Source organism: Acinetobacter sp. CIP 101966 (assembly GCF_000369725.1).
GTDB classification, from domain to species: Bacteria; Pseudomonadota; Gammaproteobacteria; order Pseudomonadales; family Moraxellaceae; genus Acinetobacter; species Acinetobacter lwoffii_Q.
Map to the genome: position 1 here is coordinate 115,343 of NZ_KB850158.1, position 57,671 is coordinate 173,013.

The window sequence follows — 57,671 nt, forward strand, 5'->3', positions numbered from 1 at the left end:
ACAATGGCATTTCCAGTCATGAAGGAGTCAAACAGGCACAAGATCATGGCATGCAGGTAATCATTACCGACCATCATCTGACGACCAAGCCGACACCAAAAGCCGAAGCCGTGGTCAATCCCAATCAGTTGGGTTGCGACTTTCCAAGCAAAGCACTAGCCGGGGTCGGGGTGGCTTTTTATGTATTGGCCAATCTGTCTACCCATCGCAAGAAACTTGGAAAATCCTCTACTGTAATTACCAATTATCTTGATCTGGTAGCGCTCGGCACCTATGCCGATGTCGCGAGCTTGGACTACAACAACCGGATTCTGGTCGATGCAGGTCTGAAACGGATCCAGCAAGGGCAGTGCCGTGCAGGGATCAGTGCGCTACTTGATATTGCAAAGCGTGATCCTGCTGGTCTGAAAGCTCAAGATTTGGGCTTTGTTTTAGGCCCACGGATTAACGCGGCTGGACGCATGGAAACCATGGATATCGGGATCGAATGTTTGCTGGCTCCTGATCTGACAACTGCTTATCCACTGGCTGAACAGCTGAATCAGCTCAATGTCGAACGCCGTCAGGTGGAAGGTAAAATCAAGCAGGAAGCCTTGCTTGAGCTGGATAAAATCCAGTGGGATGCCACTGAACTACCTGCTGCGTTGATCATGTTTGAACAGCATTGGCATCAGGGAGTGATCGGGATTGTAGCAGGGCGTTTAAAAGAGCAGTTCCATCGTCCGAGTATTGTTTTTGCCGCAGATCAGGATGGGATTCATATCAAAGGTTCGGCGCGTTCGATTGAAGGTATTCATATTCGTGATGCGATTGAACAGGTAGCAGAGCAATATCCTCATTTAGTCAGTCATTTTGGTGGCCATGCAGCAGCAGCCGGTTTAACCCTGAAAAAAGAAAATTTCGCCGAGTTTAAGCAGGTCTTTGAAGTACTGATTGGTGCGATGGATGAGGATTTATTCACTGCGACTTTATGGACGGATGGAGAGCTGCCAGCTTCTGCTTTTCACATTGAAACAGTCGATTTATTACAGAATTTAAGTCCATGGGGGCAAAAATTCCCCCAACCGATTTTTGATGGTGTGTTCAAAATCATGGACTATCGCTGGCTTAAAGATGTGCATCTTAAGTTACGTGTGGCGTTGGAGAATGGGCAGGTCGTGGATGCGATCGCTTTCAATGCAGCGGATAAATATGACTTTGACCCGATGAAAGATACACGATTGGTCTATGAGCTGGATAAAAATGTATTTAATGGCAATATCAGCTTGCAAATGCGGATTATCCATTTAGAACAATAGGCCATAAAAAACCGCTCGAGTGAGCGGTTTTTTTTGCTTTTAATCGGAGAGATTAGAAGCGGAAAGTACCGTTAATACCGAAAGAGTCAGCACCGTCAGTAGTTGTATAGTTCACGCCAGCTGCAATTGCAGGTGTAAAGAATTTTTGTGCGCGTAAACCAAATACTGTATCTGAATCATCTTCTGTAGAATCCGCGATTGATACACCCACACTTAAAGTTGGATCGATATAAAGATCAGCGCCTAAACGATAAGTTGTTTCATCACCGAAATAAGTTAAACCTTCAAAATTGGCAAAATGATTACCAATCTGAGTCACATATTTTGCACGTAAAGATAGTGCAGTATCATCACCTACAGTAACAGCATTTAGGAGGTTAGGGACAAAACCATAATTTGCTACCTGAACTGGATCAACGCTTTCATTAGCTGCACCAGCTGCTAATAGTAGGCCATTAACTGGTAAGTAACCAACTTCAAAAGCATAGCCAGTATTGTCTTCACCAGCAAAGTCAACCTGGTTAATAGTGCCGCTTACATAAAATTGAGTATTTGGAATATAAAACTCGCCACTTACACCAAATACATCAATATCCTCATCGCCATCACCGCTTGCATTTGCATAACCTAAGCCAATATTGCTTGCTTTATTTAGGAAAGCCGCTTCTGCAAGTGGAGAGTTCTTAACTTGAACAGTGTTTAAGTAATATTTTCCATTGATGAAAAATGTATCTAGATCCCCAACATTATCAATATCTGTATTTTCATACCCGACATTAAGTTCAGCTTGGTAAGCATGTGCAGTTCCCAGGCCAGCAAGAAGCGCTGTAGCAAGAGCAAGTTTCTTAAGCATTTAGATTTCTCTCTTTGTTATAAAAATATGACTGTTTGATGAACAGTTGTAACAAATTGTACAGTTTATATTCGCCCCGTCAATGTGCAAAAAATACCTAAATGCTTGTTAAGAGTGCAATAAAAAAACCCATCCGAGGATGGGTTTCTATGCATGACTAATTTTTGGTTTTAGATTAGAAGCGGTACTTCGCTGCTACACCAAAGGTATTGTAGTCATTGTTAAACTGTTCGCCAAAGCCGACACGGCCTTCTAAGCTCACTTGCTGGTTAATGAACTTACGTGCATTGATACCAAATTCGCTCTTGTCGGTAATATCATTATTGTGATAATCAGCACCGACACTCAAGGTTTTGTCGATGAAATAATCTGCTGCCAGATTGTATTCATCTAGATCACCAAACGCTGCACCTGCTTCCAGGTTGATATCTTTACCATTGCTTAATGTCGTCACATATTTAGCACGAAGTGTTGGATCTACGCCATCATCATTGTCGTTATCCCAACCTTTCACACCAGCCGCAATCAATAGACCTGGTGCTGGCAGATAACCAACTTCAGCTGCATAGGTGGTTAAATCATTTTCTAGATCATCATTGTCTTGCAGATCATGACCATTGACGTTACCGCTTAAGTAGAAGTCAGAATTCGGTACGAAGTACTCTGCACCTACGCCATAACGATGCGCTTCAGAATCACCAATTTCATTATATTGATATTGCGCACTCACGTTGCTAGCACGATCAAGGAATGCTGCTTCTGCTAATGGTGCATTACGTGTTTGAACTGGATTGAAGTAATATGTACCATCAACGCCGAAAGAACCGCTAGTTCCACCGTTGTCAGGATCAACCACTCCTGCTGATGCACCAATTTCTGCTTGGTAAGCATGTGCTGCTGTACCAGTCATTGCTATTGCTGAAAGTAGTGCCGAAGCAATCGCTAATTTTTTCATGGTTACTACCCCTCAAATCGTGAGTTAAAAACATTACACTTTTTGTTACAACTTTCAGTCTAGAGCAATTCCAAAGATCGTCAATCAAAGGAAAGTTACAGTAATGTGAATAGCGTAATCTTGTGTAATTTTTGCTGAACAAGTGACTGAATAATAAAATTAAATTTATAATGTAGTGTTTTATTAAAAGTGTGTAGATATTGTGGAATCTATTGAATTCGCTGATTTTTTATACAGACCAATAAGAAATCCTAAATTATAAAATCAATTGCAAAATTATATTTCGGTCATAAAACGGGGCTAAAAAGCCGATAAAAATTTCGGATAAAAAGACGCAAAAGAGTCTATGAGATGTTGAAAATTGGATGAGGGAAATACAGGTCTAAATGCTCAAGATATTCGAGCTTTAGACTGAATGGATCGTTAAAATAGCGGAAATAGACTGTGCTATAATATCGGGCTAAGAATTTTGTGCCTAATTTTGATTGAGAGTAATTCACGTGGAAATTAATCCGTATCTAAACCAATTAAAAGACTTAAACGAACGTGGTCAAACACTACGGGGGTATCTTTGACTACGATCTGAAAAAAGAGCGTTTAGAAGAAGTCCTGCGTGAATTAGAAGATCCAACGATCTGGAATGATCAGAGTCGTGCTCAAGCAATGGCCAAAGAAAAAGGCGAGCTTGAAAATGTATTAAATGTGCTGGATCGCTTAAGTACCCAGCTTGAAGATGCACAGGCTTTGCTTGATCTGGCGGTTGAAGCGGATGATGAAAGCTTGCTAGAAGACGTACAGGCTGAACTGAGCACGGCTGAAGAAGAACTGGCCAAGCTTGAATTTCGCCGTATGTTCAATAATCCGATGGATCCAAACCCTTGCTATCTTGAAATTCAAGCTGGTTCAGGCGGTACAGAAGCACAGGACTGGGCTTCTATGTTGCTACGTATGTATCTACGCTGGATTGAACGTCATGGCTTTAAAGCAGAAGTGATGGAAGAATCTGATGGCGATGTTGCCGGGATTAAATCTGCGACGATTCGTGTGGAAGGTGAGTACGCCTATGGCTGGTTACGTACCGAATCTGGTGTACATCGTTTAGTGCGTAAATCACCATTTGACTCGGGCAACCGTCGTCATACCTCATTTTCTGCCGTGTTTGTCTCACCGGAAGTTGATGACAATATCGAAATTGAAATCAATCCGTCCGATGTTCGTACCGATACTTATCGTGCATCAGGGGCGGGTGGTCAGCATATTAACAAAACAGATTCTGCCGTGCGTTTAACCCATGCACCGACCGGAATTGTGGTGGCCTGTCAGAACCAGCGTTCACAACATGCCAACCGTGACCACGCCTGGAAGCAGTTACGTGCCAAACTTTATGAGCTCGAGATGAGCAAACGTAACGAAGCGGCACAAGCACTGGAAGATTCCAAGTCTGATATCGGCTGGGGTAGCCAGATCCGTTCTTATGTCCTGGATGATTCACGTATTAAGGATTTGCGTACAGGTGTGGAAAATTCCAATACTGGCGCAGTTCTGGACGGTGATCTGGACAAATTTATCGAAGCAAGCTTGAAACAGGGCTTGTAAGAAGTTGTTTAAATAGCTGGCGTAACCAAGCTTGTACAGATTGTGACTCTTATATCTAAATTATTCGATATATAAATCGTAAAAATACGATATAATGGTCGCAGATGCTGAATAAAGTTTCGTTGCGCCACTGATTGTGATGTGCCTATGGACCTTGATCTAATTTTTAAAGCCTTAGCCAATCCGACCCGTCGACAAATTCTGGAGTGGTTAAAATCTCCGGAGCAATATCTGTCTGCGGAAGAGTGTGGTGGCTTTCAACGTGGGGTCTGTGCAGGTCAAATTGAACGTTTGGGCCAGGTTTCCCAGTCCACCATGTCCAATCATTTGTCTGTATTACAGCAGACTGGCCTGATCACTGCGACCAAGCATGGACAGTGGTCATATTTCTCCCGCAATGAAACTTTGATTCAACAATTTATCGAACACCTACAACAACACCTTTAACAGGTGGGAGTAACGATGGCTGAATTAAATTCTCCTTTAACGCTCGGTGCGTTAGAGCTTAAAAACCGTGTCATCATGGCGCCGCTGACCCGTAACCGCGCAACTGCTGATCGCGTTCCAACCCCAATGATGGTTGAGTACTATGCGCAACGTGCAAGTGCTGGCCTGATCATTTCTGAAGCTACAGTGATTTCTGAAGAAGCCAATGGCTATTTGAATACTCCAGGATTGTTTACCGATGCTCAGGTCGAAGGCTGGAAAAAGGTCACTCAAGCGGTTCATGAGAAGGGCGGTCTGATTGTTGCCCAGCTTTGGCATGTTGGTCGTGTATCGCATCCGGATCTGTTAAATGGTGAAACACCAGTTTCTGCAAGTGCAGTACAACAGGCGGGTCATGTCAGCTTGTTACGTCCAAAACGTCCATACGTTACGCCACGTCCTTTGGAAGTTTCTGAAATTCACGCGATTACCGAGCAATATAAGCAAGCCGCGATTCGTGCTAAAGAAGCCGGTTTTGATGGTGTTGAATTACATGCTGCCAATGGTTATTTGATTGACCAGTTCTTGCAAAGCAAAACCAATCAGCGTGAAGATGAATACGGCGGTTCAGTGGAAAATCGTACACGTTTCCTGCTAGAAGCAACTGATGCACTGATTGAAGTATGGGGCGCAGATCGTGTAGGGGTGCATTTTGCGCCGCGTTGTGATGACCATGACATGGGCGACAATGATCCACGTGAAACATTTGGCTATGCCATGGAGCAGCTGGGTAAGCGCAAGATTGCCTTCTTCTTTACCCGTGAATATCTGGCAGAAGACAGTATTTCTGAATATATGAAACAGCGCTCAAATGGAGTGCCTTATATTGCCAATATGCAACTAAGTCGTGAAGATGCGATTGAGCTGTTGGCATCAGGCAAGGCTGATGCGGTGGCTTTTGGTAAGGCGTATATTGCCAATCCGGATCTATACGAACGTCTGCTCGAAGATGCGCCGCTGAATGAACTGAAGCTGGAAAATATGATCGGAACCAATGTCGCGGAAGGCTATATTGATTATCCGACATTGGCTGAAGCAGAAGCTTTAACTACAGTAGAATAATCTAAAAATGAGCCACATTGATTAACATGTTGATGTGGCTCTGCTATATTCTGCCCATTGAATCTTTGGACAGGGGCGCAATGTGGCCACTCCATTTTGGTATAACGCAGCCTTGGCGCTGGTTAAACCCTTATATCAATCGCGTATCCGTAAACGTGCGACCGATCCTGAACAATTACAACAAGAACTGACAGAACGTTTCGGCCCGTTTCAGCCACCCAAAAACCTGCATGCCATCTGGTTTCATGTGGTGTCGGTGGGTGAAACCAATGCTGCCCAACCGTTAATTGAACATTATTTAAAACTTGGCCATCCGGTGCTGGTCACCAATACCACCAAAACCGGTCAGGCACGCGCTAAATCACTTTTTTTAAAAGCGCCTTATCTCGATTTGTTTCAAGCCGTGTATTTGCCTGCTGACCAGAAAACTTTAATTCGTGAATTTTATCAAAAGTATCAGCCGAAACTTTTATTGCTGATGGAAACCGAGCTTTGGCCTAATCTGCTGGATCAGGCACCCCAGTTTAATGTGCCAACTGTATTGTTGAATGCGCGTCTGTCTGAAAAATCTGCCAAAGGTTATACCAAGGTCAAAGGTCTGACTAGAGGCATGCTACAGCAGTTAACCCAGCTTTTGGCACAGGATATTGCCACCCAGCAACGTTATATCCAGTTAGGAATAGCAGCCGAAAAAACCCAGGTTTTGGGCAATATCAAATTTGATATTACTGCGCCCGAGCGCTTTATCCAGCAGGCAGATCAATTGACACAGGAGTGGCAGTTAGGGGGGCGAAAGATCGTCACGTTAGCTAGTACTCATGCTCCTGAAGAAAAAGAAATTCTGAGTGCTTTAAAAGCTGCTTTAGAAGCTGATCCATATTTGGTCTGTATTGTGGTACCGCGCCATCCGGAACGTTTTGATGAGGTGTTCCAAGCTGCACAGTCTTTGGGATTGAAAATCCAGCGTCGAAGTCTAGGGCAACATATTAAAGCAGATACCCAGGTTTATTTGGCCGATTCGATGGGTGAAATGTGGCTTTGGTATGCTTTGAGTCAGGCATGTTATGTGGGTGGTTCTTTAAATGAACCAGGTGGTGGACATAATATTTTGGAGCCGATTGCGCTGAATGTGCCGACTGTTTTAGGCAAAAACTATTTTAATTTTCAGACTATCGTGGATGAGTTCGTTCAGGCAGACGCAGTCGCAGTGGTGCAGGATGCCCAGCAGGCTGCAGAGGTATTACTGGAACTTTTGCAAGATCAGGTTAAGGCGGAAATCTTGAATGCGGCAGCGCAGCAAATTATGCAGTTAAATACGGGATCGCTTGCCAAGCATATTCAGGTGATTGATCAGTATTTATAATTTTTGGTCATTCCCTCATTTATCATGTTTGATCGAAATATTCATTCGTAGGGGATACCTACTTTTCAGAGATGAAAAGTAGCAAAAATCTTTTGTATCACTGAAGGGATGTCCTTATCCCTCAGTGATACGGGCGGCATCCCTGCCACCAATCGTGATAGCTGATTGTAATTATAGTCTGGTCAGAAACCTTATTTTTTTTCATCTTTTAACTCTTCACTTCTTATTTTTTTGAACTTGATCATTATGAATATCGTCCTGCTTGATCCACGTCAAACCGAAGCTGAATTCTGGTCGATTAGCTCAACTAGGCAACTGGAACATCTGCAGCAGCATCTACAAATTCAAGTGGGAGATACTTTAAAAGTCGGAATTCGGGAAGGTCAGCGTTACCTGACGGAAATTGTCGAAATCTCTGAAAAAGCAGTGCGCTTGAAACCACTGCAAGAAGAAGCTGTTCCAGAAAAATTGCCAGTGACTTTAATTGTGGCTTTGCCACGTCCGAAAGTGCTGCGCCGTCTGATCATGGACAGTGTCACCTTGGGCGTTGAAAAAATCATTTTACTACATAGCTACCGTGTCGATAAAAGCTATTGGCAAACTCCATTTTTACAGCAGTTAAATCATTATATCGAATTGGGGCTAGAACAGGCAGGGGATACGGTTGCACCCCAAATTGAGCTGTATAAGCGCTTTAAACCCTTTGTAGAAGATATCCTGCCGGGCTTGATTACCAGTAGCCGGCCCGCTTATGTGGCACATCCTTATGTCGAGCAGGCGATGCCATTTGCGATTCAGCATCCCTGTACGATTGTTATTGGTCCGGAGGGTGGATTTATCCCTTATGAAGTCGATTTGCTCATCAAAAACGGCTGTCAGGCAGTGAGTCTGGGCAACCGTATTATCCGTACAGAAACCGTGATTCCGTATGTTTTAGGTCGTCTGTTTAGCGCGGGCTGAGGCATCATCATTGCCTTCGCCGCGATAGACTTTGACTTCCTGTACCGGATACGGAATTGAAATATGATGTTCGGCAAATGCCTGAATCACCCGTTCCTGCACCGCACTGATTGAGGTTCCGGTGCCTGTTTCAGTGGTGTCGACCCACCAGAAAGCTTTTAGGGTAATGGAAAAGTCAGCCAACGCGGTGACATTGACACTAAAGCCAGGCTGGCTCAGGATGGTGGGGTCTTTATCTAAAATAGCGGTAATCAGGTCTTTGGCTTTCTGGATATCATCCTCATAGCCGATCCCCACCACGAATTCGCAGCGGCGACGGGTATAGGCGGTATTGACTGTGACCGCACTGGTGTAGACCGTGGCATTTGGAATCACGATACGGCGGCCATCTGGTGAGCGTAAAAAGGTCGCACGAATCTGGATATCTTCAACGGTACCTTCCATGCCATTCACGATAATATCGTCGCCAATCTTGAACGGTTCACTGAGAAGAATCAGCACACCAGAGAGCAGGTTCTGGAAAATATCCTTGAAGGCAAAACCGATCGCGACCGAACCAATTCCGAGGGCACTCATCAGCTGACCCGGGGTAAAGCCAGGAACCGCAATCACCAGTCCAATCAGAATACCAAAAAAAATAATAAAGGTACTGCCGACACGGTTGAGGACCAATACCAGATTCTGGCGGGTATAAGAACGGTTTTCCAAAGTTTTACGTACGAAAAACTTGAAGACTTTGGAGAGTAACCAGAAAATCGTAATCACGATCAGTGCGATACAGAAATAAGGCACACGCTCCCAGAAGCCCTCCATGATTTTGTCAATGGTGCTGTAGGCATCATTATACTTGGCGGTATGTTCAATCACGGTCTTGGTCGTTTTTTCAGTTGCCTGATGTAACAACTCCGTGGTGCCCTCAGTTACCTGGCTTAAGGTATTGTTTTGCTCTGCCACAAAAATTCCACAATTCAAATTTTGCCTATTTTGCCTGATGTTCAGCAAAAAATTAATAAGGGCTCGAAGTCACCATTGGATAATTTTAAAAATAACGGCGCTGTTGTTAAAAGTATTTGGTGGTTTTTTGCATCATTTCCGTGGGGGTAGGGGTTTGTTCTTCACCGCTCATATAACTGAATAAAGCGATAGATCCCAACAGGCTAAGCAGGGTCAGGATAATCATCAGCCAGGCCAGAATTTTTTCCCAGAGCAAGGTCATCCGTGCCGGGCCATACTGATTACTGCCTCGATCGCCCGAACCAAAAACGATATAAAGCCATACAAAAATGTTTACTAGCGGCAGCAAAAATAATAGCGCCCACCAGCCACTGCGGTTCATATCATGCAAACGGCGAACGGTCACCACTAAAGCGAAATACACATAGACCAGAACCATGGCCAGTACAACAATACTGGCCAAACCTTGTAGTGAAATCAGCCAGTTGGGATCCATGGAGTGGGTAGAAATATTCACAATATCAATGCTGAGACCCAGTGCGATACTGCCAAATAAAAAAATGAAATACAGAAATGCCGACCAGGCAATAAAGCTCAAGCGCCCGAAGCGACCTTTCATCGACAGGGGATGATCGGTTGCAGGGAGCGCAGGCGGGTTAAAGTAGGGAGATTCAGGCGATTTCATAAAGTGTATCCTGCTAAATCAGATGAAATAACTACAAGCGATCAATTTTATTTTTAAAGGGCTGTGCTACAGATCATACACAGTTGCGCAGAAGATTCTGTACTGTAAGTTGTGGTTTATTTTGATTGAATTTGTATAAATAATCTACGACGAAAGCATGATTGCCGGATTCGAAATAAGCAGGCCATACTGCCATTATGCATAAAAAACCATCAACAACGCAGCATTAACCTCTCGTGATGAGATAGAACAAAATCAAGGAAGTGACCTATGCAAGAGATCTATCCAGTACCCGAAGAATTTAAAAAAACAGCACGTACGCTCGAAGACCAGTACTTTGAACGTTATCAATATTCTATAGAACAGCCAGATAAATTTTGGGCAGAACAGGCGCAACGTCTGGACTGGATCAAGCCCTTTACCCAAGTCAAAAATACCAGCTTTAACAAAGACGATTTTAAAATCGAATGGTTTGCCGATGGTCAGCTCAATGTCAGTGCCAACTGTCTGGATCGGCACCTGAAAGAACATCCTTATAAACCGGCCATCATCTGGGAAGGGGATCATCCTTCGCGGCACAAGATTATTTCCTTTGCCGAGCTGCATGATGAAACCTGCCGTTTTGCCAATGTGCTGAAGAAAAATGGCATTCAGAAAGGCGACCGGGTCATGCTGTATATGCCGATGGTTTCTGAAGCTGCGATTGCCATGCTGGCCTGTGCCCGGATCGGGGCGGTGCATTGCGTGGTATTTGGTGGTTTCTCGCCAGATTCTTTGGCCAGCCGGATTGAAGACTGTCAGGCGAAAATGGTGATTACTGCGGATTCCGGCATGCGCGGCGGTAAGGCCATTCCACTGAAAGCCAATGTCGATGAAGCACTGAAACTGGCGGGTACAGACTCGATTCAAAATGTAATGGTGGTACACCGCACCGGTAACCCAATTGAAATGCAGGAAGGGCGTGATCTGTGGTATCACACGGAAATTATGTCAGTGAATGACATCTGCCCACCGGAACCGATGAATGCCGAAGATCCGCTGTTTATCCTGTATACCTCAGGTTCCACCGGCAAGCCCAAGGGCGTGATGCATACCACTGGCGGTTATCTGACCTATGTGAATTGCACCTTCCGTGAAGCATTTGATATCAAGCAGGATGATGTATTCTGGTGTACCGCAGATGTGGGCTGGATCACCGGGCATTCCTATGTACTGTATGGGCCACTTTCGAATGGTACCACCACCGTGATGTTTGAAGGTGTGCCGCAATATCCAAGTTGGGCGCGTACTGGACATATTGTCGACAAGCATAACGTCACCATTCTCTATACTGCACCGACGGCGATCCGCGCCATGATGCGTGAGGGCGATGCTTTTGTGCGGGAAAGTGACCGTAGCAGCCTGAGAATTTTAGGTTCAGTCGGTGAGCCAATTAATCCGGAAGCCTGGAACTGGTACTACACCGTGGTCGGTGAAAGCCGCTGTCCTGTCATCGATACCTGGTGGCAGACCGAAACAGGCGGTTTTATGATTACGCCATTGCCGGGTGCGACTGATTTAAAACCAGGTTCTGCGACACGGCCTTTCTTCGGCGTACAACCAGCTATTGTCGATGCCGATGGCAAGGAACTAGAGGGTGAAGCTGAGGGCAATCTGGTGATTAAGGATTCCTGGCCGGGTCAGATGCGCACCATTTGGGGAGACCCGGAGCGTTTTATCGAAGCTTATTTTTCCACCTATCCCGGTACCTATTTCACTGGGGATGGGGCACGTCGTGATAAAGATGGTTACTACTGGATTACCGGCCGTGTCGATGATGTCCTGAATGTATCCGGACACCGCCTAGGTACAGCAGAAATTGAAAGTGCACTAGTGGCGCATGAATCGGTGGCTGAAGCCGCTGTAGTCGGTATGCCGCATGATATTAAAGGTCAGGGCATTTGTGCCTTTGTGACCTTGCAGGCTGATGTTGCCAGTTCAGATCAATTACGTGGAGAACTGGTCAGCTGGGTACGCAAGATTCTTGGTCCAGTGGCTACACCAGACGCCTTGCACTGGGCACCGGCCTTGCCAAAAACCCGCTCCGGCAAAATCATGCGGCGGATCCTGCGAAAAATTGCAGCCGATGAGCTGGATAGTCTCGGAGATACTTCAACCCTGGCTGAACCGCAGGTGGTGGATCATTTGATCGCAGAGGTACAGCGTAATAAAGTTTAAATTCAAGCGGTTCCAATACCGGCATTCTGCCGGTATTTTTATATCAGTCATAAGCTCTGCATGCTTTCGGATACAGGTCAGTACCCTGATCTGCTAAGCTGTTTCCATGCTGAACATGAGTTAAAATAATGAATGCACAATCCCCATATTTAAATCAGTCTCCTGTCGATATTGCCCAGAAACTTGCTGAAATTTTTGCTTTGACTGCAGCAGAGCGGGATCGGCAAGGTGGGAATCCTAAAGCCGAACGTGACCTGATTCGCCAGAGTGGCTTGCTGGGCCTGTCCATTCCAAAACAGTATGGCGGTCAGGAGACAGATTGGCAGACCATTTTTAAAACTATTCAAATTGTAGCCCAAGTCGACAGTTCATTGGCGCATGTCTATGGCTTTCATCATTTGCTGATTGCGACCGTGCAATTATTTTCCCAATCGGAACAATATGGCCCGTGGTTTGAACAGACTGCCCAAAATAATCTATTCTGGGGTAATACTCTAAATCCGCTAGACCATCGCACCACAGTTACAAAAGTTTCAGAAAACGAATATATTTTCCATGGTGATAAAAGCTTCTGCTCAGGTTCGATTGATTCGGATATGTTGCTGTGTTCAGGTTATGACGAAGCAGGAAAATTACTGATAGGAGTGATTCCTACCTGGCGAGAGGGCGTGAGCTTTCTGGGCGACTGGAACAATATGGGCCAACGCCAGACCGACAGTGGTACCAGCCATTTTGAGCAGGTCAACATTCATGAAGATGAATTGCTGTTAAATCCCGGTCCACTGAGTACGCCATATTCCAGTCTACGGCCTTTGATTGCCCAGCTGATTTTTGTGCATCTGTTTTTGGGCGTGGCAGAAGGGGCATTTGACGTCGCCAAGCAGACCGTACAAACCCAAAAAGCCTGGTCCAAATCACTGGCAGACGATGCAGTGAATGATCCTTTTATCCAGAAGCATTTTGCCGAGTTTTATGTACAACTGGAAAGTGTACGCTTACTGGCAGATAAAGCGGTTCAGACTTTACAGGCAGCCTGGGAGCTTGGGAATGATTTAACAGCTGAGCAGCGCGGTGAAGTCTCAGTTGCCATTGCCACAGCCAAAATTGCCGCAACCAATACCTCTCTCTATATTACCCAGAATATTTTCCAGGTGATGGGTGCGCGGGCCACCACGGCCAAGCTCAATCTTGACCGTTTCTGGCGCAATGTCCGCACCCAGACCTTGCATGACCCGATCGATTATAAATATCAGGAAGTGGGGGAATGGGTGCTGACTGGAAAAGTGCCTGATCCGAGTTTTTATTCCTGATCTAAAAATAAAACAGCCTCTTTATCGGAGGCTGTTTTATTCGGGATGAAAAAGTTTGGTTTTAAATTTGCTTAAACGCTTCAATCGCTCTTACACGAGAGGCTTTTAAATCCACAATCGGTTTTGGATAATCCAGTGCAAGATCCGGATTTTTAGCATAGGGTTCATGAATAGATTTAGCATTCAGATGTGTCAGTTCTGGCACCCATTGACGGATGTAATCCCCATTCGGGTCAAACTTCTGTGACTGGCTGACCGGGTTAAAAATCCGGAAATAGGGTACGGCATCCATGCCGGTCGAAGCACACCATTGCCAACCGCCATTGTTCGCCGCCAGATCACCATCAATCAGATACTGCATAAACCAGCGTTCTCCCAAGCGCCAGTCTATCAGCAGGTTTTTACACAGGAACATTGCAGTAATCATGCGTACCCGGTTATGCATCCAGCCAATGGCTCGCATTTGCCGCATGCCAGCATCGACAATCGGAATCCCGGTTTGTCCTTGTTGCCAGGCAGCCAAATCATCTGGTGCATTGCGCCACTGGATTTTATCGGTATTTTCCTTAAAAGGCCGATGTCTGGATACACGGGGAAAATCAAACAGGGTATGCAGATAAAATTCGCGCCAGAGCAGTTCATCTAGCCAAGTCTGCTGACCGATATTATCAATCTGGAAATATCCGTCCTTAAACAGGGTCTGCATACATTGACGGATCGAGAGAATACCGATATTCAGATACGGTGACAGGCGGCTGGTACCATCGACTGCAGGTAGATCTCGCTCAGTTTTATAGTGAGCCATTTTCTCCCCGATAAAATCATCGAGCAGCTCAAAGGCAGCTTGATCCTGCGCAGGCCAGAACTGGGCAATATGATCGACCTTATAATCAACTGCAAATTTTCCCAGATCAAAGCTGGTCAACTGAGCGGGTAATTCAAGCGGATCTTGAAGCTGAATGGCAGGATAGCAGCCCGGTATATTCTGAATCAGTCGTTCATAGCACTTTTTCTTGAATGCGCTATAGATCTGATAGGGCTGATTGGACTGATTGCGGATACTGGTCAGTGGAAACAGGCTGCGATCATGATACAGCTCGACCCGGATCTGCTGCTGTTCCAGCACCTGCTGTACCTGTGCATCACGTTGCAGTTCATTCACGCCCACTTCAATATTGGCATGTAGCATATCAATCTGCAGTTTTTGGCACAGGCTTCGCATTTCAGCAGGCAGGTCTTGCCATAAGGGAACATTTAAAATGATTAATGGAATATTCAGCTGCGCTAACTGCTGCTTTAAGACGTCGAGGCGGCGCAGATAAAAATCGATTTTAATCCGGGCATCCTGATGCCGCTTCCATTGTTCAGGAGAGAGCACCACCAGTGCTATACAGCTGCCTTGCTGGGTGGCATGCCAGAGCGCAGCATGATCATGAATGCGGAGGTCTTGACGAAACCAGATCAGTTGCATTGTTAAAATTCTTGGAAAGTCGTTAGTGCAGAATTTTAAGGAATTGCTGGTCTTAAGCCTAGCCAGACAACAATTTTATCACATAAAAAAATCCCCCAAGCCGAGCCTTGAGGGGGGAGTGAATCTGCTGAGATTTATTGGAAGGATTATACGGGCTCAGCTTCTTCTTGCTGTACAGGCGTTGCCTGTTGTGCTTCAAGCTCACGGACCAAAGGCAGCACCTTCTGGCCAAAATATTCGACTTCTTCAATAAAGTGCAAAAAGCCTGACAGAATCAGATCTACGCCCACTTTTTTTAGTTCGATAATCCGTTCAGCAATCTGCTGCGGTGTTCCGATCAGATTGGTGCGGAAACCATCATTGTATTGCACCAGATCTTCAAAGGTGGATTTGGCCCAGTTGCCTTCACCTTCCTGACTTGCTGCGCCGGCTTCACGGGTCGCTTCACCAAAAGATTTCACTGCCTGCACATTGGCCTTGCTAATAATTTCCTGCAATACAGCCTGAGCTTCTTCTTCGCTATCCCGTGCAATCACAAAGGCATTTACGCCGATTTTCAACGAGTGATGATTTGCCTTGGCTTTTTCACGAATATCATCGATCTGTTTTTTCAGCTCTTCCGGGGTATTGCCATTGGTGAAGTACCAGTCAGATACGCGAGAAGCCATATCACGTGCTGCCCGGGAACTGCCGCCCTGAAAGATTTCAATATGCGGTTTTTGTAGCGGTTTTGGACTCAGGGTATAGTCTTTGAATTGATAATATTTACCTTCAAAATTAAAGTTATTCTGGCTCCAGACCCCTTTCAGGCTACGGATAAACTCTCCCGAACGGGCATAACGCTCGTCATGTTCCGGCCATTCTTCACCAATGGCATCAAACTCACCGCGGAACCAGCCACTGACCACATTGATCGCGATCCGGCCATTGCTCAGATGGTCAATCGTCGCCAGTTGTTTTGCAGCCAGTGCCGGCTTCCATGGACCCGGCAGAATCGCGGCAATGACTTTCAGGCGTTCAGTTTTGGCCAGAATGCCATGACTGAAGCTGACCGATTCATGCTGGTTTTCTGCGTTATAGCCGGCAGTAAAACGGATCTGGGTCAGGGCATAATCAAAGCCTGCCTGTTCAGCGGTTTGTGCCAGACGCACGTTATAGTCATAGCTCCAGTCGGTGCGCTGCTCGATATTACTAACCACCAGGCCACCACTGACATTCGGCACCCAATAGGCAAATACGATATTTTTATCATTCGACATATTCATCGCCCTCTGCAATGCTGTGTTCAAGCCACTTGAGTCTTTGGTGCTTTCTTGCTGTGCAAGCGCGATTCTGCGGCATCCAGGCTCGGCACGGCTGCTGAAGGCAGCACTTCTTCCTGTTCGATCTGCTTGTTAATGCCCAGATTTTGACTCGCTTGAATGGTTTTTTCTTTGATGACTTCAGCACGTTGTCCCTTGGCTGGTGCCCATTCAAGAATCGGCAATGCACGCGCCACAGCCAGGGTAATCCGGTCGCGGAGCAATTCACTGTGAATGGTATATTCAGGGGTGAAATCGCGGTCGGTGGCATAGACCCCAATCGGTAAAGTCTGTGCCTGAAAGAAGCTGAATAAAGGACGCAGTTGATGTTCAAGCACTAGCGCATGACGGTCACTGCCACCAGAAGCTGCCAGTAATACCGGAACATCGACCAGCGCCGTTTGCTCAACAAAGTCAAAGAAATGCTTGAACAGGCCGGTAAATGAAGCGCGGTACACAGGAGTGCCAACAATCAGCGCATCTGCGGCTTCTACTGCTGCCAGATCATTCTGAACGCGTTGCGGCAACTGATTGCGATAAATCGCGCCGCCCAAGAGCGAACCAATTTCACTAAATTTAATGAAATGCACATTGATTGGTGTCGCTTCCCCAAGCTCATCCAGAATGGCCTGAACCAAGGCTTCGGTTTTTGAGGGGTGATTTAAACCGCCAGATACGGCAACAATATTTAAGGGTTTTTGCGCATTAAAATTAGACATATTTAGAACCTGAAAATAGGGTTAATCTCGGAATGACCCTATTAATCCCGATTCAGCGAAGGGCTGTAAAATAACGAAAAGCTGAAAAGTTATCTGATTTTGCGATATACGACAAAGGCCTGATTTTTATGGAAGTTTTTGTGGGTAAGTGAATGATATTTATATTTATATTGAATAAAGATAAGCTTTTTCAGTGAGGAATAAGTGATATATAAAAAAGTGATGAGAATTAAACAATTATTGCAATAGTGCAAAAATGGGCAATTTTGAAGAAAAACTGCATATTATTTTAAAAATTGTAGTGTCTTGCATATCCTTAACCGGGTTGTATGGTTAGAATAGGGACTACCGTGCCAAGATCTCTCTCACGTTGCCTATGAATATTTTAATCGTTGATGATCATCCACTATTTCGTCATGCCTTGATTCAAGCTGTACGTTATAGCCTGCCACAAGCCCAGATTCATGAAACTGCGGCAGTCAATGAATTTTATGAACGTCTAGAAAATGGCCCTGAGCCTGATCTTGTGCTGCTGGATTTAAACCTGCCGGGCGCTTCCGGCTTTTCTGCCCTGGTGCATGTCCGCGCACAGTATCCGTCTTTACCGATTATTGTTGTGTCTGCACATGAAGAAGTCAGCATCATCCAGCGTGCGATCGCGCATGGTGCGATGGGCTATATTCCTAAATCTGCTCACCCAAGCCATATCGGTGAAGCGATTCGTGAAGTGCTGGAAGGTGAAATCTGGTTACCGCCAAATCTGCCAGCCAATATGAATTTTGATCCGCGTGCTGCCGATGAAACGGCTTTGGCAGAACGGATCCAGTCTTTGACGCCGCAACAGTTCCGGGTATTGATGATGGTGGCTGAAGGTTTATTAAACAAGCAGATTGCTTATGAACTGGATGTATCAGAAGCGACGATTAAAGCGCATGTGACTGCAATCTTCCGTAAGCTTGGCGTACAAAACCGGACACAAGCGGTATTGGCCATTAATGCACTGAATATTGAAGACCGCAAAATGTAAATTCTGCATATACGAATTGAAAAAGACCTCCTTGGAGGTCTTTTTTATGGGCAAAATCTGCAAAATTGAGTGCAAAGGCCTGAATCAGCTAGGCGATATAATCCTGCTTGCGGGTGAAATCATCACAAAACAATGGATTTAAGGCACATTGCAATTCGTCAATCTGCTCTTCGGTGACATAACCTTTCGATTTCAGATATTCCGCCACGCGATCATCACGCAGACTCAGGAAAGTCGCATCATAAACACCGAGATCGACAAATAGTGCTGCAGTTTCCAGACTGTTAAAACGATCCAGATAAACTTCATTGTCATACATCAGGAAGACATGTTCGTCGCGCGTATTCGGATCGACATGTAAACGTTGTGCCAGTTCATGTGGGCAGGTTTTGATAAATAACAGATCAGACAGCTCATCAAACTGGCTGGTGTCCAGACAATCTTCTTCATTTTTGACTTTACCCAGCCAGGCCTTAAAGACCAGTACCGCGCCACCACGCAGCAACATGCTCCAGATCTGATGACGGGTCTTTGCCGGAAGATCCTCTGTTTCAGCTTCTAAAGACTGAATCAGCTTGTCTTCCTGTTCAGCAATCTTTTCAAATAGACCCAGACCTTGCGGCTTGTAGGCATAAGGTTCAAAGACATCAAAATGTAATTCATCAAAGACTTGCAGTGCCAGAGGGACTGCACTCTGATACAGCGTTTCCAGTGCCTGATACTGGGCATCATTCAGCTTGCTGTATTTAAAGATCTGTGCCCAGTCAATGCTTGGCAATAAGGCATTGGCGCCATATTGACGGTGAAACTGCTGGGTCTGATTCAGGCCATGGTTTTGATCTATGTTCATGTGAAGAACTCCGATATGCAGAAATAGATCAGCGACCAAAAAATTAAGGCTGCATGAGATGGGAACTGATCGTTTCTTATTCCTCTATTTTTAGAGCCAAGTACAAGGGATAAAAATACGACTAAAGTTATAGTAGTGGAAAATTACTCTTTAATTTTTATTAAAAACAATAAGATAATTAATTGTAACTAAGTGTACACATGTACATTAATACATTCGTCAGTTTTTGCCATAGTGAATTAAAAAATGAGCATTTTGGTCAATTTATTCAGCTGTATTTTCGGCATATTTGCTGCTTTTAGCACATTAGAATAAATTTTATGCAAGCTAGGTAAGTTTATGTGGCAGTTGAGTATAAAAAATGCCCATTTCAGGGTGTGAAATGGGCATTGATCAGATCGTTATCTACTTAGGAGTCGGAAATTTTCAGTCCAGATAACCATGAACGTAATGAGGCCGGTTTCAGCGGTTTTTTCAGCAGAACAATGTTTAGCTCTTTTAGACGTTGCGGCAATTCCGGATCGGAATCGGCGGTAATCAATGCGACCGGAATATCCTTCGAACGATGTTCCAGAATGAAATCCAGACCGATCTTGTCCTGATTCAGATGTTGATCCACCAGCCAGACCTGAATATTTTCCTGCTGAATCAGCATGGCTGCTTGTTCAGGTTCAGTGGCTTTAAACACCTGATAACCCCATTTGGTCAATAAGGTCGACATGCCTTCCAGAATGGTTTCATCATTATCCAGACATAGAATCTTAAAGGCTTTGCTCTTTAAAGGTACGGCCTGAACCGGTGCTGCGACCACTTTCGGTGCTTCGATCACAGGCACTTCAATCATAAAGCAGGAACCTTTACCCAGCGCAGAAGACACATGTACCGGATAGTCCAGCATGCTGGTCATGCGTTGTACGATCGCCAAACCTAGGCCCAGACCCTGTTCACCCCAAGGCGAGGTGTGGTCGCAACGTTCAAATTCCTGAAACAGTTTGATGCGCTGTTCTTCGGCAATGCCCGGGCCAGTATCCCAGACGCCAATACGGATATGATTCGGTCTGCTGCTCGAACGTAATACACCGACCACCACTTTACCTCTGGCAGTATAACGCAACGCATTGCTGACAAAGTTCTGGATAATGCGGCGAATCCATTGTGGATCGGTATCAATCCAGAACTGTGCATCATGCACACTGAACTTGATACCACGCTGTGCAGCGATGGATTTGAACTGGAGTTCCAGATCGCTGAGCAGGTCATGCAGCGGATAAGCCTGACGTTTCGGCTGAATGGTGCCGCCTTCCAGTCGGGCAATATCCAGCAGGGCAGACAACATGCTTTCTGCACCATGCAAAGCACGATCCAGTTGTTGTAAGGTCTTGCGGTCTTCATCATTCTGCACACTTTGTTCGAGTGCGGTACTGAACAGGCGCGCGGCATGCATTGGCTGCAACAGGTCATGACTGGCGGCTGCAATGAAGCGGCTTTTTGACATATTGGCCTTATCGGCCTGTTCACGCGCCAGTTGCTGCTCGGACAATGCATCGGCCAGCTGCTGGGTACGGTCCTGAACGCGGGCTTCAAGCACGGCTTCATTTTCACGGAAGGCAGTAATATCGGCGAAAGTGGTAACGAACCCGCCGCCTTCGATCGGATTGCCGCGCATCTGAATGACGCGGCCATCTTTACGAATCCGTTCAAATTCATGGGCACTGCCGACCTGCATCCAGTGAATCCGTTTCCGTACATGTTCTTCAACCGAGCCCGGGCCACATTCACCACGTTCAGCGTTATAACGGATCAGGTCTGCGATTGGACAACCGACATAGACAATATCGGTCGGATAATCGAACAGTTTCAGATATTGATTGTTCCAGGCTACCAGGCACATATTTTCATCAACTACGCTGACCCCTTGCGTCATGTGATCAATCATGGTCATGATCAGGTTCTGATTAAAGCGTTGCCATTGCGAGGCCTGATCGAGAATATTGGCGACCTGACCCAATGCCAAACCATTATTAACCATAGCTGTGGTCAACAGGGTACGTGCCGAGGCTGCCCCGATAGTCCCCGCCAGATACTGTTCGGTGAAACGCCACCACATGCCATTGGCACTGCTGTTTTCATTCAGCTCAACACTGTTTTGGGTGCAGAACTGCTGGAAAGCGCGTGTGGTTGGGCCTTCGCCGGTAATGCGTTTAGCCAGGGTAATCAGATCACCGACTTTTAAACGGGCGACATCCTGATGCGAATAGCTGACCTCGTTAGAAGGACTCTGCGAGGGTAGTGGCTTGGTTTCATAATAGAAGAAACTTTCGGCTTGAATCTGTTCGGCAATACTCGGACGGAAAATACGGGAAATCCAGATATACAGCAGGGTATTTAAGCCCAGTGCCCAAACTACGCCATGCGTCAGTGGATCAAAAGACTCAAAACCGATCAGGGCTTCCGGTCTTAACCAGTTCCAGCCAAAAGGCCCTTGATTCAGCAAGCTTTGGCTAAAGCTGCTATAGGCTTCTGGCAGGCTTCGCAAAATGGTTGGAAACAGCAGGGTATAAGCCCACAAGGCAAAACCGGTCAGGAGTCCAGCATAGACACCCTGTTTACTACCGCCACGCCAGTACAGGCCACCGATCAGGGCAGGGGCGAATTGTGCCACCGCACTAAATGCCAACAGACCAAAAACCGACAACTGGTCAATATCATTAAAGAAATTGAAGAACAGGAAGCCCATCAACATCACGCCCAGAATACAGACCCGGCGGGTAAATTTCAGCACCAGCGGCAAGCGTTTGTCATGCCGGGAAATCAGCTTTAAGCGCCACAACGCCGGCATGATCAGGTCATTACTGAGCATGATTGACAGTGCCACGGAAGACACCAGCAGCATCCCGGTAGAGGCAGAGAAACCACCCAAGAAGGCTAATAAAGTGAGCCAGTCCTGATTATAGCTGAGTGGCAAAGAGAGTACCGCCACATCCGGAATGGCCAGGTATTGTGGTGCAGCATGTAGCGCCCAGCTGGCAATGGGAATAATCGCCAGGGTAGTCAGAATCAAATAGACCGCAAACCAGCGCCGCGCACCGCGGATATGTTTTTCATCGCGCAGCTCAACCACCGCTACATGGAACTGGCGCGGCAGGCAGATAATGGCCAGTGCCGCCAGCAAGGTCTGAATCCAGAAACTTTGTGGTACGCCAAACAGTTGCACATCATGAAAAGTGGTACTGATATCGCTACTGATCTGTGCCAGATTTTCTGGTGCTTCAAACATAAAGAAACAGGCAACTGCCAACAGGGCAAAAAGTTTAACAAAAGACTCAAATGCCACGGCCAGCATCAACCCGCCATGCTGTTCAGTATTGGCAATCTGCCGGGTACCAAACATCATCGCCAGTATCGCCAGAACCCCAGTCAGAAACAGCACGCCATTGGTCGTGCCGGTTACACCTGCGGAAGGTTCCAGGATGACGGCGGCACTTAAGGCAATCGCACGTAACTGCAAGGCCAGATAAGGCACAATCGCTACCACCGCCAGAATGGTTACCAGCGAGGCGAGGGGACCACTTTTACCATAGCGTGCTGCGACAAAGTCAGCGATCGAAGAAATGGCATGATGCTGTCTCACCCGTCCCAGACGGCGCCAGATGTCATAGCCGACAGCAACAAAGAGTAGCGGACCCAGATAGATCGGCAGGAAAATAATCCCTTCACGTACCGCAGCACCCGTGGCGCCGTAAAAGGTCCAGGAGGAACAGTACACCCCTAAAGTTAAACTGAACAATAACATGCGCCCACGGGTACTCAGCCGGCTGGCATGTTTTTCTCCGTAAAAAGCGCAGATAAAGAGTAATGCGATATAGAGGGCAAGTACCCCTATGATGAGCCAACTGTTCATATAGCCTGATGTGTGCTGAGCATGCCGCTATGATAGCGCATCATGAACGCTGCAGTTTAAATTGATCATTTTTTAACGACCAAAGTCTAAATTACAAGCACATACGAATCTTGTTAACTTGTGATAGTGATAATTCGAATTAAAAATAGTAGGCCCAAGGTTGGGCTACAGGAGTAGTAATTATGGATGAGGTACAAGTAGATCGTATTCTACAAAATCCAAAATTCAAGGAAATGGTCCGCAAGAAAAGTATGCTCAGCTGGACGTTGACCGGCATTATGCTATTTGTCTATGTGGGTTTCATGTTGCTGGTTGGTTACAACAAAGAATTTCTATTGTCTTCAATTTCAGGTGGTGTGACCACGTGGGGTATTCCACTCGGTCTGGGTATCATTGTCCTGTCGTTTATCTTGTGTGGTGTGTATTCCTACATTGCCAATAACAAACTTGATCACTTGACTGAAGAAGCAATCCGTGAAGTCGAAGCGATTGCGCATGAAAAAGGACACCACTAAGATGAAATGGAATTCTCTTATTGCCCTAGCGACCACGACAGTGGCTTCAGGCGTTGCATTCGCTGGTCCTGATCTGGGTGCAGCAGAACAGCAGGCGACCAACTGGCATGCGATTATCATGTTTGTGATTTTCGTAGGTGCTACGCTGTTTATTACCAAATGGGCAGCGAAACAAACCACCAATACCAAAGACTTCTATACTGCCGGTGGCGGTATTTCCGGTTTCCAGAATGGCCTGGCGATTGCCGGCGACTATATGTCAGCTGCATCGTTTCTGGGTATTTCTGCGATGGTGTTCCTGTCCGGTTTTGATGGCTTGCTGTATTCACTGGGTTTCATGGTGGGCTGGCCGATCGTATTGTTCCTGGTGGCAGAACGTCTGCGTAACCTGGGTAAATACAACCTGTCAGACGTAGTGTCTTTCCGTCTACAGGAAAAACCGGTACGTACCTTAGCTGCTTTAAGTTCACTGGTTGTGGTCGCGTTCTACCTGATTGCACAGATGGTGGGTGCAGGTCAGCTGATCAAACTTCTATTCGGTCTGAACTATAATATTGCAGTCGTGATCGTTGGCTTGTTGATGATGGCTTACGTGATGTTCGGCGGTATGTTGGCAACCACTTGGGTACAGATCATCAAGGCGGTCATGTTATTGTCTGGCGCAACCTTTATGGCATTCATGGTCATGAAAGGCGTGGGCTTCAGCTTTACCAACATGTTTGAACAGGCGATTGGTGTCTACTCAAAAGTGCATGACTTGAGCCTGACAGATGCGACCAAAATCATGGGTCCGGGTAGTCTGGCGTCTAATCCGATTGATGCGATCTCTTTAGGTCTGGCATTGATGTTTGGTACCGCAGGTCTGCCACATATCCTGATGCGTTTCTTCACGGTAAAAGATGCCAAAGAAGCGCGTAAATCAGTCGTGGTTGCTACAGGTTTTATTGGTTATTTCTACCTGCTCACCTTCATTATTGGTTTCGGTGCGATTCTCTATGTATCGAACAACCCGCAATTCCTTGATGTTGCGAAAATGGCAGTGACTGGCAAGCTGGAGCTGGTGGGTGGTAATAACATGGCGGCGGTTCACCTGTCTGATGCAGTCGGTGGTGACCTGTTCATGGGCTTTATTTCTGCAGTTGCATTTGCCACGATTCTTGCAGTGGTTGCAGGTTTGACCCTGTCAGGTGCTTCAGCAATTTCGCATGACTTGTATGCCAACGTGTTGAAGAAAGGCCAAACCACGCCTGAATCGGAACTACGTATGTCTAAGATTGCGACTTTAGGTCTTGCGATCTTCGCGATGATTCTCGGGATTCTGTTCGAGAAACAAAACGTAGCCTTCATGGTCGGTCTGGCATTCTCGGTTGCGGCATGTGCCAACTTCCCGGTACTGGTATTGTCTATGTTCTGGAAAGGTTTGACGACACGTGGTGCAGTTATTGGTGGTGTTGCCGGTCTGGTAACCGCAGTAACCTTGATTGTGCTGTCTAAAGCAGTATGGGTCGATACTTTGGGTATTTCTGATACGCCAGTGAACCCGTTCAATGGTCCTGCAATCTTCGCGATGCCATTGTCATTCTTGTGCTGCTGGTTGTTCTCTGTGACGGATAATTCGGCACAGGCTCAGGCAGAACGCAAAGCCTTTGATGCCCAGTTTGTACGTTCACAAACCGGTATTGGTATCTCAGGCGCATCGGATCACTAAGATCTGCGCTACGCTAAGAAAGCCCCGTCAGGGGCTTTTTTTATGGAGATATAATCAAGCTTTCTCTTTAGCATAAGCGCCGTATTGAATTGAGATGGCTGCATTTGTGCAGCGTTATTTCAGTAATTTTCATACAAATCGCATATCTGCAAGCGGATTTAAGCATGCTATGTTAAAAGCTGCTAACAATAACAATGTGTTCCCTACATGACGATAGTAACAAGAAGAGCAACAAGAAGGGCATTATGAAGCAATCTCTGCAACAGTTCTGGAACAGCTTTACCCATTTGCCTTCGGCATGGCTGTTGTGCCTGCAATTGCTGATCCTGATCTTGTCGGTATTGAGTTATGAAAGCGTGTCTTATCGGGCGGGAACCTGGGTGCTGGGTGTTCTGGTTTTGCTGGTGATTGCCAGAGTCATTCGCCAGACTCCAATGTTTACCATTTTAGGACTTAGCTTTGTCGCCGGTGCGATTTTCTTTTCCTCTCTGATTGTGCTGGGACTGCGTTATACCTGGATCCATGTCACCGCCAACCTGTTTGAAGCTGGTGCTTATTTCAGTGCAGCCTATGGCCTGCTGCGTTATATGTTTCATGACCGTTATCTGACCAAGGATGAACTGTTTGCCGCTGGGGCGGTATTTACCTTGCTGGCCTGGGGCTTTGCCTTTCTTTACAGTACTTGCCAGCTCTTGGTGCCATACAGCTTTTCAGATCCCGATCTGCAAGCCTATCAACCCTGGCTGGATCTGATTTTTCTTAGTTTCAGTGTGCAATCTGCAACAGGACTGTCTGATATCATGCCGGTCAGTCCGGTCGCACGGATGCTAGCCATTATCCAGATGTTTGTCGGGGTGATGTATCTGGCGCTGATTGTATCCCGCTTAATTGCCTTGCAATATATCGCACGTCTACCGCATAAAAAGAACGTGAAAAATAGAGAAAACCCGCCTGGGCAATGAGACTCATCCTTTTATTGTATTTGTTACAGTAACTTAACGGCTTTATTTTGTGTCACATCCTAAAATAGCAGGAGATCTAGCTCCCATAGACTGAATCTGTCTGATCATTTTGACCTTACCAATAATTATTTGACGCTGTTTGTCGATCCAATTTTTAAAAAATGGAGGATGTATGCCTTCCACAAAACCATCCTGTTTTGCCAATATCAATCCAAATGTTTTTATCAGTACTGTCGCCATTATTGCGATATTTTTAGCGTTGGTCGTATTTGCACCCGATGCTTTTTCAGTTTTTACCCAGCAACTGAACCAGTGGATTACCACGTCCTTTAGCTGGTTCTATGTATTGTCGGTGGCGATATTTATCATCCTTCTGGCTTATATTGCCCTGTCGGATATGGGCAAAATCAAACTGGGGCCCGAGCATAGTCAACCGAAATATAGCAGTGCCTCCTGGTTTGCGATGTTATTCACCGCAGGCATGGGGATTGGCCTGATGTTCTTTGGTGTGGCCGAACCGGTGATGCATTATGTTACGCCACCTGCCGGTGAACCGGAAACTGTACTGGCTGCACAACAATCTATGCGGGTCACCTTTTTCCACTGGGGCTTACATGCCTGGGCCATTTATACGCTGGTTGGCCTATCGCTAGCTTATTTTGCTTACCGGCATCAATTGCCTTTAAAAATTCGTTCGGCCTTATATCCGCTGATTGGTCAAAAGATCTATGGTCCGATTGGAGATGGCGTAGATACCTTTGCCACTATTGGTACGGTATTTGGTGTGGCCACCACACTGGGTTTTGGGGTCACACAGATCAATTCAGGCTTGAATTACCTGTTTGGTGTTGAACAGGCACCTAGCACTCAGGTGATTCTGATCATTGTCGTGAGTACCATGGCAGCGACTTCCGTATTTTTTGCATTAGATAAAGGAATTAAACGTTTATCTGAACTAAATTTGGTGCTTGCACTGCTGTTGCTGATCTTTGTCTTTGTGGCAGGTCCGAGTATTTATCTGTTACAGACGACTATTCAGAATGCCGGCCAGTATGTCTCTAATCTGTTTAGCATGACCTTTAATCTGTATGCCTATCAGCCAAGTGGCTGGATTGGCGGCTGGACCATCATGTACTGGGCCTGGTGGATTTCCTGGTCGCCATTTGTTGGGATGTTTATTGCCCGGGTCTCGGAAGGGCGCAGTATTCGTGAATTTATCGTGGGTGTATTGCTGATTCCGACTGGATTTACCCTGATCTGGATGGGCTTTATGGGCAATGCCGCACTGTACAGCATTATGCATGAAGCCAATACTGGCTTATTAGAGGCAGTTCAGCGTGATTCATCAGTGGCCCTATTTGAGTTTCTGAACAATCTGCCTTTCAGCTCAGTGACCAGCATCATTGCAACTTTACTGGTCATGCTGTTCTTTGTGACTTCTGCCGATTCAGGGGCATTGGTGACTGATTATCTGACAGCGAAAAGTGATAATTCACCGACTTGGCAGCGTCTGTTCTGGACCGTACTCATGGCTTTATTAGCCATCATCCTTTTGCTGGCCGGTGGCTTAGAGGCCTTGCAATCGGCCACGATTATGAGCGCTTTGCCATTTACATTTATTATGCTGCTGATGTGTTGGGGATTAATCAAAGCCCTACATCTGGATGTCACCAAAATGCATGCACTGCAAGCCGCACGGATTACCCCGCGTGCGATCCAGAATCCACGCAGCTGGCAACAGCGCTTAGGCCTGATCATGCATTATCCGCATACTCAGGAAGAGGTGCAGCAGTATATTCACAATACGGTGAATAACGCATTTCTCAGCTTTCAAAGTGAATTGAAACGGCGCCGATTACATGTAGCGATTAGCCCGCTAGAAGACGGTATACAGCTCCGTGTTGATCATCAGGATGAAATTAATTTTATCTATCAGGTCAATGCCACTCAGACTTTAAGTCCAAGCTTTATGGCTGAACTGGAGAATGCGGGAGTAGATTCCTATCAGGCAGAAGTCTTTTTAAGAGAAGGTGGGCAGGGTTATGATGTGATGGAATGGACGCAAGAAGATCTATTGCAGGATATCATTGATCAATATGAACGTCATTTGCACTTTTTAAGTCTGGTACGTACGCCTGAGTAAACAGAGTCATAAAACAATAAAAAAGGACGCAATATGCGTCCTTTTTTGATTCAGAATCTAATCAGAAATTAGAAACGGAATTTGGCATTTACGCCGATCGTTTGAGTATCACGAACTTGAGCAGTTTGCGCAAGATTTGCTTCGTAGTTAGCATTTACATAAGATGCGCCAACTGCAACAGCAGGAGTAATGAAGTAGTTTACGTTCGCGCCCCAAGCTTTGTCTGGAGAACCAGCAAAGCTAGATTCCATATAAGAAGCACCAACGCTTAACTGTGGGTTAAGGAAAAGAGTTGTACCTAAGTTGTAGGCAGTATCTTCACCATAAACTAAACCGCTTTCAAAACCAATTGACATGTTAGTACCGTCGATTGCACCAACGTATTTAGTACGTGCAGTGATCGCATCTGTCTTATCAGCAATTGTTGCAGATTCAAGAGCAGCTTTAGCAACGCCGTTAGACACAATATTGAATGCATCTAAAGAAGCTTGGTCAGCAACGCTGGTATAACCAACAGCAACTAAGAAGTTAGGAGCAACTAAAGCACCAAGTTCTAATGCATAACGGTCGCCTTGATCGTCAGTTGCGTTAGCAGTTTTGCTATCAGCAATGGTATGGCTATAAGAAGCGCTTGCATAAACAGGCACAACTGAAGTTGGAACGTAAGCTTCACCTTTTACGCCGTAAGTATGATTTACAGTACGTGAACGTCCAGCTTCTTCTTGACCGTTTTCGCCATAGCTATACGCTAGAGCAACATTAGAAGCTTGGTTCAGGAAAGCAGCTTCAGCTAAAGGACCTTTAGAAGCGTCTACATCTTTGAAGTAGTAAGTACCTTGAACAGCGCCAGTGAAGTCTTTGTCATTTGCAGTGTTGTCGATGTACTCTGACTGACCTTGAACTTCGAATTGATATGCTTGAGCACCGGTCATCGCTAATAATACAGCAGTGGCTAAACCTAGTTTTTTCATGATATTTACCATTTTGTTACAAAAGATGTACAACATAAAACGTATTGTATTGTAACAATTTATTAAGTCAATCCAATTCGAAATCGCTATTTTTTTAAGCTAAATCATTGTATTAATTTTGTGTAAAATTCAAGTATTAGGCTCCGAAGCTATTTTATATAAAAACTCTTGTATAACAAAAATCTAGACTTTAAATATAGAATCGGGACTAAAGATTAAGGAGAAATTATGTTGTTATTTTAATCAATTAATACGATTAATTATAATATATTTATCTATTAAAACAATTAATAATAGGTGACTTAATTCATAAATGTGTCAAGAAGTGCAAAATGTCTGGCGCATCAGGTCTTTGATTGGATTGCTTGATTTTAAAGCATCATCAGCTTGGATCTTAGAATAGGTGTCTGTTTTTTGAGCTAAATGGGCATGTTTTATAATCTTGACTGGAGCAATCGGCTTTACATTTTGAGGGGAATTTTACATAATATGAAAATCAAGTTAGAGTTCACACTTTTATAGTGATTTAGCCTGATTCTCCACAATTTTTTGTTTTATCGCCCAGCTTTCCCCAAGGTTGGGCTTTTTTTTGTCCAGCATTTTTTATTTCGGATCATTCCGTTTCTGAAAAACCTTTAATTAAAAAAGATCATAAGAAGAAATATTATAATAATTTTAAGCACCAAAATAGTGCATATTAAAAAGTAAAAATGTAGGTCTAAAATTCAATAGCTAAAAAAAACCCCAATTTTCATAGAAAATCGGGGTTTTTTCGCCAAAATTTGCGGGTAAACTAAAATATCTGCTGAGGAATAATTTAACTCGCCCTAATGCGGTGCATTATGCACCCAATTGTTGCATGTGTAAATAGTGCGGAAAGCAAGTTTTGATATTTTTTTTAATGCTTAAAAGTCCTGTATTTGTGTTGTATTTTTTGTAGGATAAAACCCATAAAACTTTAGCCTGAATTTAAAAAGTAGCGCTTTTAAAAATTAAAATCAAAAAAATATAGAAAAAACATTAACTAAGTTGAATTACCTACTTTAAGAGTATTTCATTTTATTTGTATAATAATCAATCTATTTAGCTTTGCTTGTCATATTGGGGCGTAATACAACAGCATGAATACCTTACGCTCTGAGTGGATCAGTAAACGTTTGTACTGGTCGATGTCGATTATTATTTTATGTTTACTTTGTATCTGTATTCCCTTAATTGTGAGTAGCAGTCAAAGTTATTTAAAATCCAGACAAACCTATCAACAATTGAATGCATTGCAGCAGGTCGCTGACCTGGCAAATAAGATTTCGCGTGAGCGTGCGCCTGCCAATAAGGCCATGTCCAGTTCGGTGCAGGAATTTGCCCAGCATCAGCAAGAGTTAATCAGCTACCGTCAACAGGTGGATCGGCAGCTCTCCCAGACGGCTGATGTCTTGACGGAGGTCGGTTTTAACAACCTGAGTCAGCAACTTTCACAGCTTGAGAATAGTTTGAAAAAAGGGCGTGCACAGGTTGATGCTTATACCCAGATGCCGCGTCAGCTGCGCAGTGCTCAGGAACTTGATCAGGCGATTCTGGCGATGTTTGCTGCCTGGGAAAGTTGCCGTGAACTTTTGCGTGACGTGGCGGTGGCTTCAGATAGCTCATCGACCCCTCTGAATAACTATATTAGCCAGATTCTATTTTTATCAGATTTACGTGATCAGGCCGGTCGTGTGGCCTCGTCTATCATGGCACATGTGACTTTTGAAGCTCCGCTTCCCACTGAAAATATTACCCGCTCTTTACAGACCCAACATCAGGTGCGTTATTTGTGGGCCTTGATTGATACCATTCAACCTGTTCAAGATAAGACTGAGGAATTCATCCGTTTACATCGGCGGGTAGAAACCGAGTTTATTCAGCAAGGCTTACCGATTGTGAGTGAGCTGATCAGTGACAGTCTGGAGCAACGTGACTACCGTTTGAGCGGAACAGAGCTGACTGAAGCGATCGTAGATAAATTTGCGACTGTGGTAGACCTGCAAACTTATCTGCTGCAATACAGCAGAGATGCCGCTATTCAGGAAATGAACAGCAATATGCAGCGTTTGATCTGGAGCGTGTTGGTATCGTTGATTTCATTACTGACCGCGATTTCCACCATGATCTTTGCACGCAAACAAGTATTTTTGCCACTTATTCAGGCACGCCGCATGTTGTTGAGTTTGTCTAAAAACTCGGGTCGTCAGAAAATTGATATGCGGCTGCGTGAAGTGAATCATTCTGATTCCTTATTCGCTGCCATTCAGAAATTGCAACAAATGTTGCAAGAACGCGATGCGCTAGAATTCCGTTTAAAAAATATTGCTCATTCCGATTCTTTGACCGGGCTGGCCAACCGTTTTGCGTTGGAAGAATATATCCGCTTTATGGAAAATCAGCCGGGTCAATTGAGCCAGACCTGTTTGATGATTATTGATATTGATCATTTTAAACAGGTGAATGATCAATATGGGCATATTGTGGGTGATCAGGTGATTCAACTGGTGGCCGAGCGTTTAAAGGCCAATGTTCGGGCGACGGATTTGCTGGTGCGCTATGGCGGCGATGAATTTCTGGTACTGATTGAAAATATCCAGATGCAACAGGCACTGATCGTTGCAGATAAAATTCGGGCTGAAGTGGTTGAGCGCTATATTCTGACTGCGCTAGGAGATCAGATCCAGATTTCGGTCAGTATCGGGGTGGCGATTGGGGCTGTTTCCTGGATGACTTTGTTGTCAAATGCCGATGATGCTTTGTTTAAAGCCAAAGCGAAGGGACGGAATGTGGTGGCTGAGGTTTAGTCTAAAAGATTCCTTCTCTACTTTTGAACTGCACAAAAGTAGCAAAATGCATTTGTTCGACTGATGCTAAGTCCCTTTAGCACAGTCGAACGGGCGACATCCATGTCGCCAGTCATGTGATCTAATTTGGATGATCTCTGGTTTTGTCGATCAGATAGTTAATAAAATTTGTGCAGGCAACAAGCATAAATTTTGCATCGATATAAGAAAGATTTGATTCGTCTAACATTGCATGGCGAATACCATCTGCATCGGATGTATAACCATATAAAGATTTAATACTGGCTTTTAATGCAGGATGTATTGGATATTGTTTTTCAATTTGACCAATTGCATCACCTAAAGTTACTTTGTCCTTCTTTAATATTTTTTGACACATACCTTCTAATGCCGAAACAGATTCTTTAATCGAATTTCGATAGTCAGGCTTTTGACGATCTGACATCAGTTTTAAAGCTTGATTTAAATGTTGTTGAACACCTAAATATTGATTTGTATTTTCTAAAGCAGTTTCGATGGATTGAATTTCTTGTTCGGAAGTTATTGGAATGATTTCGTCATTTATAATTCGGTAAGCACTATTTTCACGCTCTAGCATATTGTTGATATTAGTTATAAATGAATCTTTATTACTTACTCTTTGATAGGGGTAGTGCTCAATTGTTTCTTCAATCAAGCTATAAATTTCGTGCCATGCACAATTAAAAAAGTAATCTCTAATTATTTTTAAAGAATCAGATGTCCATTGAGGGATGGTATCTGTAGGGTTTTTAAAAAGATTAAGCCAATAAGATTCTACTAACGAGTATATATTTGAATTACGGGTAAAAGAGCTTTGATTATGTCCATGTTCAATCCGATTCCAAATATAGCTATGAAAAACACTCCACAAACCATTTTTTAAAGCATCATCTATACTTTCTTTTTGAATAATGTCACGTACGGGCTTATAACCATATCTTTCAGAAAATCGCATTTTGTTCCCCCTCAAACAAATTTAAGAATAGATTTATTTTTTTAATCCACCCTAACCCTCCTTTGCGAAAGGAGGGAATGCCTCCTCTTTATCAAAGAGGAGGCTAGGAGGAGATTTTTATTTCAACAACGGCTTCAAGAATTTACCCGTATGTGAAGCTTTGACTTTCGCGACCTGTTCAGGCGTACCTTCTGCGACAATCATACCGCCACCAGAACCACCTTCAGGGCCTAAGTCCACCACCCAGTCGGCGGTTTTAATCACGTCCAGATTATGTTCAATCACCACGATGGTATTACCCTTGTCACGCAGCTGATGCAGAATATCCAGCAGTTTGGCAATATCATGGAAATGCAGACCTGTGGTCGGTTCATCCAGAATATACAGGGTTTGACCAGTATCGCGTTTGGCCAGCTCACGCGCCAGTTTGACCCGCTGCGCTTCACCACCAGAAAGAGTGGTCGCAGACTGACCCAGACGAATATAACCCAGACCCACCTGATGCAATGTTTCTAGACGGCGGTGAATCACCGGAATGGCATCAAAGAAATGCATCGCATCTTCAACAGTCATCTGCAAGACATCGGAAATATTCTTGCCCTTATAGTTCACTTCCAACGTTTCACGGTTATAGCGTTTGCCATGACAGGCATCACATGGCACATACATATCCGGCAGGAAGTGCATCGCCACCTTGATCATGCCGTCACCTTCACAGGCTTCACAGCGGCCACCTTTCACGTTAAACGAGAAACGACCGGCAGCATAACCGCGTGCCTTGGCTTCTTGCGTCTGTGAAAACAGTTCACGAATCGGGGTAAATAGGCCGGTATAAGTCGCCGGATTGGAACGCGGGGTACGTCCAATCGGGCTCTGGTCAATATCCACCACTTTGTCGAGGAACTGTAAACCATCAATCGATTCAAACCTTTCCGAAGTTAAAGTGGTGGCACCATTGAGCTGGGTCGCCGCCAAAGGTAACAAAGTCCGGTTAATCAAGGTCGATTTACCTGAACCGGACACCCCGGTAACACAGGTCATAATACCTAAAGGAATGGTCAGATCGACTTTTTTCAGGTTATGCCCGGATGCTCCCATCAGCTTGATCTGTTCTTTAGGCTTAGGCGGTTGAATCCGTTTTTTCGGCACTTCAATTTTTAATTTTCCGGATAAATATTTTCCGGTCAGCGAGTCCGGATTGGCCAGAATTTCATCATACGTTCCTTCGGCAATCACATGCCCACCATGCACACCGGCACCCGGACCGATATCAATAATATGATCGGCGGCACGAATCGCATCTTCATCATGCTCGACCACCAAGACGGTATTGCCCAGATCACGCAGACGGATCAGGGTCTGTAACAGACGGTCGTTATCACGTTGATGCAAACCAATTGATGGTTCATCCAGGACATACATGACGCCCATCAAACCGGCACCAATCTGTGAGGCCAGACGAATTCGCTGCGCTTCACCACCAGACAGAGTTTCAGCTGAACGTGACAGACTCAGATAATTCAGGCCGACCGAAACCAGAAAGTGCAGACGTTCACGGATTTCCTTGAAAATCTTGTCGGCGATTTCACCCCGTGCACCTTCCAAATGAATACCTTGATAATAGCTTTCAGCATCGCCAATCGACATGCGGGTAATGTCAGCAATGGTCTTGTCCAGAATTTTCACATTACGCGAAATTTCATTCAGACGTGAACCATCACAGGCATCACAGGCAGCATTGGATAAATACTGCGCCAGATCATCACGTACATAATTACTTTCAGTTTCACGATAACGGCGTTCCAGATGCGGCAAAATTCCTTCAAAGGGAATGACCCGATTATGACGTCGGCCACGTTCATCGATATAACTCAGATCAATTTTTTCTTTGCCAGTGCCATACAGAAATTTCTTCTTGGTATCGGCATCCAGTTCATTCCACGGAGTTTCCAGAGAAAAACCAAAATGCTCGGCGACTTTCTGGATCATGCTGTAATAGTAAGGACGCTGACGGTCCCAGCCACGAATAGCGCCTTGGCTAACGCTGACCTCAGGATTGGGAATCAGCTTATCGGCACTGAAATGGCTACGGGTTCCCAAACCATCACAGACCGGACAAGCGCCAAAGGGATTGTTGAACGAAAATAAACGCGGTTCCAGTTCAGCCACAGCGCGGTCACATTGCGGGCAGGAATGCTTGGCAGAAAACACGCGATCGTTATGCTCGCCCTTCATCCAGGACAAAATGGCGATATCGCCACCAAGACGCAGCGCGGTTTCAAAACTTTCTGCAATACGGTTGCCCAGATCATCACGTACTTTAAAGCGGTCAACTACGACTTCAATGGTATGTTTTTTCTTTTTGTCCAGTTCTGGTGGTGGATCAATTTCCATGATCTCGCCATCCACACGGGCACGGACGAAACCCTGGCTTTGTAGCTGTTCAAACAGTGCCGTATATTCGCCCTTACGTTCGCGCACGACTGGTGCTAACAATAACAGTGCAGTGCCTTCTTCCAGTGCTTTAACGGCATCGACCATTTCAGTGACCGTTTGTGCCACCATCGGCAAGTCATGTTCAGGACAGAACGGTGTACCGACACGCGCATACAGTAGACGTAAATAGTCATAAATTTCGGTAATGGTTCCTACGGTAGAGCGTGGGTTATGACTGGTCGATTTCTGCTCGATGGCGATGGCTGGACTCAAGCCCTCAATCGAATCGACTTCCGGCTTTTCCATCTGGGAGAGGAACTGACGGGCATATGCAGACAGCGATTCCACATAACGGCGCTGACCTTCGGCATATAAGGTGTCAAAGGCAAGTGAGGACTTACCTGAACCAGACAGTCCCGTAATCACCACAAACTTGTCGCGTGGTATATCAAGGTTCACATTTTTCAGGTTATGGGTACGTGCGCCTCGAATACGGATGTGGCTTTGGCTCATGCAAGGATCCTAGAATATTCATCAAAAACCCTTATATGATACCGGATGAAAAATGTTCAAGTGCAAATAAAAGTATTTTAAACGTCAAGTTATGTCGGTGATTGGTCAATTCATCACAAAATTAAGAAACACAACAGCAGATCATTTAAATATTCACAATCATCATGTACAAGGTAAATACTTAACAAGCCGCTGCATAACGGCGTTCAAAGATAGACTCAATCTCTTCAAAACAGCGGTCACGTAGCACATCATGATGCAGACGTGCATAAAAATTGACTTCATTTTCCAGAATGTGCAGAAAGTCCTCATAGTCTTTTCGGAAAAAATCCAGGTCGAGCAAATCGTTACGGCGTGCCTGATGACAGCGATACTTTTCAATAAATTTCAGCAGATGTTTCTGGATATGCGTGTTGGTATGGTAAATCAGATAAGTGGCTGCCGAACCACAATCTAGACAGCCTTGTTCCAGATAGATTTCTTCATTGTTGAACCAGCAACATTGCAGGGTAAAAAATGCCCGAATAGCTTCGGTGCCTAAAGTGTCCATATTGTCTGCCTCTTTCCGGGATTGAATTTATTAATTGATAATTATTCTCAATTATTGTGCGGCAATTTTGGGCTTATAGCTAGGTCTAGCGTAGTGGCCCGTTCTATCCTTGTTTTTTTCAGACTAAGCCGTTTTTATGATCGGTTTATGACAGTAGAAATTTTTTTAAACGGCTATAACCAAAAAGCCCTGTCTTAAACAGGGCTTTTTTTATTCGTCCGTCTTATTCATCCAGACCAGGCCACTGGCGTTGCTCAAAGGCACTATGCCAGAATAACCATTCCAGACGGGCAGCATGCGTATAAGCTGCATGCATTTTTTCCAGTGTATCTGCATCGACACGTGCCGCAACACGGTCAACGGTCGCAATCACATTCCGTACCGCAGTGTGGAATTCCTCTCCTGAATAGGTATCTACCCAGGCTTGATACGGATTATTCGGCGCAGAGTTGTCGACAATATCTTTACCAACTTCGGCATAAATCCAGAAACAAGGCAGCAACGAGGCCAGTACCACCGGGTAGCTTTCTGACCAGGCGGTCGAAGTCAGATAAGAGGTATAGTGATGACACGCCAGAGTCAGCGGGGTATTTTCAAACTGCTCTTTGCTAATGCCGAAATCCTGCATAAAGCCATCATGCAGGCTACGTTCCACCACAATCGCAATTTTGGCTGCCTCGGCAAACTGAATTACATCGTCCGCTTCAAAAGCTTTGGCGGCACACACGGCCAGTGCACGGCCATAGGCCAGTAAATAATGCGCATCCTGAATCACATAATGACTAAAGGCTTCACGGCTTAAAGTACCTTGCGCCAGTTGCTGATTAAAGGGCAGGGCCAGGGTCTTCTGATAAAGTCCGAGATTACGTTGCCATACCTCTTGTGAAAAACTCATGCTGAAAATCCTTCGCAGTTCAAGTTAAACCATGCGGCACTATAGCAAAGATCGGGCTGTTTAAAAGATCGGCAAATTTTAAAAACAGAAAATAAGATAAAACAGCTCAGGAAGTGCTTTGGTTTATGCGCTAAAAGTTTCATAATTAGCTTAACTTTTCCTATTCGTATTGCTGCTCTCTCGCAGCCATACATTTATTTAATTTATCCAAGGTCGTTGTGTATGTTGAAACATTTTGGTTTCTCGATTGCATTTTCGATCGTGTGTCTTGGTTTGTCTGCATATTGGGGTTATACCCATGGTCCTGACGCAGGCCTGCAAACCATGCTCACAGCGCTGACCATTACCGCTATTCTGGCGATTATGGAAGTGTCGTTGTCTTTTGATAACGCGGTTGTCAATGCCTCAGTCCTACGGGGTTGGGATCATTTCTGGAAAATGCTGTTCCTGACAGTCGGTATTCTTATTGCAGTCTTCGGGATGCGTTTGATCTTCCCGGTGGTTATTGTTGCAGTGACTGCAGATCTGGGCTTTATGGAAGTGGTACGTCTGGCCTTGAATGATCCGAAAGAATATTCAGCACGTTTAATGGCACATCATCCTGAAATTGCTGCTTTTGGTGGTGCTTTCCTGTTGATGGTATTCCTGAACTTCTTCCTGGATGAAGAAAAAGACACGCACTGGTTTAGACGCGTAGAACGCCGTCTGTCCAATTTGGCCAATGTGCCGGCAATGTCGGTGTTTATTGCACTGGTGGCTTTGTTAATCATGGCAGCCAATGTCGATGAAGCCAAGCGTCTGGCAGTGACTATGGCGGGGATCTGGGGCATCGTGATTTATATCGGGGTGCAGGTTCTGAGCCATATGCTCGGTGGTGAACCGGAAGTCGATGAAGAAGGTAATGCCATTCGTCATGATGAAAATGGCGTACCGACCGGTGTAGTGAAAGCCGGTATTGGTGGTTTCCTCTATCTAGAAGTCCTGGATGCCTCTTTCAGTTTTGATGGCGTGATCGGTGCCTTTGCGATTACCTCAGACGTGGTCATCATCATGCTGGGTCTGGCAATTGGTGCGATCTTTGTCCGTTCAATGACGATTTATCTGGTTGAGCAGGGCACATTGGATGCCTATATCTACCTGGAACATGGTGCGCATTATGCCATCGGTGCACTGGCTTTCATTATGATTGCCAGCGGAACCGGTCTGCATGTACCAGAAGTGGTGACCGGTCTGATCGGTGTGGCTTTTATTGTCTGGGCAGTATTCGCCTCGATTCAGTACAAGAAACGTCAGGCGGCTTTAGACAAATAAAGCGCTGTCCCTGAATGAAAAGCGTAGCTCCGGCTGCGCTTTTTTGTTTTTAGATCGGCATCATCTTTATTTCAAATAAAATTCATATCTTATTAATGAGCTGAATGTCCTATAATCTGGGCTCCAGATTAATTAACCCAATCGCCATAATTTATGATGAATGCTTTAGAACGTCGTTCAACCTTTGCCCTGAGCAGTATTTTTGCACTGCGCATGCTGGGGTTGTTTATGATTATCCCGGTATTTTCTGTGGCAGGGCAGGCATATCAATATGCGACGCCTGCACTGATCGGTTTGGCGGTCGGGGTCTATGGTCTGACCCAGGCACTGTTACAGATTCCATTCAGCCTGATTGCGGACCGTTATAGCCGTAAGCCACTGGTGGTTTTAGGGCTGCTACTATTTGCGCTGGGCGGTGCAATTGCGGCCATGTCGGACACCATTTATGGCGTGATTATCGGCCGTGCGATTGCTGGTGGTGGTGCGGTATCTGCTGTGGTGATGGCACTGCTGGCAGATGTCACCCGTGAAGAAAACCGCATGAAAGCCATGGCAATGATGGGCATGAGTATCGGCCTGTCTTTTGTGGTGGCTTTTAGTTTGGGGCCTTGGCTAACGGGTCTGGTGGGCATCTCTGGGTTGTTCTGGGTCACCACGGTGATGGGCCTGGCGGCGATTGCCATGCTGTTGATGGTGCCGAAAGTCACGCGGCATCATAAAAACTTTCAGCAGGGCTATCTGGCACAGTTGAAACAGGTAATCAAAATCGGGGATCTGAATCGTCTGCATGTGTCGGTCTTTACCCTGCATTTATTGCTCACCGCCATGTTTATCTATGTGCCTTCACAGCTGATCGAATTTGCTGATCTGCCACTGTCCAGTCATGGCTGGGTATATTTGCCGCTGTTGGTACTGAGCCTGTTTTTTGCTTTTCCGAGTATTATCCTGGCAGAAAAATACCACAAAATGCGGGCGATTTTTCTGGTGGCCATTACTGGCATTATTCTGGGTCTAATGGTGATGGCATTTGGTTTTGAATCCAAATATGTCTTGCTGATTGGTTTAGGGTTGTTCTTCATTGCCTTTAATGTGATGGAAGCCCTGTTGCCGTCTTGGTTGTCGAAAGCGGCACCGATCCAGTCCAAAGCGACGGCAATGGGCGTAAATGCCAGCAGCCAGTTTTTAGGGGCTTTCTTTGGCGGTATGATTGGCGGACAATTGCTGCTGCTAAACAATACCTCGATGGGCTGGACTATCCTGACAGGAATCGCGATCATCTGGCTGCTGATGAGTTTTGGCCTGGCTCAGCCACGCTATCTGTCATCGCTGGTACTGCGATTGCCGGAAAGCAGACAAACTGACGAATGGACTTCTCAGCTTTTGGCGATTCGTGGTATTGAAGAGGTCGTGGTGATGTCTGAACAGCAAGTTGCCTATGTAAAAGTCGATAAACAGCAGATTGATGATGCTTCGCGACAACAATTAACGCACTTGTTGGGTAAAGAGGTAGCCATTTAAGCATAACTCTTATAAAGTAAAATACAGAAATATATAGGAAGTAAACGGCAAATGCGTGGTGTAAATAAAGTTATTTTAGTGGGTACTTTGGGTAAAGATCCGGAAACCAAAACTTTTGCAAATGGTGGCTCTCTCACTCAATTTTCGATCGCAACCAGCGATTCGTGGACAGATAAAAGTACCGGTGAACGTAAAGAACAAACGGAATGGCACCGTATCGTGTTGCATAACCGTTTAGGTGAAATTGCGCAGCAATATCTTCGTAAAGGCTCAAAAGTATATATTGAAGGTTCATTACGTACCCGTCAGTGGACTGACCAGAATGGTCAGGAACGCTATACGACGGAAATTCGTGGTGAGCAAATGCAGATGCTAGACTCTAGCCGTCCTCAAAATGATCAGGGCGAGAGCAGCTTTAACCAGCCACGCTTTAATAACAATAATCAGGCGAACAACAACCAGGGCGGTTATGGTAATAACCCGCAATCGGGTTATGGTTCAGCACCACAGCAAGGCGGTTTTAACAACAACCAGGGCGGCGGTTATGGCAATAATAACCCGAGTGGTTTTGCGCCGAAATCTGCACCTGCTCCAACAGCAGCGCCTGCAGTAGATCTAGATGATGACTTACCTTTTTAATTTATTAGAACGGTAAATCATCATTAAAACCCACCTGAATACGGTGGGTTTTTTATGTCTTGAATATTTGTATTGAGTTTGCATAAAGCCCGACTTATTAAAAGAATCATAAATCTTAAAACATCAGGTTGCTTTTGATCGGAACAACTCTGCATCGAGAAAATAAATAAGATGAACAATACTCATAGAAATTTATGATCTAAAAAAGCGATCATTTTTATAAAAACTTGCGGTTTTACCTATTTCGAAATTTTTCGTATTCTAGCTTCACAAGATAAGCAATCCCAGAAATAAGCCAGAGGAAATATCTCATGAGTTTAATCAATACTGAAATCCAACCATTCAATGCAACTGCTTACCACAATGGTCAGTTCATTGAAGTTTCTGAGCAAGACCTGAAAGGTAAATGGTCAGTGGTGTTTTTCTATCCTGCAGATTTTACCTTTGTTTGTCCAACTGAATTAGGCGATCTTGCTGATCAGTATGCTGAATTCCAGAAAATGGGTGTAGAAATCTATGGCGTGTCTACCGATACTCATTTCACTCATAAAGCTTGGCATGATACCTCTGACGTGATTGGTAAAATCCAGTATCCATTGATTGGTGATCCAACCTGGACTTTGTCTAAAAACTTCGAAGTACTGATTGAAGCTGAGGGTTTGGCAGATCGTGGTACTTTCGTGATTGATCCAGAAGGTAAAATCCAGATCATTGAAATCAACGCGGGTGGTATTGGCCGTGATGCACAAGAGCTTCTGCGTAAAGTGAAAGCTGCACAATATGTACATGCGCACCCAGGTGAAGTTTGTCCGGCAAAATGGAAAGAAGGTGAAGCAACACTTGCTCCATCAATCGACCTGGTGGGTAAAATCTAATTCAAACCTAGTTCTTTGAAGCAAAAAATCCAGCACAAGTTGCTGGATTTTTTATTTTTTTAGTTTAGAGATTTATGAATTCTAGACAAAAACATCATGCCATTTGATTTCTATTTGAGAACAAAATGAGAATTGAGGAATTGCACTCTATGCTTTTTAAGCGGCTTATGAGAGGCAATCAAGTAAGCGCAATACCCTGCTGCATGATTGACTAGGCATGAAAACAAAGAAGCCTCTGCTTTCGCAGAGGCTTTTATTTTATAAGGCGCTGTAGTTTCTTGTCGTTTTAAACAATTTTCGCATAAACGCATCTGAATGGAACCGGATGAATTTATGGTTTTCTTATACTGCGAATCATAGGTATTTAAAAAGTATTTGTCAACCAAGGATTATAAAAATGGTTAATTAAATTATTTGTTTTTAAAGCGAATTTTCAAGTTTTTAGATAAAAATATGAATAAAATCTTAGATTTGATGGAATTTTAACTAAGGCAGAAAAATGAATAAAAAGCAGGTGAAATTGAACAAAAAGGCCTTTACGAAAAACATATATTCTGGAAGATTTTAATAACCTGTTTGATTGGCGCATGGTACATAATTTCTGTAGTTTTTCAATGACGGATGATCAGTTTGGATATCGCAGTAATTGGTAGTGGCATGGCCGGACTGGCTACAGCCAGAATTCTCCAGGACGCAGGGCATCACATCACGATTTTTGAAGCACTTCCAGGTCGCGGCATGGACAGTCATAGCCTTGAATTTGAAGGGGGCCTGATTGACGCACCTTTACGTGTGATGAACCCCTATCTGTGGAAAAACACCCTGAGTCTAGCCACACATCTGGGCATTAAAACTTATCCGGTGCGGACCTATATGGCCTGCAGCTGGTTATTTGAAGATAAAACTGAAACCTGGCTGACCACATCGCGTAGCCGAATTGGCAATATCCCGATCATCAATAACCGGAAAGGCCTGCAACAATATGGCTGGCGTCTGGTCAAAGGCCTGTTGCAGTTAAAAGTTGCATTGACCAAATTCTTTAAATCGAAAAATCAGGACATCAGCCTGGCAGAATTTATCAATCGTAACGAGATTGAAGAAGTGTTCTGGCACGGTGCGGTGATGCCGGTGCTATATACCATCTGTACCTGCAATCCGAAAACCATTGGTGAATGGCCAGCTAAACCGTTGTTAATTTTTCTGCGTCAATTAACCGATGGCGATGCGTTACTGCGTCTGCAAGGCGGTACACCAGCGTTGGTCGATAAGCTGATTGAAGGCATTCAGATTGAAGACGGTTCAGCAATTACACTGGTACAAGAGCAGGGCGATCAGGTCAAAGTTGAAAATGCGGCCGGTTATTCAAAACTGTTTGACCGGGTGATTGTCGCGACACCGACCACCAAAATTGAGGAGTTCCTGGATCCGGTACAATTCGCCAGTGAAATTGAATTATTGAAGAAATTCAAATTCGAACAAGGCGAACTGGTGATTCATACCGATGCCAGCGTAATGCCGCCAAAACGTAAAGACTGGGCCGTACTCAGCTATATGATGGACCGTAAATTTACTCGTCAGCAATTTACCGTGTGGCTTAACTCGATTGAACCTTCTTTGGTTGGCAAGTCGGCCGTGTTTCAGACCTGGCGTCCGGTAACCGAGATTGATCCGAAGAAAGTGATCAAATCGGTAATGCTGACACGTGCAGTCGTCGATGCTAATACGGTGGCACTGAATAAGGAATTGCAGCAACGTCATCTGGATGCCAACCGTAAGGTCTTCTTCTGCGGTTCATGGTCATGTGACGGTTTGCCGATTCTGGAATCGGCAGTGACCTCAGCGATGAAGATTGCAGAAATCTTTGGTGCGCCTTTACCATTTCAGGGTTTAAAACCTGTGGTTGAGGTTGCTCCGCAACTGGGTTATTAATCCATGCAATGGCTTCAGGCACTGCGTCAGCATCTTCCCCAGCACAAGTATGCAATTGATGCCGCTGTGTTGGGCGATCACGCGCAATTGCCCTGGAGCAATTTAGGGTATTGGCAAGCCGGTCAGCAGGATTATGCGGCTGCCTGTCGTATGCTGGCCGATCACCTTGCGCAAACTGTAAATTTAAATTCAAAAGATAAATTGCTGGATTTGGGCTGCGGTCAGGGCGCCAGTTTGCTGTACTGGCAACAAGACTATCAGGTGCAATATCTGGCTGGTGTCGAGCTACAGGCTGCCTGCGTGGCGAATATTCAGCAATATTTACCAGAACTGAATGCCATTTATCAGGCGTCATTTTTGCGTTTAAAAGAATTGCCATTTTCCCAGCGTTTTGATGTGGTGCTATGCCTGGATGCAGCTTATCACAGTCCTGTGCCTGTATTCTTAGAGCAGGTCCGCAGTATTTTAAATTCAAATGCGCGGATTGGTTTTCATCATCTAGTTTTGTCCGAGCGCTGGGAAAATTTAAATGCCTTGCAACGGCGTAAATATCAGTTTTTATTGAAATCTGCCGATGTGAATTTAAAAGATTTAATGACAGTGGGGGCACTATATGCCTGTCTGGATCGCTTTGAATTTAAAAATATTCAGATTCAGGATCTGTCCGAGCCGGTATTTTCCGGCTTCGCTGATTACGTGCAAAAAACTTTGAATTCAAAAGCATCAAATGATCAGGTTCAAGGCTCAAAACTGGATCATTTTAAAATTCAGATGACAGCGAAACTATGCCGAAAATTATATCAGGAAGGGATCATGAGATATGTGCAAGTGACGGCACAATCGAAGCACTAGAAAGTGTAAGAAGACTCAGCTGAAAATACCAAAACCCAGAAACATCAAAGCCTCACTAAAAAGCGAGGCTAAGATATGGTGCCGGCACACGGATTCGAACTGTGGACCTACTGATTACAAGTCAGTTGCTCTACCAACTGAGCTATGCCGGCATGGTGGAGTGCATTTTACAGATTTTTTTTGGCCACGCAAGCCAAAAAATAACCGTTCAATCAGTTTCGGCAGGATTTGTTTATTTTGACCAGATGGATGAAAAGTTCTGTTTTTGACTATGTGCAAAGAAATGGCCCATATGTGAAGATATGGGCGAGGGTGAAAGCACAGGAATGGTTATGGATATGAGTCGGTTATACGGTTTATCTGTTTTTCAGGATGCGATCTAATTCTTGTGCACATTCCTCTAAAGTAAAGGCCATATCAAACTGCATTTGAGGTTTGAGTTCTTGAGCGAGGCTTCTCCACTGTTCGATGAGTCTCAAGGCTTTTTGAATTTTATGTTTATTGATGTCCTTGGCAATGGTTGGGGTATAACCGCCACGTTTTGCATTTTTAATCTGTTTGGCATAGTTTGCGCTGTTATTCATGTTCACTCTCCGAATAGCAGTGTATCTATTTTTAACTTCAAATTTGAATGGCTCGGTTTACTTGGTTATTTCTTTCTATCCTGTGGTTTTTATTCTCCTTTTAGTTAATTTATAAGCAACATAACATAGCTTTGATGACAATAAAATTAAGCTATTTCTGTGCCAGTTTTTTGTTTGAACACATAAATAAAAACCTGAAATGAATGGCGTACAGAAACTACACAATTCATCAGTTTTTTGGTTGATGAAAAATGAAGATTTTTAAAAATAGAATTGAGCGTAAGTGTTGTGTTGCAAAAGATTTTTATGAACGAGGACTGGTATTAATTCAATGCCTTTGCCTAAGGCGATAGATAATAATATTTTAAGATCTAAGCAGATAATTTTTTTTACTGATGGGATGATGGATAAAATTAAATATAAAAAAACCCGAATCATGTGATTCGGGTTTTTAAATTCTGGCGGTGAGAGAGGGATTCGAACCCTCGAAACGCTATAAACGTTTACACACTTTCCAGGCGTGCTCCTTCAGCCACTCGGACACCTCACCATAGGCCGAGGATAATAGCGAAAAAAACCAGCTGTGCCAAGCTGAAACAATTGATTTGCGGAAAAACTTTTAATGCGGTGCTATGATTCGCAAAAATGCTTGTTAAAAACGAAGACAATATATGCAAAGCACTGCACAAAAGGCGGCTCTCCCGGTGATTACACTGGCTGCGCTTGGGGTCGTTTTCGGAGATATTGGTACCAGTCCGCTCTATGCACTGCGCCAATGTTTCCTCACCGCACATCTTGCCATTAGCGAAGCTTCTGTACTCGGCATCCTGTCCCTGATTTTCTGGTGCATGATGCTTACCATCAGCTTTAAATACGTCATGGTGATCATGCGTGCCGATAACAACGGCGAAGGTGGGATCATGTCACTACTGGCATTAAACCTGCGTACCACACGAATCTCTGATCAAAAGAAAATATTCCTGATTGCTTTGGGCTTTGTTGGTGCCTCACTATTTTTCGGTGACGGGATTATTACCCCAGCAATCTCCGTGCTATCAGCCATTGAAGGCCTGAGTATTGCCACGCCCATTTTCAATCAGTGGTTGGTGCCTTTATCGATAGGGATTCTGGCCGGACTGTTTATGGTACAGCGACACGGCACAGCCACGATGGGCAAATTTTTTGGGCCTTTAACCATGCTCTGGTTTTTGTCCATTGGCGGTTTTGGTTTGTGGAGCATTATCCAGACCCCATTTGTACTCTGGATGGTGAATCCCTACTGGGCCTATCATTTTGTAGTTGACCAGCCTTATGTGGCTTTTCTGACCATGGGGGCGGTGATTCTGACCATGACTGGGGGTGAAGCGATTTATGCCGATATGGGGCATTTTGGCCGTCTGCCGATTCGTCTGGCCTGGTTCATTATTGTCTTGCCCTGTTTATTATTGAATTATGCCGGGCAAGGCGCCTTGTTACTGCGTAGTCCTGAAGCACTGGCGAATCCTTTCTATATGCTGCTGCCAGACTGGGCTTTGTTCCCGATGATTGGACTGGCGACTGCGGCGGCGGTGATTGCCTCACAGGCGGTCATTACTGGCGTATTTTCTATGGTCAATCAGGCCATTCAATTGCGTTATTTGCCGCGCCTGTCAGTCAAGCATACCTCTGCATTGGAGCGTGGTCAGATTTATCTGCCTTTCATTAACTGGATGCTGTTTATCTCGGTGCTGATCCTGATTTTACTGTTTGAAAATAGTGCCAATCTGGCCAGTGCTTATGGTGTTGCGGTGACCATGACCATGCTCTGCGGCACCATTCTGATCTCGATTCTGGCTTATGGATTCTGGCGTTGGCCGGTCTGGAAAGTAGCTTTATTTGCTGTGCCATTCCTGGCACTGGATTTAGTCTTTGTGGCTTCAACGTCCTTGAAAATTACTTCGGGTGGCTGGGTGCCAATTCTGATTGGTGCGGTACTATTTACGATTCTCATGACCTGGAAAGACGGGCGTGCGTTGGTGCTGAATCGTCTGGAACAGGATGCCTTGCCGATTGATCTGTTTATTAAAAGTATTTCGATGGGCGAAGGTACCAAATTTGTGCCAGGCGATGCCATTTTCCTGACAGGCACACCAAATATTGTTCCGCATGCCATGCTGCATAATATTAAACACAATAAGGTCTTGCATGAACGCAATATCATGCTGACGGTGATTACCCGGGATATTCCTTTTGTCGACAGACAGGAGCGGATTGAACTGGAAAAACTGAGTGAGCACTTTTACCGGGTGTTTATCTATTATGGTTTTAAGGATCAGCCGAATATTCCGGAAGCTTTACAACAGGCCTATGAGCAATGGAATTTTGAATATGACCTGATGCAGATCAGTTTCTTTATTTCACGTGAACGGATTATGCATACTGTGGGTGAGGGCATGGCACCGTGGCGGGAAAAGCTGTTTATTTCTATGCAGCGCAATACCAGTCCGGTCAGTGATTTCTATCAAATTCCACCCAACCGTGTGGTCGAGCTGGGCACCCAGATTCAGATGTAAATAAAATAAAAAGCATAAAAAAAACCAGAGGCACACTCTGGTTTTTTTATGAGAGAAACAATAAATAAATGAGTTTCAGATTATTGTTCGAGTTCTACCGCAGCCGGCACTTCAGGTGCAGCATTCAAAGGTTCTTCCATCAGTACTGGCTCTGCATCAGATTGAGCTGCAATTTCAGTTTGTTCATTGCTCACATCTGCTTCAGTCACAGCCGCTTGTTGCTGTGCTTCAGGCATCGGTTGTTCTGAAGCAATAGCTGCTTGCTGTTGCTCTTCAGACATTGCTGGTACAGCTGCTTGTTGTTCTTCCAGTGTTGGTTGTTGTTGAGGCGTCGTCATAGACGTGCTGGCTTCTACTTCTGATTCAGTGGCTGGTTCAACCAGATTGGCCGGCACCTCTGCTTCATTCATACCTGGTTCTGTGACAGGTGGTTGAGGAGAAACAGTACCTGAATTTGGTGCCTGAGTCATTGCTGGATCATTGGGCATTGGTGCCTGTGTGTTTGGCATGGCTGGTTGCGGTGCTGCTGCACGCGGATCGACCAGACGAATCTGACCAGAGTTCACCAAGCTTTCTAAAGAGGCTTCCTGACCATTCACCTTGGTACTAATTTTAGCTTTAGACAAGCTTTCAAGTGTTTCACCTGGTTGAACCGGTGGCTCAGCAAATGCAGCTACGCTGATCACACTTGTGAATAATCCTAAACCTAATGCTTTAGAGAGTTTGGAATTCATGATTGACACCATTGCTAATAATTGTACGAATTGAGATAGGCCGTTAGCTTTACACACTCAATCTACTGAGCCAAACAAAGCTACGCAAACACCGAGAAACCTCATTTAAAAAGAAATAAAATTAGACAGTTTGTTACAACTGCCCGGGATTTTGGATACTTATTGTTTATTTAGTAAACGAATGGTAGAGCCAAGATATACTTCACTTATACAGCTTGTTAAGCTCGGTCAAAATCTGTATTGATCTAAAAAGTACGTGTAAGAATGGCCAAGAAGCAGCGTAAACCCAAGAACTCTTTTTTTCAGTTTTTAAATGATAATAGTATTAAAGTCATTCTGGGCGTGGTGGCTTCGAGCAGCTTCGCCATCGCTTTTGGTCAGGAAAAAATCAGTCAGTGGGTGTCACTATCCTCTTCCAGTGATTCTGCCTGTCTGAACCAGTTTTATCGTGATGTACCGCCATATTTGATGAAAGACAGCCTGAAAAAAGACAGCTATTCGCTGTGTTTTAATGGCTTTAATGTCGGTTATTCCGGGGTATCTAAAACGCCACTTTGGGTTGCAGAAGCCTTAACGCCAGCACGCTTAAGCCAGAAAATTCCCCGTGAAGATAATTTTCATGAAGAAGATCGGGTCAGTGCGAAGCATCGTGCCACATTGGCGGATTATCGTGGTTCAGGTTATGACCGCGGTCATATGGCGCCGAATGCGGATATGCCTAACAAGGCTGCGCAGTCTGACAGTTTTTCATTGGCCAATATGGTGCCGCAAGCGCCCAAGAATAATCAGCAAGTCTGGCGTGAGCTGGAAGAAGCCACTCGTGCCATTGTGACCAAGCAGAAACAGGATGTTTATGTGGTAACCGGGCCGGTCTTTGCCGGGAAGAAGCTGAAAACCATTGGCAATGGCGTGATTGTGCCAACCGCGGTCTATAAGGCGGTTTATATGCCGAAAACCGGTGCTATTGGTGCTTACTATGCACCGAATGACAATTCACTGAAAGTGCGTATTGTCAGTGTCTGCTATCTGGAAGAACAGCTTGGAATTAACCTGTTCCCGCAGCTTACCGAAGAACAGAAACGCAATACCTATAAGCTGCCACTGACTGGAAATGCCGTAAAAGCCAACCAGAAAATTGAATACTCTAATTGGGATGCAGAAAGCCAGTGTGCCGAAGAGGTTTCTGAAGAAAACCTGCAGGCATTACAACGCGAGTTTAAGTCTTCTGGTTCAGGCAGCTCGACCTCCTCAGCGACTGGTGGCGCGATAGACAACGCGACACAAGATGCCATCGTAAAACAGCTGATTGATGCCTTGTTGCAATATATTTTGCAGCTGTTGAAATAAGCTTGCTGAAAAAACCAGGATTCGGGTAGCATCGACATCAGACGTTCATGGAAAAATAACAAAGACAGGTGAAGAGGATATGTTTAAAGCATTTGAAAATGGCAGTGAATCCCATGCCATTCATGATCTGACTTTGGAAAATGATCTAGACTGCGTCAGCCTGTATGGCAACTTGCAAATCACCAAGGATCAGCAGGGACTGAAAGTGGCCAAAGCCTTGCAGGCTTTTCTGAATGATGTGGTACAACAACTAGAAAACACGCCGGACTTGCCAGAAAAAATTCAGCGTGATGATCTGGATGAAATTGAAAATCCATTTTTATAAGCATTTTTAAGCGCGATGATCTGCATGCTCCATGTGAAACATGCAGAAAAATGGTATTTAGAAATCCTGACTTTTTAGAAGGCTTTTATTGAAAAGCTTAATTTCTCTGCTCCCGTAATATCTCCAAACACCAGCCAGAATGTGCCGAGCAATTCGCCAAGATATTTATCAATTTTTTAAGTCCTTATTTTTATATTTATCATCAGGTGATAGGGGACAGGGATTAAAATCGTCAACCCTGCTTGAAGCCCGTATATCAAACGAACATGCTGGTAGTTTAAGCAGCTGGCATATTCTGTTGGCGCCACTGCTGCGGTGTCAGCTGGGTCCATTGCTTAAAGGCACGCTGAAACGCACTTTGTTCGGAATAACCGAGTAACATGGCGGTTTCCTGCAAACTCAAGTGCGGATCTTTCAGATATTGCATAGCCAGCATGCAGCGAATCTCCTGCATACATTGCTGATAAGTTTTGCCCTGTTTTTGTAAATGGCGTTGTAACTGACGCACGGAAAAATTCATCTGCTCGGCAATATGTTTGATCTGGAACAGGTTTTTTTGCAGGCCAATTAGAATCGCCTGTTGCAGCTGCTGATCTACCAGAGTGGAGTACGGGAATTTTTCTAATAATGCTTTGGCCTGTTGCATCAGCAGTTTTTGCAAGGTCTGGTCGCCCTGTTTCAGTGGTCTGGACAGTTCACTGACATGCATCAATACCTGATTTCTGGCTTGAGAAAAGCGGACTTTACATCCGAAATACTGCTCATAGAGTGCAATATTTTTAGGTATTGCATGCTGGAAATGCACTTCATATAACTGAACACCGTGCGGGTTCTTAACATTGGCTTTTACGAATTCCGTCATTAGCGCAATCGCGATTTCATCGGTCAATTGGGTATTTAGATGAAACGGAACTTCAACCCAGCCAATCGACACATAATCACCTTCCCACTGCAGCTGAAGTGGGCCGCCATCATAAATCAGACGATGATAATCATGATAGCGCATAAAGGCTTCACCCAAGGTCTCACTTGAGAGCGCCAGATAGCCAATAATACCGAGGTGTTTAGCTTCAACCAGTTGGGCGATTTCCAGACCTAAAGCCGGTCGTTGCAGCTGTTGATCAAGTGTTGTTAACAGATCACGCCACAAGGCGAAATCAAAGCGTTCCAGATTTTGAATGGCCAATAATTTCTCAGGGACTTCAAGCTGTTTCAACTGATAATAGTCCAAAAGTAAATGTCCTAAACCACCGTATACTGAACCTACGTAGTTTTTTAGAACCAGCATTTTTAATTCTTTTATTTTGTCGTATTTTGTCAATCATATTGAATATTTTGGTCAATATCTAGTTTTTTATTTAGCCTATATTAAAAATAGACCAAGAGGTAAAAGATCATGTGGAAAGGTTTTCTGGCAGGACTTGTCGTCGCAAATGGATTTGAATGGTTTGCGCATAAATATGTATTGCATGGTGTTCATCGTCCGGGAAAAAGCCGTTATAGTCCGGTACCCGAGAGTATGCGCTCACACTGGGAGCATCACCGGATTGTGCGAAAAACGGAATTTTCCGATTTCGGCTATGTAGAAGGACTGGACAACTGGCGTACCCGCAATGAAATTGCATCACTGGCAGTGGTCGCGACCGTTTTTGGACTCAGTTTTTATCCATTCTCCAAAGGCATGTCACTGGCTGCCTTATATAGTACAGGCAACTATTATTATTTACATCGCCGGGCTCATCTGGAACCGGAATGGGCCAAAAAGAAATTGCCCTGGCATTATGATCATCATATGAATAGTAATCAGGATGCCAACTGGTGCGTCACCAAGCCCTGGTTTGACTATCTGCTGGGAACCCGGGTGATTTCCTCGGCAGATTTGCAGGAACAGAATCCTTTAGGTCTGAGCTTGCCCGCACCGATCTCGAAAAAACTGAACCGTTGGGCAGAGCAATATTTTCCGGTTAAATCGGCCGATGCTTCCTCTAAAATGAGGAAAAATACTGCAAAAAATACGGTAATGAAGCAGTTAAATACGCAGGTTATGGAGTAAAGCAGGGCTTTGTCGTGATTTGTCAATAAAATACGATTGTATTGTCAATATTGTCCTGTGAATTTCACTTATATTTGCTCCTGTCGGTGAGCAGAGCCTCATACTGATAATGTTTCTGGGTGTAATGAGTTATTTTGAATACCAAGTGCTGTAGTCTTATCTTGGTTTTATAAGGAGTCGAAAGACCATTGCTGTCCCACAATTTTTCACAAGAGGAAGCTCATTTGAGCTTCCTCTTGTTTTATGGGTATTTTATCGGGTGAAAATAAAGCTTTTAAAGTTCTTCTTTCAAACAAATTCACTTGAATTATTCTGAGTAAGCGTTGAACTGTCCAACCTGTTTTTCCTAAATGTTGAGCGAAACTCACCAATAAATAGGCGATCATCGCAATCCAGATTTGTGTCTGAATTGCGTTCCTGCTGCGGCCTAGAAACGCTTTTAATTTGAGATTCTGCTTAATCGCCTTAAAGAACAGCTCAACTTTCCAACGATCTTTATAAATCGCCGCAATGGTGGAGGCGGCTAAATGAAAGTTATTGCTGAGAAAGCTAAAGTGCTTGCCACTTTGCTGATCTCTATATTCAATTCTTCTTAACACTGGGGCTTTTCTTTTTAGGGCATGTGCGCTATTCAGCTGAATGGTTTCATCTTTTAGAATACCTTTGGATTCAAGCACTGGATGTTGCTGGATCACCTGATACACAGATTTAGGCCTAAAACGTGTGACAAATCCAATGTTTTGAGCAGTCAGATTTGCATACCATTGGTAATCGACATAGCCTTTATCAAAAACTACAATGCTGCCAGCAGGAAACTGGAATTTACGGCCTTGTACCATGTCATTTTCTTTGCCATTTTCAACTGCAACAAACTCAGGAATATCATTGCTGTGATTCAATCCTATGCTGAGTTTCATGCTGGCTTTTGAGTTGTGAACTTTGGCCCATTCACATAAGGAAAGCGACAGGTCAATATGACTGGCATCCAAGGAATACAAGGGATTCTTAAAGCGAAATTTATGAGCTACTTTTGAGTGTTCATAGTATTTAAGCAACTTGTAAAATAGCTGTTGATACAAGGCAGCAGGCTGCTGCTCATTGATTCGTGCCAGCGTGCTTCGGGGAATAGACTTTGCTCCGAGATGACTTAGCTTTTCCTGTTGGCACTCCAAATTGGATTGAATATCTCTCAGACTTTGCCTACAAGAGAATTGAGACATCAATATGGCAATAAACTGATCCCACCGGGAAGCCGCTCTAAATTTCTGTCCAACATGGTGTACTTTAGCAAGTTGTTCAAAATCCTGTCGCACAACAGGTTTAATTAGCTCATGAAATACGGTATTCTGATGTGACAAAACCTGAATCCTAGTCGTTAAAGTGTTTGTTTGCACTCATATTTTAACTGTTAGGACTCAGGTTTTTTTATTTAAAGCAAACTATGGGACAGCAGTGGTCGAAAGACTCCTTTTTTTTGTCCCGTATTTGCTGTGTTATTTTATTTAAGGCATAAAAAAAGAGTGTTTATAAAAACACTCTTTAATTAAATCATCATCTAAAACGGCTTAGAGGCGCATTTCAATGCCTTGGGCTGCCATATAGGCTTTCGCTTCCGGAATGGTGTGCTGGCCAAAATGGAAAATTGAAGCTGCCAGTACTGCATCAGCACCACCATGGATAATGCCGTCCGCCAAATGCTGTAAATTACCCACACCACCAGAAGCAATCGTCGGTACCGTGACGCGGTCATTGATGGCACGCATCAGGGCAATGTCGTAACCGGCTTTGGTGCCATCGGCATCCATCGAAGTAATCAGTAATTCACCTGCGCCGAAGTCAGCCATTTTCACAGCCCATTCAATCGCATCAATCCCGGTTTCTTTACGGCCACCGTGGGTGAAAATTTCCCATTTGTGGTCGCCAGTTTTTTTGGCATCAATTGCAACAACGATACACTGTGCGCCAAAGCGTTGAGACGCTTCCTGCACAAACTCGGGATTATAAATCGCAGCCGAGTTGATGCTGACTTTGTCTGCACCGGCATTGAGTAATAGACGGATATCTTCGACTTTACGTACACCGCCACCGACAGTCAGGGGTACAAAAACCGATTCGGCCATGCGTTCTACTGTACGATAAGTGGTATCGCGTCCATGATGTGTAGCGGTAATATCAAGGAAAGTAATTTCATCGGCACCTTGTTCATTATAACGGCGCGCCACTTCGACCGGGTCACCCGCATCACGAATATCAAGGAACTGGACACCCTTGACCACGCGGCCGTTATCCACGTCCAGACAAGGAATAATACGTTTAGCTAGCATAAATTTTTCCAATTATTACAGCCGATTATGAAACTCACCCACGCAAGCGCTACACCTTGGCAGATGGAAACGGTATTCTAGCAAAATTATGTAAGTTTTTTCGCAGGTTTTCTATGTCGGTTTATACCACTTTGACTTTAAAGGAAGTTCAGGATTTTGCGGCGCCTTATGGTTTAAAGGTGATTGATCTGATTCCCATTCAAGGCGGTATTCAAAATACCAACTACTTTTTAGTCTGCGAAGACCAGCAATATGTGCTGACCGTATTTGAAGATATGGATGAACAGGCAGCAGGTGAGCTGGTTCCTGTTTTAGAACATCTGGGTCACGCCGGGTTGGCCGTTCCAGTGCCTTTATCCCATTCAGGCAAAGCCATTCACAGTATTAAAGATAAACCGGCACAGATTGCACCACGCCTGATGGGTGAACATCCGATGCCATCTACCGTCGCGCAGGTTGAAGCGATTGCAGTGGCTCAGGCGAAAATGCATGTGGCACTCAAAGACTTTAAATTAGAACGTAATTTTGTGCGTGATCATGCCTATTGGCTGGCCGTTTCTCAAGAGATTAAACCAAGTTTAAGTCCGGCAGATAAAGTCTTGCTCGGTAAATTATTAGGTTTATATGAGGCGTTGACGGCGGTATATCCGGATCGTCCACGTGGTTTCATTCATTCGGATCTGTTCCGGGATAATACCTTATTTGATGGCGATCAGCTGAATGGCATTCTGGATTTTTATGAGCTGAATAAAGATGAGTGGTTGTTTGATATCGCCATTACGTTAAATGACTTCTGTACCGAATATCCTGACGTAATCTTAAACGAAGAAAAAGCGATTGCCTTTTTAAATGCCTATGAAACGATTCGTTCTTTAACCAGTGATGAACGCGCTTGTCTGGAATTGTATCTGGCTATGGCAGCAGGACGGTTCTGGATGATGCGTCTGCAGGTGGCTCAGCGTAATGCAGCATTAGGCCGTACCGGCGAAGATATTTTGCAAAAAAATCCGGATGAAATGCGTAATATGCTGATTGAACGCTTAAAATTCGTCACCGCTTAAACAATCAAATCAACAGGGATAGGGAATATGCGCGATCAGGGACGCTTAGTGGAATGGTTTGATGACCAAGGCTATGGTTTTATCCAGCCCAGTGATCCGGCCAAAGATCGCGTATTTCTGCATATCAAGGACTTTGCCAAGCCTGGGCCACGTCCAATCGTGGGCTGTGCGCTGGATTATCTGGTCATTCTGGATGAACGCGGCCGTTATCGTGCGCAGCAGGTGATGTACCTGAAAGCAGTACAAGCCAAAAGTCTGCAAGCAAAATTCAAACCCTCCAAGCCACAGCAGACACAGAAATTACAGCCGATGCAGATTGCCTGTGTGGCCTATATTCTTTTACTGGTGGCTTTGACCTTGGGTGGTTTACTGAGTGGACTGGTGTTGTTGCTGGTCAGCCTGATGAATGCGCTCAGCTACTGGCTTTATGCCCAAGACAAAGAAGCAGCCCAGTTGGGCAACCGTCGTATTCCGGAAAATACTCTGCATCTGGTGGCTTTCTTGGGCGGCTGGCCAGCAGCATGGCTGGCACAGCAGAAATTACGGCATAAAACACAAAAACAACCTTTCCGGCAGATATATTTTTGTACCATAGTCTTTAACATCATTTTGATTATATGGCTAATTTCCCCATTGAATAGTTTAAATATCTAGGGGGAAGTACTAGGAGGGGACGTGAACTATTCCATTGATAAAGATTCAAACCGCACACTGACTTTTGCACTGTACATTTTATATATTGTGGCCATTTTTAGTGCTGGCCTGCTGGCTCTTGTGGCGTTGATCATTAACTATGTGAAACGGCACGATGTGCGCGGTTCCATCTTTGAAAGCCATTTTACCTGGCAGATCCGCAGTTTCTGGTGGTATCTGTTCTGGAATATCGTCGCCTTTATTCCATTTTTCTTTTTGTTCTTTACCGGTGAAGATCCTAACCTGTTTGCAGGGGTCGCATTTGGTGCATCCGCGTTCTGTTTAGTGGTGGTGGTTTTGGCCTGGATCTGGATTGTGTATCGGGCGATTCGCGGCATCATGCGCTTAAATGACAATAGACCGATGTATAGCAAATAATTTTAGCCGTATTTCCCTAGAGAAAAAAATCCCTCTTTTTCAGGGGGATTTAGCGGAATTAAGAAAGATCTTGCTTTAATTCTTCTGTTGGTTGTTTTCTTAAAAACTTCGGTTTCCATTCACTGGCAATCACGCCCAGTACCACCAGCAATCCGCCTAATAAAGCCAGTGACGGTAAACGTTCTCCGGCCAGACGGCCAAACAGGGCTGCCCATACCGGTTCGCCGGCATAGATAATCGCTGCCTGTGATGGGTCGACCATGCGCTGCGCCCAGTTCATCACCAGTTGAATCAAGGCACTGGCAATGCCCAAACCGACTAAAATTCCTGCCAGATGCCAGTGGAATTCAGGTAGCTGAGATTCACCTAAAACAGGTGCGATCATAAAGCAGAACAGGGACGCAAAAATCAGTTGCAGCACGGTGACCCGGCGTACATTCACCTGCTCGGCAAAATGGCTGATAAAAATAATCTCCAGTGCAATCGCAATCGAACCGAGCAAAGTCAGGGTTTGCCCGAAACTGAGCTGAATCGCAGCAAAGCCATTTCCTGTCAAAAACACCAGACCGATAAAGGCAAACAGTGCTCCGATCCAGGTCATGACATGCGGTTTTTTACGGAACATTAACCAGAGCAGGACTGGAACCAGTGGAACATACAAGGCGGTTAAAAAAGCCGATTCGCTGCTGCTGATGGTCTGCAAGCCCACAGTTTGAGTGCCGTAGCCAATGGCGATCATGATGCCAATCACCGCGCCAGCGAACACTTCTTTCAGGTTCATGCCTTTTAGCGACTTCAGTGAAATCAGGGTGACAGCAAGCGCTGCCGCAGCAAAGCGCAGGCCGACAAACATAATCGGACTGCTAAAATTTAGCCCGTATTGCACAGTAATAAAACTGCCGCCCCAGATAATGGTGATCAGGATCAGGGCGAGTTGCGGTGCTTTTACCATCCAGCCGGAGTGACTTTTGGAAATAAGTGTAGACATGCC

The 57,671-nt window shown here is 44.8% G+C and carries 47 protein-coding genes and 2 tRNA genes (1 of these 49 cut by a window edge); 27 read left to right on the plus strand and 22 right to left on the minus strand.

The genetic code is table 11. The features are described 5' to 3' along the window. Window positions 1-1,298, plus strand: the 3' portion of a protein-coding gene (gene recJ / locus F891_RS00630) for a single-stranded-DNA-specific exonuclease RecJ (protein ID WP_005261557.1). It extends 403 nt beyond the left edge of the window; 1,298 of the gene's 1,701 nt are visible here — the last part of the coding sequence; the start codon falls outside the window, past its left edge; it ends in the stop codon at window positions 1,296-1,298. Between the two features lie 52 nt (window positions 1,299-1,350). Here recJ and F891_RS00635 read toward each other — a convergent pair whose 3' ends face one another. After that, the gene (locus F891_RS00635; RefSeq protein WP_004647251.1) at window positions 1,351-2,151 is read right to left on the minus strand and encodes a putative porin; all 801 of its coding nucleotides are present in this window, start codon (window positions 2,149-2,151) and stop codon (window positions 1,351-1,353) included. 175 nt (window positions 2,152-2,326) lie between these two features. Beyond that, window positions 2,327-3,106, minus strand: coding sequence for a putative porin (locus F891_RS00640; protein WP_004647252.1), 780 nt, complete (start codon window positions 3,104-3,106; stop codon window positions 2,327-2,329). 500 nt (window positions 3,107-3,606) lie between these two features. Between F891_RS00640 and prfB the strand changes: the two genes are divergently transcribed. The 5 genes from prfB to F891_RS00665 all read left to right on the plus strand — a co-directional run bounded on the left by prfB (window position 3,607) and on the right by F891_RS00665 (window position 8,573). Then, a protein-coding gene (gene prfB, locus F891_RS00645; RefSeq protein ID WP_101627160.1) for a peptide chain release factor 2 occupies window positions 3,607-4,702 on the plus strand; the annotation gives its coding sequence in 2 pieces (ribosomal slippage) (window positions 3,607-3,678 and window positions 3,680-4,702; 1,095 coding nt in all). A 147-nt stretch (window positions 4,703-4,849) separates the two neighbouring features. After that, window positions 4,850-5,149, plus strand: a complete 300-nt coding sequence (locus tag F891_RS00650; RefSeq protein WP_004281346.1) for an ArsR/SmtB family transcription factor — start codon at window positions 4,850-4,852, stop codon at window positions 5,147-5,149. A gap of 15 nt (window positions 5,150-5,164) precedes the next feature. Then, window positions 5,165-6,250 (plus strand): alkene reductase, encoded by a 1,086-nt coding sequence (locus tag F891_RS00655; protein WP_005261558.1) that lies wholly within the window; start codon window positions 5,165-5,167, stop codon window positions 6,248-6,250. An 82-nt stretch (window positions 6,251-6,332) separates the two neighbouring features. Continuing rightward, window positions 6,333-7,613: a 3-deoxy-D-manno-octulosonic acid transferase gene (locus tag F891_RS00660; protein WP_005261560.1), complete on the plus strand. Its 1,281-nt coding sequence runs from the start codon at window positions 6,333-6,335 to the stop codon at window positions 7,611-7,613. 246 nt (window positions 7,614-7,859) lie between these two features. Beyond that, window positions 7,860-8,573, plus strand: a complete 714-nt coding sequence (locus F891_RS00665) for a 16S rRNA (uracil(1498)-N(3))-methyltransferase (RefSeq protein WP_005261561.1) — start codon at window positions 7,860-7,862, stop codon at window positions 8,571-8,573. Here the strand turns inward: F891_RS00665 and F891_RS00670 are convergent. Continuing rightward, window positions 8,547-9,527, minus strand: a complete 981-nt coding sequence (locus tag F891_RS00670; RefSeq protein ID WP_005261562.1) for a mechanosensitive ion channel family protein — start codon at window positions 9,525-9,527, stop codon at window positions 8,547-8,549. The genes F891_RS00665 and F891_RS00670 overlap by 27 nt on opposite strands. 106 nt (window positions 9,528-9,633) lie before the next feature. Beyond that, window positions 9,634-10,212: a DUF805 domain-containing protein gene (locus tag F891_RS00675; RefSeq protein WP_005261563.1), complete on the minus strand. Its 579-nt coding sequence runs from the start codon at window positions 10,210-10,212 to the stop codon at window positions 9,634-9,636. A gap of 270 nt (window positions 10,213-10,482) precedes the next feature. Here F891_RS00675 and acs point away from each other — a divergent pair, with 270 nt between their 5' ends. Together acs and F891_RS00685 are read left to right on the plus strand one after the other, a co-directional pair. Continuing rightward, window positions 10,483-12,429, plus strand: a complete 1,947-nt coding sequence (gene acs / locus F891_RS00680) for an acetate--CoA ligase (protein ID WP_004647260.1) — start codon at window positions 10,483-10,485, stop codon at window positions 12,427-12,429. A 128-nt stretch (window positions 12,430-12,557) separates the two neighbouring features. Continuing rightward, complete coding sequence (locus F891_RS00685; protein WP_004647261.1) at window positions 12,558-13,739, plus strand: acyl-CoA dehydrogenase family protein; 1,182 nt, start codon at window positions 12,558-12,560, stop codon at window positions 13,737-13,739. A 61-nt stretch (window positions 13,740-13,800) separates the two neighbouring features. Here F891_RS00685 and phrB read toward each other — a convergent pair whose 3' ends face one another. The 3 genes from phrB to msuE all read right to left on the minus strand — a co-directional run bounded on the left by phrB (window position 13,801) and on the right by msuE (window position 17,230). Beyond that, window positions 13,801-15,210: a deoxyribodipyrimidine photo-lyase gene (phrB, locus tag F891_RS00690; RefSeq protein ID WP_004647262.1), complete on the minus strand. Its 1,410-nt coding sequence runs from the start codon at window positions 15,208-15,210 to the stop codon at window positions 13,801-13,803. Window positions 15,211-15,356: 146 nt separating this feature from the next. Then, window positions 15,357-16,469 (minus strand): dimethylsulfone monooxygenase SfnG, encoded by a 1,113-nt coding sequence (gene sfnG / locus F891_RS00695; protein WP_005261564.1) that lies wholly within the window; start codon window positions 16,467-16,469, stop codon window positions 15,357-15,359. Between the two features lie 26 nt (window positions 16,470-16,495). Continuing rightward, window positions 16,496-17,230: an FMN reductase gene (gene msuE / locus F891_RS00700; RefSeq protein WP_004647265.1), complete on the minus strand. Its 735-nt coding sequence runs from the start codon at window positions 17,228-17,230 to the stop codon at window positions 16,496-16,498. A gap of 376 nt (window positions 17,231-17,606) precedes the next feature. On the opposite strand from msuE, the gene F891_RS00705 reads away from it, so the two are divergent. Continuing rightward, on the plus strand, window positions 17,607-18,257 hold the full coding sequence (locus tag F891_RS00705) for a response regulator (protein ID WP_004281370.1): 651 nt from the start codon (window positions 17,607-17,609) through the stop codon (window positions 18,255-18,257). A gap of 88 nt (window positions 18,258-18,345) precedes the next feature. Here F891_RS00705 and F891_RS00710 read toward each other — a convergent pair whose 3' ends face one another. Continuing rightward, window positions 18,346-19,107: a hypothetical protein gene (locus tag F891_RS00710; protein ID WP_004647267.1), complete on the minus strand. Its 762-nt coding sequence runs from the start codon at window positions 19,105-19,107 to the stop codon at window positions 18,346-18,348. Window positions 19,108-19,516: 409 nt separating this feature from the next. Next, window positions 19,517-23,008 carry a hybrid sensor histidine kinase/response regulator gene (locus F891_RS00715; protein WP_005261565.1) on the minus strand — a complete coding sequence of 1,164 codons (3,492 nt, stop codon included), beginning with the start codon at window positions 23,006-23,008 and terminating at the stop codon, window positions 19,517-19,519. 182 nt (window positions 23,009-23,190) lie between these two features. Here F891_RS00715 and F891_RS00720 point away from each other — a divergent pair, with 182 nt between their 5' ends. The 4 genes from F891_RS00720 to F891_RS00735 all read left to right on the plus strand — a co-directional run bounded on the left by F891_RS00720 (window position 23,191) and on the right by F891_RS00735 (window position 28,336). Continuing rightward, window positions 23,191-23,523 (plus strand): DUF485 domain-containing protein, encoded by a 333-nt coding sequence (locus tag F891_RS00720; protein WP_005261569.1) that lies wholly within the window; start codon window positions 23,191-23,193, stop codon window positions 23,521-23,523. Between the two features lies 1 nt (window position 23,524). Further along, a complete protein-coding gene (locus F891_RS00725) occupies window positions 23,525-25,231 on the plus strand; it encodes a cation acetate symporter (RefSeq protein ID WP_005261570.1) in 1,707 nt (568 codons plus the stop codon). Between the two features lie 245 nt (window positions 25,232-25,476). Continuing rightward, window positions 25,477-26,193, plus strand: a complete 717-nt coding sequence (locus F891_RS00730; protein WP_004647270.1) for an ion channel — start codon at window positions 25,477-25,479, stop codon at window positions 26,191-26,193. A gap of 172 nt (window positions 26,194-26,365) precedes the next feature. After that, window positions 26,366-28,336, plus strand: a complete 1,971-nt coding sequence (locus tag F891_RS00735; protein ID WP_005261575.1) for a BCCT family transporter — start codon at window positions 26,366-26,368, stop codon at window positions 28,334-28,336. 68 nt (window positions 28,337-28,404) lie between these two features. Here F891_RS00735 and omp33-36 read toward each other — a convergent pair whose 3' ends face one another. Further along, window positions 28,405-29,319: a porin Omp33-36 gene (omp33-36, locus tag F891_RS00740; RefSeq protein WP_257220113.1), complete on the minus strand. Its 915-nt coding sequence runs from the start codon at window positions 29,317-29,319 to the stop codon at window positions 28,405-28,407. Window positions 29,320-30,428: 1,109 nt separating this feature from the next. On the opposite strand from omp33-36, the gene F891_RS00745 reads away from it, so the two are divergent. Then, complete coding sequence (locus F891_RS00745; protein ID WP_004647273.1) at window positions 30,429-32,135, plus strand: GGDEF domain-containing protein; 1,707 nt, start codon at window positions 30,429-30,431, stop codon at window positions 32,133-32,135. Window positions 32,136-32,256: 121 nt separating this feature from the next. Here F891_RS00745 and F891_RS00750 read toward each other — a convergent pair whose 3' ends face one another. From F891_RS00750 to tenA, 4 genes are all read right to left on the minus strand, one after another. Next, complete coding sequence (locus F891_RS00750) at window positions 32,257-33,111, minus strand: AbiJ-NTD4 domain-containing protein (protein ID WP_004281382.1); 855 nt, start codon at window positions 33,109-33,111, stop codon at window positions 32,257-32,259. A gap of 117 nt (window positions 33,112-33,228) precedes the next feature. Next, window positions 33,229-36,060: an excinuclease ABC subunit UvrA gene (gene uvrA / locus F891_RS00755; protein ID WP_004281383.1), complete on the minus strand. Its 2,832-nt coding sequence runs from the start codon at window positions 36,058-36,060 to the stop codon at window positions 33,229-33,231. A gap of 181 nt (window positions 36,061-36,241) precedes the next feature. Continuing rightward, window positions 36,242-36,610, minus strand: coding sequence for a hypothetical protein (locus tag F891_RS00760; RefSeq protein ID WP_004281385.1), 369 nt, complete (start codon window positions 36,608-36,610; stop codon window positions 36,242-36,244). Window positions 36,611-36,833: 223 nt separating this feature from the next. Next, window positions 36,834-37,505, minus strand: a complete 672-nt coding sequence (tenA, locus tag F891_RS00765; protein ID WP_004281386.1) for a thiaminase II — start codon at window positions 37,503-37,505, stop codon at window positions 36,834-36,836. 222 nt (window positions 37,506-37,727) lie between these two features. On the opposite strand from tenA, the gene F891_RS00770 reads away from it, so the two are divergent. From F891_RS00770 to F891_RS00795, 6 genes are all read left to right on the plus strand, one after another. Continuing rightward, on the plus strand, window positions 37,728-38,816 hold the full coding sequence (locus tag F891_RS00770) for a DUF475 domain-containing protein (RefSeq protein WP_004647275.1): 1,089 nt from the start codon (window positions 37,728-37,730) through the stop codon (window positions 38,814-38,816). Window positions 38,817-38,969: 153 nt separating this feature from the next. Next, complete coding sequence (locus F891_RS00775) at window positions 38,970-40,334, plus strand: MFS transporter (protein ID WP_016807025.1); 1,365 nt, start codon at window positions 38,970-38,972, stop codon at window positions 40,332-40,334. Between the two features lie 51 nt (window positions 40,335-40,385). Beyond that, window positions 40,386-40,973, plus strand: a complete 588-nt coding sequence (gene ssb / locus F891_RS00780) for a single-stranded DNA-binding protein (RefSeq protein ID WP_004647277.1) — start codon at window positions 40,386-40,388, stop codon at window positions 40,971-40,973. A 311-nt stretch (window positions 40,974-41,284) separates the two neighbouring features. Continuing rightward, complete coding sequence (gene ahpC, locus F891_RS00785) at window positions 41,285-41,848, plus strand: alkyl hydroperoxide reductase subunit C (protein ID WP_004647278.1); 564 nt, start codon at window positions 41,285-41,287, stop codon at window positions 41,846-41,848. Between the two features lie 621 nt (window positions 41,849-42,469). Beyond that, on the plus strand, window positions 42,470-43,777 hold the full coding sequence (locus F891_RS00790) for an FAD-dependent oxidoreductase (protein ID WP_004647280.1): 1,308 nt from the start codon (window positions 42,470-42,472) through the stop codon (window positions 43,775-43,777). A gap of 3 nt (window positions 43,778-43,780) precedes the next feature. Then, window positions 43,781-44,629, plus strand: coding sequence for an SAM-dependent methyltransferase (locus F891_RS00795; protein WP_004647281.1), 849 nt, complete (start codon window positions 43,781-43,783; stop codon window positions 44,627-44,629). Between the two features lie 76 nt (window positions 44,630-44,705). On the opposite strand, the gene F891_RS00800 is transcribed toward F891_RS00795, so the two are convergent. The 3 genes from F891_RS00800 to F891_RS00810 form a co-directional block, all read right to left on the minus strand. Further along, window positions 44,706-44,781: transfer RNA gene (locus tag F891_RS00800), tRNA-Thr, on the minus strand. Between the two features lie 204 nt (window positions 44,782-44,985). Next, a complete protein-coding gene (locus F891_RS00805; protein WP_004647282.1) occupies window positions 44,986-45,213 on the minus strand; it encodes a hypothetical protein in 228 nt (75 codons plus the stop codon). Window positions 45,214-45,672: 459 nt separating this feature from the next. Then, window positions 45,673-45,763: transfer RNA gene (locus F891_RS00810), tRNA-Ser, on the minus strand. 121 nt (window positions 45,764-45,884) lie between these two features. Here F891_RS00810 and F891_RS00815 point away from each other — a divergent pair. After that, a complete protein-coding gene (locus F891_RS00815) occupies window positions 45,885-47,765 on the plus strand; it encodes a potassium transporter Kup (RefSeq protein WP_004278669.1) in 1,881 nt (626 codons plus the stop codon). Window positions 47,766-47,845: 80 nt separating this feature from the next. Here the strand turns inward: F891_RS00815 and F891_RS00820 are convergent, their stop codons facing one another. Beyond that, window positions 47,846-48,499 (minus strand): hypothetical protein, encoded by a 654-nt coding sequence (locus F891_RS00820; RefSeq protein WP_004278668.1) that lies wholly within the window; start codon window positions 48,497-48,499, stop codon window positions 47,846-47,848. A gap of 264 nt (window positions 48,500-48,763) precedes the next feature. Here F891_RS00820 and F891_RS00825 point away from each other — a divergent pair, with 264 nt between their 5' ends. Both F891_RS00825 and F891_RS00830 read left to right on the plus strand, forming a co-directional pair. Continuing rightward, the gene (locus F891_RS00825) at window positions 48,764-49,846 is read left to right on the plus strand and encodes a DNA/RNA non-specific endonuclease (RefSeq protein ID WP_004278667.1); all 1,083 of its coding nucleotides are present in this window, start codon (window positions 48,764-48,766) and stop codon (window positions 49,844-49,846) included. Between the two features lie 79 nt (window positions 49,847-49,925). Then, window positions 49,926-50,171, plus strand: a complete 246-nt coding sequence (locus F891_RS00830; RefSeq protein WP_004278666.1) for a hypothetical protein — start codon at window positions 49,926-49,928, stop codon at window positions 50,169-50,171. Between the two features lie 277 nt (window positions 50,172-50,448). Here the strand turns inward: F891_RS00830 and F891_RS00835 are convergent, their stop codons facing one another. Next, on the minus strand, window positions 50,449-51,459 hold the full coding sequence (locus F891_RS00835; RefSeq protein ID WP_004647283.1) for an AraC family transcriptional regulator: 1,011 nt from the start codon (window positions 51,457-51,459) through the stop codon (window positions 50,449-50,451). Between the two features lie 108 nt (window positions 51,460-51,567). Between F891_RS00835 and F891_RS00840 the strand changes: the two genes are divergently transcribed. Continuing rightward, the gene (locus F891_RS00840; protein WP_004278664.1) at window positions 51,568-52,224 is read left to right on the plus strand and encodes a sterol desaturase family protein; all 657 of its coding nucleotides are present in this window, start codon (window positions 51,568-51,570) and stop codon (window positions 52,222-52,224) included. Between the two features lie 206 nt (window positions 52,225-52,430). Here F891_RS00840 and F891_RS00845 read toward each other — a convergent pair whose 3' ends face one another. Together F891_RS00845 and hisF are read right to left on the minus strand one after the other, a co-directional pair. Next, window positions 52,431-53,582, minus strand: coding sequence for an IS4-like element ISAbe18 family transposase (locus F891_RS00845; protein WP_005261588.1), 1,152 nt, complete (start codon window positions 53,580-53,582; stop codon window positions 52,431-52,433). A gap of 207 nt (window positions 53,583-53,789) precedes the next feature. After that, a complete protein-coding gene (gene hisF / locus F891_RS00850) occupies window positions 53,790-54,548 on the minus strand; it encodes an imidazole glycerol phosphate synthase subunit HisF (RefSeq protein ID WP_004647284.1) in 759 nt (252 codons plus the stop codon). 113 nt (window positions 54,549-54,661) lie between these two features. Between hisF and F891_RS00855 the strand changes: the two genes are divergently transcribed. The 3 genes from F891_RS00855 to F891_RS00865 are packed head-to-tail and all read left to right on the plus strand — an operon-like array spanning window position 54,662 to window position 56,680. Next, window positions 54,662-55,609, plus strand: a complete 948-nt coding sequence (locus F891_RS00855) for a homoserine kinase (protein ID WP_004647285.1) — start codon at window positions 54,662-54,664, stop codon at window positions 55,607-55,609. Between the two features lie 27 nt (window positions 55,610-55,636). Next, window positions 55,637-56,263, plus strand: coding sequence for a DUF1294 domain-containing protein (locus tag F891_RS00860; RefSeq protein WP_004278661.1), 627 nt, complete (start codon window positions 55,637-55,639; stop codon window positions 56,261-56,263). 21 nt (window positions 56,264-56,284) lie between these two features. Next, window positions 56,285-56,680, plus strand: coding sequence for a DUF4870 family protein (locus F891_RS00865; protein ID WP_004278660.1), 396 nt, complete (start codon window positions 56,285-56,287; stop codon window positions 56,678-56,680). A gap of 58 nt (window positions 56,681-56,738) precedes the next feature. On the opposite strand, the gene F891_RS00870 is transcribed toward F891_RS00865, so the two are convergent. Then, entirely contained in the window at window positions 56,739-57,668 is a 930-nt protein-coding gene (locus tag F891_RS00870) for a DMT family transporter (RefSeq protein WP_005261598.1), read from the minus strand. Between the last annotated feature and the right edge of the window lie 3 nt (window positions 57,669-57,671).

Bases quoted from the DNA above. Each gene is read 5' to 3' on its own strand.
- F891_RS00635 (WP_004647251.1), bottom strand. From the start codon at position 2,151: ATGCTTAAGAAACTTGCTCTTGCTACAGCGCTTCTTGCTGGCCTGGGA.
- F891_RS00640 (WP_004647252.1), bottom strand. From the start codon at position 3,106: ATGAAAAAATTAGCGATTGCTTCGGCACTACTTTCAGCAATAGCAATG.
- F891_RS00650 (WP_004281346.1), top strand. From the start codon at position 4,850: ATGGACCTTGATCTAATTTTTAAAGCCTTAGCCAATCCGACCCGTCGA.
- F891_RS00655 (WP_005261558.1), top strand. From the start codon at position 5,165: ATGGCTGAATTAAATTCTCCTTTAACGCTCGGTGCGTTAGAGCTTAAA.
- F891_RS00665 (WP_005261561.1), top strand. From the start codon at position 7,860: ATGAATATCGTCCTGCTTGATCCACGTCAAACCGAAGCTGAATTCTGG.
- F891_RS00675 (WP_005261563.1), bottom strand. From the start codon at position 10,212: ATGAAATCGCCTGAATCTCCCTACTTTAACCCGCCTGCGCTCCCTGCA.
- acs (WP_004647260.1), top strand. From the start codon at position 10,483: ATGCAAGAGATCTATCCAGTACCCGAAGAATTTAAAAAAACAGCACGT.
- F891_RS00685 (WP_004647261.1), top strand. From the start codon at position 12,558: ATGAATGCACAATCCCCATATTTAAATCAGTCTCCTGTCGATATTGCC.
- phrB (WP_004647262.1), bottom strand. From the start codon at position 15,210: ATGCAACTGATCTGGTTTCGTCAAGACCTCCGCATTCATGATCATGCT.
- sfnG (WP_005261564.1), bottom strand. From the start codon at position 16,469: ATGTCGAATGATAAAAATATCGTATTTGCCTATTGGGTGCCGAATGTC.
- msuE (WP_004647265.1), bottom strand. From the start codon at position 17,230: ATGTCTAATTTTAATGCGCAAAAACCCTTAAATATTGTTGCCGTATCT.
- F891_RS00705 (WP_004281370.1), top strand. From the start codon at position 17,607: ATGAATATTTTAATCGTTGATGATCATCCACTATTTCGTCATGCCTTG.
- F891_RS00710 (WP_004647267.1), bottom strand. From the start codon at position 19,107: ATGAACATAGATCAAAACCATGGCCTGAATCAGACCCAGCAGTTTCAC.
- F891_RS00715 (WP_005261565.1), bottom strand. From the start codon at position 23,008: ATGAACAGTTGGCTCATCATAGGGGTACTTGCCCTCTATATCGCATTA.
- F891_RS00720 (WP_005261569.1), top strand. From the start codon at position 23,191: ATGGATGAGGTACAAGTAGATCGTATTCTACAAAATCCAAAATTCAAG.
- F891_RS00725 (WP_005261570.1), top strand. From the start codon at position 23,525: ATGAAATGGAATTCTCTTATTGCCCTAGCGACCACGACAGTGGCTTCA.
- F891_RS00730 (WP_004647270.1), top strand. From the start codon at position 25,477: ATGAAGCAATCTCTGCAACAGTTCTGGAACAGCTTTACCCATTTGCCT.
- F891_RS00735 (WP_005261575.1), top strand. From the start codon at position 26,366: ATGCCTTCCACAAAACCATCCTGTTTTGCCAATATCAATCCAAATGTT.
- omp33-36 (WP_257220113.1), bottom strand. From the start codon at position 29,319: ATGGTAAATATCATGAAAAAACTAGGTTTAGCCACTGCTGTATTATTA.
- F891_RS00745 (WP_004647273.1), top strand. From the start codon at position 30,429: ATGAATACCTTACGCTCTGAGTGGATCAGTAAACGTTTGTACTGGTCG.
- F891_RS00750 (WP_004281382.1), bottom strand. From the start codon at position 33,111: ATGCGATTTTCTGAAAGATATGGTTATAAGCCCGTACGTGACATTATT.
- uvrA (WP_004281383.1), bottom strand. From the start codon at position 36,060: ATGAGCCAAAGCCACATCCGTATTCGAGGCGCACGTACCCATAACCTG.
- F891_RS00760 (WP_004281385.1), bottom strand. From the start codon at position 36,610: ATGGACACTTTAGGCACCGAAGCTATTCGGGCATTTTTTACCCTGCAA.
- tenA (WP_004281386.1), bottom strand. From the start codon at position 37,505: ATGAGTTTTTCACAAGAGGTATGGCAACGTAATCTCGGACTTTATCAG.
- F891_RS00770 (WP_004647275.1), top strand. From the start codon at position 37,728: ATGTTGAAACATTTTGGTTTCTCGATTGCATTTTCGATCGTGTGTCTT.
- F891_RS00775 (WP_016807025.1), top strand. From the start codon at position 38,970: ATGATGAATGCTTTAGAACGTCGTTCAACCTTTGCCCTGAGCAGTATT.
- ssb (WP_004647277.1), top strand. From the start codon at position 40,386: ATGCGTGGTGTAAATAAAGTTATTTTAGTGGGTACTTTGGGTAAAGAT.
- ahpC (WP_004647278.1), top strand. From the start codon at position 41,285: ATGAGTTTAATCAATACTGAAATCCAACCATTCAATGCAACTGCTTAC.
- F891_RS00790 (WP_004647280.1), top strand. From the start codon at position 42,470: ATGATCAGTTTGGATATCGCAGTAATTGGTAGTGGCATGGCCGGACTG.
- F891_RS00795 (WP_004647281.1), top strand. From the start codon at position 43,781: ATGCAATGGCTTCAGGCACTGCGTCAGCATCTTCCCCAGCACAAGTAT.
- F891_RS00805 (WP_004647282.1), bottom strand. From the start codon at position 45,213: ATGAATAACAGCGCAAACTATGCCAAACAGATTAAAAATGCAAAACGT.
- F891_RS00815 (WP_004278669.1), top strand. From the start codon at position 45,885: ATGCAAAGCACTGCACAAAAGGCGGCTCTCCCGGTGATTACACTGGCT.
- F891_RS00820 (WP_004278668.1), bottom strand. From the start codon at position 48,499: ATGAATTCCAAACTCTCTAAAGCATTAGGTTTAGGATTATTCACAAGT.
- F891_RS00825 (WP_004278667.1), top strand. From the start codon at position 48,764: ATGGCCAAGAAGCAGCGTAAACCCAAGAACTCTTTTTTTCAGTTTTTA.
- F891_RS00830 (WP_004278666.1), top strand. From the start codon at position 49,926: ATGTTTAAAGCATTTGAAAATGGCAGTGAATCCCATGCCATTCATGAT.
- F891_RS00835 (WP_004647283.1), bottom strand. From the start codon at position 51,459: ATGCTGGTTCTAAAAAACTACGTAGGTTCAGTATACGGTGGTTTAGGA.
- F891_RS00840 (WP_004278664.1), top strand. From the start codon at position 51,568: ATGTGGAAAGGTTTTCTGGCAGGACTTGTCGTCGCAAATGGATTTGAA.
- hisF (WP_004647284.1), bottom strand. From the start codon at position 54,548: ATGCTAGCTAAACGTATTATTCCTTGTCTGGACGTGGATAACGGCCGC.
- F891_RS00855 (WP_004647285.1), top strand. From the start codon at position 54,662: ATGTCGGTTTATACCACTTTGACTTTAAAGGAAGTTCAGGATTTTGCG.
- F891_RS00860 (WP_004278661.1), top strand. From the start codon at position 55,637: ATGCGCGATCAGGGACGCTTAGTGGAATGGTTTGATGACCAAGGCTAT.
- F891_RS00870 (WP_005261598.1), bottom strand. From the start codon at position 57,668: ATGTCTACACTTATTTCCAAAAGTCACTCCGGCTGGATGGTAAAAGCA.